This is a genomic window from Bacteroidota bacterium (assembly GCA_017303975.1).
Classification (GTDB): domain Bacteria; phylum Bacteroidota; class Bacteroidia; order JAFLBG01; family JAFLBG01; genus JAFLBG01.
On record JAFLBG010000024.1, the window covers coordinates 1 to 50,970 of the forward strand.

The 50,970-nt window shown below is 35.2% G+C and carries 59 protein-coding genes; 14 read left to right on the forward strand and 45 right to left on the reverse strand.

Annotated features, from left to right (window positions below):
* Positions 1 to 768, reverse strand: a 768-nt coding sequence (locus J0M08_08885; GenBank protein ID MBN8703168.1) for a SprB repeat-containing protein, incomplete at its 3' end; no start/stop codon positions are given.
* 186 nt (positions 769 to 954) lie between these two features.
* On the opposite strand from J0M08_08885, the gene J0M08_08890 reads away from it, so the two are divergent.
* Genes J0M08_08890 through J0M08_08915 form a run of 6 tightly spaced genes read left to right on the forward strand, consistent with a single transcriptional unit; the run spans position 955 to position 9,207 of the window.
* Positions 955 to 3,129: a S8 family peptidase gene (locus tag J0M08_08890; protein MBN8703169.1), complete on the forward strand. Its 2,175-nt coding sequence runs from the start codon at positions 955 to 957 to the stop codon at positions 3,127 to 3,129.
* Positions 3,130 to 3,132: 3 nt separating this feature from the next.
* Positions 3,133 to 4,002, forward strand: a complete 870-nt coding sequence (locus J0M08_08895; protein ID MBN8703170.1) for a UbiA family prenyltransferase — start codon at positions 3,133 to 3,135, stop codon at positions 4,000 to 4,002.
* Positions 4,003 to 4,032: 30 nt separating this feature from the next.
* Positions 4,033 to 5,949 (forward strand): T9SS type A sorting domain-containing protein, encoded by a 1,917-nt coding sequence (locus J0M08_08900; GenBank protein MBN8703171.1) that lies wholly within the window; start codon positions 4,033 to 4,035, stop codon positions 5,947 to 5,949.
* A 60-nt stretch (positions 5,950 to 6,009) separates the two neighbouring features.
* A complete protein-coding gene (prfA, locus tag J0M08_08905) occupies positions 6,010 to 7,080 on the forward strand; it encodes a peptide chain release factor 1 (protein ID MBN8703172.1) in 1,071 nt (356 codons plus the stop codon).
* Positions 7,081 to 7,102: 22 nt separating this feature from the next.
* Positions 7,103 to 7,915 (forward strand): orotidine-5'-phosphate decarboxylase, encoded by an 813-nt coding sequence (pyrF, locus tag J0M08_08910; GenBank protein MBN8703173.1) that lies wholly within the window; start codon positions 7,103 to 7,105, stop codon positions 7,913 to 7,915.
* 11 nt (positions 7,916 to 7,926) lie between these two features.
* A complete protein-coding gene (locus tag J0M08_08915; protein MBN8703174.1) occupies positions 7,927 to 9,207 on the forward strand; it encodes a DUF2851 family protein in 1,281 nt (426 codons plus the stop codon).
* A 95-nt stretch (positions 9,208 to 9,302) separates the two neighbouring features.
* Here J0M08_08915 and J0M08_08920 read toward each other — a convergent pair whose 3' ends face one another.
* The 3 genes from J0M08_08920 to J0M08_08930 all read right to left on the reverse strand — a co-directional run bounded on the left by J0M08_08920 (position 9,303) and on the right by J0M08_08930 (position 15,208).
* Entirely contained in the window at positions 9,303 to 12,941 is a 3,639-nt protein-coding gene (locus J0M08_08920) for a T9SS type A sorting domain-containing protein (protein ID MBN8703175.1), read from the reverse strand.
* Positions 12,942 to 13,029: 88 nt separating this feature from the next.
* Positions 13,030 to 14,412 (reverse strand): PQQ-dependent sugar dehydrogenase, encoded by a 1,383-nt coding sequence (locus tag J0M08_08925; GenBank protein MBN8703176.1) that lies wholly within the window; start codon positions 14,410 to 14,412, stop codon positions 13,030 to 13,032.
* Positions 14,413 to 14,848: 436 nt separating this feature from the next.
* Positions 14,849 to 15,208, reverse strand: a complete 360-nt coding sequence (locus tag J0M08_08930) for a pinensin family lanthipeptide (GenBank protein MBN8703177.1) — start codon at positions 15,206 to 15,208, stop codon at positions 14,849 to 14,851.
* Between the two features lie 153 nt (positions 15,209 to 15,361).
* On the opposite strand from J0M08_08930, the gene J0M08_08935 reads away from it, so the two are divergent.
* From J0M08_08935 to J0M08_08950, 4 genes are all read left to right on the forward strand, one after another.
* Complete coding sequence (locus tag J0M08_08935; GenBank protein MBN8703178.1) at positions 15,362 to 16,831, forward strand: hypothetical protein; 1,470 nt, start codon at positions 15,362 to 15,364, stop codon at positions 16,829 to 16,831.
* 265 nt (positions 16,832 to 17,096) lie between these two features.
* Positions 17,097 to 17,324 carry a PspC domain-containing protein gene (locus J0M08_08940; protein ID MBN8703179.1) on the forward strand — a complete coding sequence of 76 codons (228 nt, stop codon included), beginning with the start codon at positions 17,097 to 17,099 and terminating at the stop codon, positions 17,322 to 17,324.
* 237 nt (positions 17,325 to 17,561) lie between these two features.
* Positions 17,562 to 20,339 carry a T9SS type A sorting domain-containing protein gene (locus tag J0M08_08945; GenBank protein MBN8703180.1) on the forward strand — a complete coding sequence of 926 codons (2,778 nt, stop codon included), beginning with the start codon at positions 17,562 to 17,564 and terminating at the stop codon, positions 20,337 to 20,339.
* A gap of 92 nt (positions 20,340 to 20,431) precedes the next feature.
* Positions 20,432 to 21,352: an SDR family oxidoreductase gene (locus tag J0M08_08950; GenBank protein ID MBN8703181.1), complete on the forward strand. Its 921-nt coding sequence runs from the start codon at positions 20,432 to 20,434 to the stop codon at positions 21,350 to 21,352.
* On the opposite strand, the gene J0M08_08955 is transcribed toward J0M08_08950, so the two are convergent.
* Genes J0M08_08955 through J0M08_08975 form a run of 5 tightly spaced genes read right to left on the reverse strand, consistent with a single transcriptional unit; the run spans position 21,349 to position 26,622 of the window.
* A complete protein-coding gene (locus J0M08_08955; protein ID MBN8703182.1) occupies positions 21,349 to 22,284 on the reverse strand; it encodes a DUF2279 domain-containing protein in 936 nt (311 codons plus the stop codon). The two genes, J0M08_08950 and J0M08_08955, sit on opposite strands and share 4 nt — an antisense overlap.
* A complete protein-coding gene (locus J0M08_08960) occupies positions 22,284 to 22,991 on the reverse strand; it encodes an aquaporin family protein (GenBank protein ID MBN8703183.1) in 708 nt (235 codons plus the stop codon). Before J0M08_08960 ends, J0M08_08955 begins: the two co-directional genes overlap by 1 nt.
* A gap of 17 nt (positions 22,992 to 23,008) precedes the next feature.
* Positions 23,009 to 24,565 (reverse strand): glycerol-3-phosphate dehydrogenase/oxidase, encoded by a 1,557-nt coding sequence (locus J0M08_08965; GenBank protein MBN8703184.1) that lies wholly within the window; start codon positions 24,563 to 24,565, stop codon positions 23,009 to 23,011.
* A gap of 30 nt (positions 24,566 to 24,595) precedes the next feature.
* Complete coding sequence (gene glpK / locus J0M08_08970) at positions 24,596 to 26,092, reverse strand: glycerol kinase GlpK (protein MBN8703185.1); 1,497 nt, start codon at positions 26,090 to 26,092, stop codon at positions 24,596 to 24,598.
* A 14-nt stretch (positions 26,093 to 26,106) separates the two neighbouring features.
* The gene (locus tag J0M08_08975; GenBank protein MBN8703186.1) at positions 26,107 to 26,622 is read right to left on the reverse strand and encodes a hypothetical protein; all 516 of its coding nucleotides are present in this window, start codon (positions 26,620 to 26,622) and stop codon (positions 26,107 to 26,109) included.
* Positions 26,623 to 26,820: 198 nt separating this feature from the next.
* On the opposite strand from J0M08_08975, the gene J0M08_08980 reads away from it, so the two are divergent.
* Both J0M08_08980 and J0M08_08985 read left to right on the forward strand, forming a co-directional pair.
* Positions 26,821 to 27,018 (forward strand): hypothetical protein, encoded by a 198-nt coding sequence (locus tag J0M08_08980; protein ID MBN8703187.1) that lies wholly within the window; start codon positions 26,821 to 26,823, stop codon positions 27,016 to 27,018.
* The gene (locus J0M08_08985; GenBank protein ID MBN8703188.1) at positions 27,015 to 27,281 is read left to right on the forward strand and encodes a type II toxin-antitoxin system RelE/ParE family toxin; all 267 of its coding nucleotides are present in this window, start codon (positions 27,015 to 27,017) and stop codon (positions 27,279 to 27,281) included. Before J0M08_08980 ends, J0M08_08985 begins: the two co-directional genes overlap by 4 nt.
* Before the next feature lie 478 nt (positions 27,282 to 27,759).
* Here J0M08_08985 and J0M08_08990 read toward each other — a convergent pair whose 3' ends face one another.
* Positions 27,760 to 28,275 (reverse strand): hypothetical protein, encoded by a 516-nt coding sequence (locus J0M08_08990; GenBank protein MBN8703189.1) that lies wholly within the window; start codon positions 28,273 to 28,275, stop codon positions 27,760 to 27,762.
* Between the two features lie 307 nt (positions 28,276 to 28,582).
* Between J0M08_08990 and J0M08_08995 the strand changes: the two genes are divergently transcribed.
* Positions 28,583 to 29,821, forward strand: a complete 1,239-nt coding sequence (locus J0M08_08995; protein MBN8703190.1) for an aspartyl protease family protein — start codon at positions 28,583 to 28,585, stop codon at positions 29,819 to 29,821.
* A gap of 4 nt (positions 29,822 to 29,825) precedes the next feature.
* Here the strand turns inward: J0M08_08995 and J0M08_09000 are convergent, their stop codons facing one another.
* Positions 29,826 to 31,244: a phosphoglucomutase/phosphomannomutase family protein gene (locus tag J0M08_09000; protein ID MBN8703191.1), complete on the reverse strand. Its 1,419-nt coding sequence runs from the start codon at positions 31,242 to 31,244 to the stop codon at positions 29,826 to 29,828.
* Between the two features lie 183 nt (positions 31,245 to 31,427).
* On the opposite strand from J0M08_09000, the gene J0M08_09005 reads away from it, so the two are divergent.
* Entirely contained in the window at positions 31,428 to 32,021 is a 594-nt protein-coding gene (locus J0M08_09005; protein MBN8703192.1) for a YceI family protein, read from the forward strand.
* Positions 32,022 to 32,097: 76 nt separating this feature from the next.
* Here the strand turns inward: J0M08_09005 and rplQ are convergent, their stop codons facing one another.
* The 34 genes from rplQ to J0M08_09175 all read right to left on the reverse strand — a co-directional run.
* Positions 32,098 to 32,586, reverse strand: a complete 489-nt coding sequence (gene rplQ / locus J0M08_09010; protein MBN8703193.1) for a 50S ribosomal protein L17 — start codon at positions 32,584 to 32,586, stop codon at positions 32,098 to 32,100.
* A gap of 59 nt (positions 32,587 to 32,645) precedes the next feature.
* Positions 32,646 to 33,638 carry a DNA-directed RNA polymerase subunit alpha gene (locus tag J0M08_09015; GenBank protein ID MBN8703194.1) on the reverse strand — a complete coding sequence of 331 codons (993 nt, stop codon included), beginning with the start codon at positions 33,636 to 33,638 and terminating at the stop codon, positions 32,646 to 32,648.
* A gap of 36 nt (positions 33,639 to 33,674) precedes the next feature.
* Entirely contained in the window at positions 33,675 to 34,280 is a 606-nt protein-coding gene (rpsD, locus tag J0M08_09020; GenBank protein MBN8703195.1) for a 30S ribosomal protein S4, read from the reverse strand.
* A 43-nt stretch (positions 34,281 to 34,323) separates the two neighbouring features.
* Positions 34,324 to 34,737, reverse strand: a complete 414-nt coding sequence (gene rpsK, locus J0M08_09025; GenBank protein MBN8703196.1) for a 30S ribosomal protein S11 — start codon at positions 34,735 to 34,737, stop codon at positions 34,324 to 34,326.
* A gap of 21 nt (positions 34,738 to 34,758) precedes the next feature.
* Entirely contained in the window at positions 34,759 to 35,139 is a 381-nt protein-coding gene (gene rpsM, locus J0M08_09030; protein MBN8703197.1) for a 30S ribosomal protein S13, read from the reverse strand.
* Positions 35,140 to 35,167: 28 nt separating this feature from the next.
* The gene (gene rpmJ, locus J0M08_09035) at positions 35,168 to 35,284 is read right to left on the reverse strand and encodes a 50S ribosomal protein L36 (protein ID MBN8703198.1); all 117 of its coding nucleotides are present in this window, start codon (positions 35,282 to 35,284) and stop codon (positions 35,168 to 35,170) included.
* Between the two features lie 43 nt (positions 35,285 to 35,327).
* Positions 35,328 to 35,546 carry a translation initiation factor IF-1 gene (infA, locus tag J0M08_09040; GenBank protein ID MBN8703199.1) on the reverse strand — a complete coding sequence of 73 codons (219 nt, stop codon included), beginning with the start codon at positions 35,544 to 35,546 and terminating at the stop codon, positions 35,328 to 35,330.
* Positions 35,547 to 35,549: 3 nt separating this feature from the next.
* Positions 35,550 to 36,329, reverse strand: a complete 780-nt coding sequence (gene map, locus J0M08_09045) for a type I methionyl aminopeptidase (protein MBN8703200.1) — start codon at positions 36,327 to 36,329, stop codon at positions 35,550 to 35,552.
* Between the two features lie 14 nt (positions 36,330 to 36,343).
* A complete protein-coding gene (secY, locus tag J0M08_09050; protein MBN8703201.1) occupies positions 36,344 to 37,684 on the reverse strand; it encodes a preprotein translocase subunit SecY in 1,341 nt (446 codons plus the stop codon).
* A gap of 30 nt (positions 37,685 to 37,714) precedes the next feature.
* Positions 37,715 to 38,164, reverse strand: a complete 450-nt coding sequence (rplO, locus tag J0M08_09055) for a 50S ribosomal protein L15 (protein ID MBN8703202.1) — start codon at positions 38,162 to 38,164, stop codon at positions 37,715 to 37,717.
* Between the two features lie 11 nt (positions 38,165 to 38,175).
* Positions 38,176 to 38,352 (reverse strand): 50S ribosomal protein L30, encoded by a 177-nt coding sequence (gene rpmD, locus J0M08_09060; protein ID MBN8703203.1) that lies wholly within the window; start codon positions 38,350 to 38,352, stop codon positions 38,176 to 38,178.
* A 10-nt stretch (positions 38,353 to 38,362) separates the two neighbouring features.
* Positions 38,363 to 38,881: a 30S ribosomal protein S5 gene (rpsE, locus tag J0M08_09065; GenBank protein MBN8703204.1), complete on the reverse strand. Its 519-nt coding sequence runs from the start codon at positions 38,879 to 38,881 to the stop codon at positions 38,363 to 38,365.
* Between the two features lie 12 nt (positions 38,882 to 38,893).
* Positions 38,894 to 39,250 (reverse strand): 50S ribosomal protein L18, encoded by a 357-nt coding sequence (rplR, locus tag J0M08_09070; GenBank protein MBN8703205.1) that lies wholly within the window; start codon positions 39,248 to 39,250, stop codon positions 38,894 to 38,896.
* Positions 39,251 to 39,265: 15 nt separating this feature from the next.
* A complete protein-coding gene (gene rplF, locus J0M08_09075; GenBank protein ID MBN8703206.1) occupies positions 39,266 to 39,820 on the reverse strand; it encodes a 50S ribosomal protein L6 in 555 nt (184 codons plus the stop codon).
* A 20-nt stretch (positions 39,821 to 39,840) separates the two neighbouring features.
* Positions 39,841 to 40,239, reverse strand: a complete 399-nt coding sequence (gene rpsH, locus J0M08_09080; GenBank protein ID MBN8703207.1) for a 30S ribosomal protein S8 — start codon at positions 40,237 to 40,239, stop codon at positions 39,841 to 39,843.
* A gap of 24 nt (positions 40,240 to 40,263) precedes the next feature.
* Positions 40,264 to 40,533, reverse strand: coding sequence for a 30S ribosomal protein S14 (gene rpsN, locus J0M08_09085; protein ID MBN8703208.1), 270 nt, complete (start codon positions 40,531 to 40,533; stop codon positions 40,264 to 40,266).
* 3 nt (positions 40,534 to 40,536) lie between these two features.
* Entirely contained in the window at positions 40,537 to 41,091 is a 555-nt protein-coding gene (rplE, locus tag J0M08_09090; GenBank protein MBN8703209.1) for a 50S ribosomal protein L5, read from the reverse strand.
* Between the two features lie 8 nt (positions 41,092 to 41,099).
* Positions 41,100 to 41,417, reverse strand: a complete 318-nt coding sequence (rplX, locus tag J0M08_09095) for a 50S ribosomal protein L24 (protein ID MBN8703210.1) — start codon at positions 41,415 to 41,417, stop codon at positions 41,100 to 41,102.
* 21 nt (positions 41,418 to 41,438) lie between these two features.
* Positions 41,439 to 41,807, reverse strand: coding sequence for a 50S ribosomal protein L14 (gene rplN, locus J0M08_09100; GenBank protein MBN8703211.1), 369 nt, complete (start codon positions 41,805 to 41,807; stop codon positions 41,439 to 41,441).
* 24 nt (positions 41,808 to 41,831) lie between these two features.
* Positions 41,832 to 42,113, reverse strand: coding sequence for a 30S ribosomal protein S17 (rpsQ, locus tag J0M08_09105; protein MBN8703212.1), 282 nt, complete (start codon positions 42,111 to 42,113; stop codon positions 41,832 to 41,834).
* Positions 42,114 to 42,118: 5 nt separating this feature from the next.
* A complete protein-coding gene (gene rpmC / locus J0M08_09110) occupies positions 42,119 to 42,322 on the reverse strand; it encodes a 50S ribosomal protein L29 (protein MBN8703213.1) in 204 nt (67 codons plus the stop codon).
* 11 nt (positions 42,323 to 42,333) lie between these two features.
* Positions 42,334 to 42,762: a 50S ribosomal protein L16 gene (gene rplP, locus J0M08_09115; GenBank protein ID MBN8703214.1), complete on the reverse strand. Its 429-nt coding sequence runs from the start codon at positions 42,760 to 42,762 to the stop codon at positions 42,334 to 42,336.
* A 36-nt stretch (positions 42,763 to 42,798) separates the two neighbouring features.
* Positions 42,799 to 43,542, reverse strand: a complete 744-nt coding sequence (gene rpsC, locus J0M08_09120) for a 30S ribosomal protein S3 (GenBank protein ID MBN8703215.1) — start codon at positions 43,540 to 43,542, stop codon at positions 42,799 to 42,801.
* A 22-nt stretch (positions 43,543 to 43,564) separates the two neighbouring features.
* A complete protein-coding gene (gene rplV, locus J0M08_09125; GenBank protein MBN8703216.1) occupies positions 43,565 to 44,005 on the reverse strand; it encodes a 50S ribosomal protein L22 in 441 nt (146 codons plus the stop codon).
* Positions 44,006 to 44,012: 7 nt separating this feature from the next.
* On the reverse strand, positions 44,013 to 44,294 hold the full coding sequence (rpsS, locus tag J0M08_09130) for a 30S ribosomal protein S19 (protein ID MBN8703217.1): 282 nt from the start codon (positions 44,292 to 44,294) through the stop codon (positions 44,013 to 44,015).
* A 22-nt stretch (positions 44,295 to 44,316) separates the two neighbouring features.
* Positions 44,317 to 45,141: a 50S ribosomal protein L2 gene (rplB, locus tag J0M08_09135; GenBank protein MBN8703218.1), complete on the reverse strand. Its 825-nt coding sequence runs from the start codon at positions 45,139 to 45,141 to the stop codon at positions 44,317 to 44,319.
* A 5-nt stretch (positions 45,142 to 45,146) separates the two neighbouring features.
* Positions 45,147 to 45,440: a 50S ribosomal protein L23 gene (gene rplW, locus J0M08_09140; protein ID MBN8703219.1), complete on the reverse strand. Its 294-nt coding sequence runs from the start codon at positions 45,438 to 45,440 to the stop codon at positions 45,147 to 45,149.
* A gap of 19 nt (positions 45,441 to 45,459) precedes the next feature.
* Positions 45,460 to 46,089: a 50S ribosomal protein L4 gene (rplD, locus tag J0M08_09145; GenBank protein MBN8703220.1), complete on the reverse strand. Its 630-nt coding sequence runs from the start codon at positions 46,087 to 46,089 to the stop codon at positions 45,460 to 45,462.
* Between the two features lie 13 nt (positions 46,090 to 46,102).
* On the reverse strand, positions 46,103 to 46,717 hold the full coding sequence (gene rplC, locus J0M08_09150) for a 50S ribosomal protein L3 (GenBank protein ID MBN8703221.1): 615 nt from the start codon (positions 46,715 to 46,717) through the stop codon (positions 46,103 to 46,105).
* 59 nt (positions 46,718 to 46,776) lie between these two features.
* Entirely contained in the window at positions 46,777 to 47,082 is a 306-nt protein-coding gene (gene rpsJ / locus J0M08_09155) for a 30S ribosomal protein S10 (protein ID MBN8703222.1), read from the reverse strand.
* A gap of 29 nt (positions 47,083 to 47,111) precedes the next feature.
* A complete protein-coding gene (fusA, locus tag J0M08_09160; GenBank protein ID MBN8703223.1) occupies positions 47,112 to 49,232 on the reverse strand; it encodes an elongation factor G in 2,121 nt (706 codons plus the stop codon).
* 17 nt (positions 49,233 to 49,249) lie between these two features.
* Positions 49,250 to 49,717: a 30S ribosomal protein S7 gene (gene rpsG / locus J0M08_09165; protein ID MBN8703224.1), complete on the reverse strand. Its 468-nt coding sequence runs from the start codon at positions 49,715 to 49,717 to the stop codon at positions 49,250 to 49,252.
* A gap of 27 nt (positions 49,718 to 49,744) precedes the next feature.
* On the reverse strand, positions 49,745 to 50,143 hold the full coding sequence (locus tag J0M08_09170) for a 30S ribosomal protein S12 (protein ID MBN8703225.1): 399 nt from the start codon (positions 50,141 to 50,143) through the stop codon (positions 49,745 to 49,747).
* A gap of 171 nt (positions 50,144 to 50,314) precedes the next feature.
* The coding region (locus tag J0M08_09175) for a class I SAM-dependent methyltransferase (GenBank protein ID MBN8703226.1) at positions 50,315 to 50,970 on the reverse strand (656 nt) is incomplete at its 5' end.

The following is a 50,970-nucleotide window of genomic DNA, read 5'->3' on the forward strand; positions in this document are numbered from 1 at the left end:
AAAAACGGCACCTGTAGAATCCGTTATAGTAACATAGTGAACGCCAGCACACAGACCTCCAATACTATCGGTGGTTTGACCACTCGGACTCCATAAATAAGTAAAAGGAGGAACACCTCCATAAATCTTCACCTTGGCCGTTCCATTGCATTGATTAAAACATGTAACATCTGTAGAAACAACTTCTTTGGTGGAAAGAAAACAACTCAAATTATCTACACCAAAATAAGAATACGGATTATTTGTATTACTGCATGACGATTTAGGGTTTACAACATTTCCATTATGCCCTATTGTTAAATAACACCATGTTTGTGTTGGTGTAAATTGAAATGAATAGGTTTGCCAAGTAGGGTTTCGAACTATGGTATCAAAAAACAATTCTCCTTGATGATTGCAATTATTACCTCCCCACATGGCAAAAACGCCAAAAAGACAGGAATCAGCATTGCCTATGCCTCCTCCATTTACAGGTATATTAACCAAATCAATTTCTAGTTTATACTTTACACCAGCCTGAAAACATCCGGGTACAAGCTGACATGCTTTTTCCTGCCAATTACCAGAACCTGGAGTACCATCTCCTACAAAACCTTGATAGGTATTGCCTGTGGAAGCAGGCACAGTAATACCCCACTGCCCAGGTTGAACATCTGGAGTTGTTCCGTTTGCTATGCTCCAACCTGGAGCAACTTGATGTGCTGCAGATTGACCTTCAAAATCTGGATTAGTTAAACAAATTTTTTGTGCAAATAGTGTATGTGACAAAAAAAATAAGACAAGGAAAATTGTCTTTGTTTTGGGGGATGCTCTCATGCTAATTCAAAAATGGGTTGTCTTAATATACCAACAATACCAACGAAAAGCAATAGTCCACGTACAAAACATCTAAAAATTACACTTGAATTCCTGCATTTTTTTTCATACATTAAACCTATTATCAAAAAAAACAACATGACACGTATTTTCACATTCTTATTAATTATACTCGTTACAAGTATTTCAAACGCCCAAACTCAAAAAATGAATTTTTCGTTGGCGTTGAAGTTAAACTCAACAGCATCTTCTAGCGACTTGCTTTCTGTTTTTGTAAAAGGAAATATTTCAATCATAAAAGAAATTACACAACAACACGGTGGAAATTTTAAATACGCTGCAGGAGATATTGCAGCTATTCAAATTCCAACAAAAGGCATTTATGCATTAACACAAAACTCTGCAGTAGTAAAAATTGAACACAGTAATTTGTTTACAAAACTAGAAGCGCTAAACGATACCATGCGCTTAAGAAATGACATTGAACCAATCCATCAAGGACTAGGCTCATTGCCGCAAGCATACGATGGCAGCGGAATTGTAATTGGCATCATAGATTCCGGAATGGACATCAATCATCCCGATTATAGAGATAGTATTGGCGGTGTAAGCAAAACACGTATAAAATATATTTGGGAACAAGATGTTGCAACAGTAAACCCTCCTGCGCCTTTTACATACGGAACAGAGTGGACTGCCAGCCAAATTGATAGCGGACTTTGCACACATACCGACACTCAATTTTCCGGACACGGAACACATGTATCCGGCATTGCTGTTGGAAATGGAAAGTCGGTTGGCTTTAATCAAGGAGCTGCACCTAAAGCAGATATTATTTTAGTTGCACTAAATTTTAATACATCGTCCGACCAAGATGTGGCAGATGCTACAGCATATATATACAACAAAGCCCAACAGCTAGGTAAACCGTGTGTTATAAATGCAAGTCTTGGCAGTATCATTGGATCGCACGATGGCAAAAACCTTGAGGCACAAGCAATAAAAAATTTAATTGACCAACAAAACGGACGAGTATTTGTTGCAGCAGGCGGTAATTCAGGCGGTTCTCCGCTACATTTGGGTTATACGGTAAATAGCGACACTTCCTTTACTTGGTTTTTAAAGCCATCCAACAGTAGTCAAATTTATATTCAAATGTGGTCCGACTCTACTGATTTCGCAAATGTACATTTTAGCATTGGTGCGGATAGAGTTTCTCCTAATTTTCAATTCAAAGGCAACATTCCATTCAAAAATATTGTTGCATCTCCGTTTCAAACTATCATGTTAGATACTCTTTATAGCAACAGTCAGCGTATTGGAACAGTACTCAGTTATATCGACACGCTTACAGGAGGAGATACCTATGGTGTAGAGTTTTTAATTACCCCGGACTCTACTTCGTTTGCTTGGAGATTAATGACCACTGGAACCGGCAAATTCGACACATGGAGTTACAACATGGTTTCATCCGGACTACCAAACGGAAATGTGTTTCCTCCAATAACCTACTACCAATTACCGGACATTCAACAAACCATCATGACAAGCTTTCAGTGCTTAGACAATGTAATTACGGTGGCTAATCATGTAAACAAAAAATCACATAAAGATATAAACGGAACACAAGCGTTGGATCCAGGCTTAACACCGGGTGCAATTGCTAGCAACTCCAGTGTTGGCCCCACACGTGATGGCAGAATAAAACCAGATATATCTGCAACAGGGGCTTACACTAATTCATGTATGGTATTATCGCTTGCTGCAGGAATTATTAGTGCAGCACCCAGTTATGTATCATGGGGCGGATATCACTTACGCGGTGGCGGAACATCCGCAGCAGCTCCGGTTGTAGCAGGTGCAGCAGCTCTTTATCTACAACGCTTCCCTACAGCCTCAGCAACTGCCGTTAAACAAGCCTTTTTAACTACAGCTAAGCAAGATGCATTTACAGGAAGTAGTTTACCCAATAACACTTGGGGATACGGTAAACTTAGTGCACTTCCTGCTATACAAGCTAATCTGCTAGGATTACCTGAACGAGGATTAAAAAGCACAAACGATTTACTTATTTACCCAAATCCTAGTACCGAAAATGTAACGTTTGAATACGACCTTGACAGAATAAACACTTCATCGAACTACACAATTAAGGTAATTAACCAATTAGGAGAAGTTGTTTTTTCAAAAACAGTTCAACAGTTTTCGGGAAAATATATTTTAGAAAAAGCTAAAATAGGAACTGGTATGTATATTGGCTGCATTGAGAGAGACGGAAAAATTATCTCTACTCAAAAATTTATTCTGGACTAATGTATGGCAGCTATTATTGCCACAACTAAAAACTTTTTATCACTTGTAAAGTTTAGCCATACTATTTTTGCGTTACCCTTTGCAATGATTGGTTTTTTTTCTGCGGTGAAGCTTACAGAAAGCAGCTTTGACATTTTTCTACTTGCAAAGGTTGTATTGTGTATGGTGTTTGCAAGAAGTGCGGCAATGGCTTTCAACAGATACCTCGACAGACAAATTGATGCAAAAAACCCAAGAACAAAAATTAGAGAGATTCCTAGCGGCATCATAACAGAAAAATCTGCATTGGCATTCACAATTAGCAATTGCATATTGTTTGTTGGCACAACTTTTTTTATAAATAATCTTTGCTTTGCTCTATCTCCTGTTGCACTCGCAGTAGTTCTCGGCTATAGTTTTACGAAACGCTTTACATCCTTGTGCCATTTGGTCTTAGGCCTAGGGCTATCGTTAGCCCCAATTGGAGCATACATAGCCGTAAGCGGCAGCTTTGCTCTTTTACCAGTTCTATTATCAATCGTAGTATTGTGCTGGGTAAGCGGATTTGATATTATATACGCATTGCAAGACGAAGACTTCGACAAATCGGAAAATCTATTTTCTATTCCTGTTGTATTTGGCAAAAAAGGGGCATTGGTAATTTCGAGAATTCTTCATACAACTTGTGCTGTAATACTCTTGCTAATTGGTTCTTTATTCCATTTTGAGATGCTGTACTTTGTTGGCACCGTACTTTTTATTGGGTTATTAATTTACCAGCACTCTATCGTAAAGCCCAATGACTTAAGCAAAGTAAACATTGCCTTTTTTACCACCAACGGCATAGCCAGCATATTGTACGCAGTTTTTTACATATCAAATTTATACTTGTAGCTCTACATCTTTTCTCGTAACTTTGCAGCTATGTGTTTTGCCAAAATTAAGTTTTTTAGTGTATTCCTTTTTATAGTAATTGCGTTAAGCAGTTTTGCTCAAAAAACTACATTTGATAAATCGAGCGTTACTGTCGAAGGACCTTTTGTTGTAAATTTTTCTGCAGTTAAAGAAGATTACGCTGTATCCTTGTTAAACACCGAGATGCCATCGCCCAACAGTTACAGAGGCAACTTAATTGAACTAAAGAAAAAATACCACCAAGAATTTTTGGCAAAAAAACAAAGTAACACAAATACGTTTAAAACAAATCACAATGGGCCGCACACCTCTATAGCGCCAGAACCTTTGGTACTAGATACTTTTGAGGCAAACTTGCAAAATTCGGGATATCCATTAGACAACGACATGGCCATTTCAAATGCAGGAATACTTGTATCTGTTATAAACTCTATCATCTACATTTACGACACCAACAATAACGACACACTTCTTTTCTCAAAAACATTGCACGCTTTTTCAAGTGTGTTAGGCATTAATCAATCCAAATACGACCCTAAAGTTATTTATGATCCGGAAGCCGACCGATTTATTATGGTTTACCTAAATGGATACATTGGGGCGCAAAGCAAGATTATACTTGCCTTCTCACAAACCAACGACCCAACAGGTAATTGGAATTTTTATTTTCTTCCCGGAAACCCTTTTAACAATAACCTTTGGAGCGACTACCCAATTGTAGCTATTACGAAACAAGATTTTTTTCTTACCGTAAATTTGATAAAAACAAATGCTCTTAACCCAAATTGGAAAACAGATTTTGTTGAAAGTCTTATATGGCAAGTGCAAAAGCAAGAAGGCTACAATGGCCAACCACTAATTGATTCCGTTTACCACAACATTAAATTTGACAATAGAAATATTCGAAATTTATTTCCTGTAAAAGGTGGAGCAGAACTATTAGGACCAAACTTATATTTATTATCAAATAGAAATTTTGCTCAAGAAAACGACTCGTTATTTTTAGTAGAAATAACCGACCATTTAACAAGTGGTAATGCCTCGGTAAAAATTAAGTTACTTAAATCTCCTACAAAATATTTCTTAGTACCGGATGCACGACAAAAAAATGGGCTATTCCTGCAAACCAATGACTCCAGGGTGTTGGGCGGATTTTTGCACAACGATAAAATTCAGTTCGTACAACATACAAAAGATACAACTACAGGATTTGCTGCTATTTACCACGGTATAGTTACCAACTTACAAAGCGAAAACCCAGTCATCTCTCATGTAAAAATTATTGGAGATAGTGTACTTGACTTCGGGTATCCAAACCTATCTTACTGCGGCTCCTACATCAATTATAGCGGAGCAACCAAACCAGAAAACGAATCTCTCATTACCTTTAGCCACTCTTCCCCAACTGATTTTGCAGGTGTATCAGCTATCTACTACAGTAACGAAAATGGGTACTCTAACGTGATAAAACTAAAAGAAGGAAGCAATGTTATAGATCAAGCTTCCGGTGCATACGAAAGATGGGGCGACTACTCCGGCTCTCAAAAAAAATACAATGAACCAAGTGTGGTATGGATATCTAGTTCATTTGGGAAGTCGAATAAAAAGTATGGAACTTTTGTGGCTAAATTAGGTTCTCCGCAATCAGAGCGGGTTACACCTAAAACCGAAAACACAGTTTTAGTATACCCTAATCCTACAGAAAATCTACTTTCTGTCAATTTCTTTCTTGAAGAACAAACAAACTTAAAATTCAATATATACGATATGCAAGGAAAACTTGTTATCACCCTGCTAGAAGAGTTTTCAAAAAAAGGTCAAAACATTTTTTCATTCTCTACAATCCCATTAAACAGAGGGCTATACAACTTAGTCATCGAATCTGAAACAAAAACTATTCTTAAAGAAAAAATAGTTAAACATTAGCTTTACTTTAGTAAGCTATAATTCATTAATTCTTAATTTCAACCAGTACAATTTTAAAGTATGCTAAATAAATTACAAGCCATAAAACAACGTTGGGAAGATGTAGAAAGACAACTTTCAGACCCACAAACCATGGGTGACATGAAGCTTTTTACAAAATTAAATAAAGAATACAAAGACCTAAAAGTTATAGTTGATGCTTATCACATTTACAAAAGTACTATCGACAATATAGCTTCTGCTAAAGATGTTCTCATGAATGAGAAAGACGAAGAGTTCAAAGCAATGGCACGATTGGAGTTGGAAGAACTTACCGAAAAAAAAACTAAGTTAGACGAAGAGGTTAGAAACCTACTAGTACCAAAAGATCCGGAAGACGATAGAAATGCAGTGGTTGAAATACGTGCAGGAACGGGAGGAGATGAGGCAAGTATTTTTGCCGGAGATTTATTTAGAATGTATGCGCGCTATTGCGAATCGCATGGCTTTAAGGTTGAATTGGTAGATAGCTCCGAAGGTACAGTAGGCGGATTCAAAGAAATTATTTGCAACGTGATTGGCGAAAACGCCTACGGAACATTAAAGTTTGAATCTGGCGTTCATCGTGTACAACGTGTGCCAAATACAGAAACAATGGGACGTGTGCACACATCCGCTGCAAGTGTGGTAGTTATGCCCGAAGCAGACGATGTAGAAGTAAACATCAATCCTGCAGATATTGAAGTACAAACAGCTCGTTCGGGCGGTGCCGGTGGGCAAAATGTAAACAAGGTTGAAACAAAAGTAATGATGACGCACAAGCCATCGGGCATTGTTGTTACATGCCAAATAGAGCGATCTCAGCATGGCAATAGAGAACGTGCATTACAAATGTTAAAAACCAAACTATACGAAATTGAGTATCAAAAAAAGATGGACGATGTAACTAAAAAAAGAAAAACCATGATTTCTACCGGTGACCGTTCTGCAAAAATTCGCACGTATAATTATCCTCAAAGTAGAGTTACCGATCACCGCATTGGCTTGAGCACACACAACCTTCCGGCTTTTATGAATGGAGATATTCAAGAGTTTATAGATGCCCTGCACATGGCAGAAAATGCAGAAAGATTAAAGGATGGAGGTTTGTAATTAATTATTTATTAAGACAGGTATGACAAAGCAAGAATTAAAAAATAGTATCATTCAAAAAAAATCTTGCCTTTGTATAGGCTTAGATACCGATATTACAAAAATTCCCAAACACTTACTTTCTTCATCTGACCCAGTTTTCGAATTCAACAAACAACTAATTGATGCAACAAACGATGTTTGTGTTGCCTATAAACTAAACACCGCATTTTACGAAAGCCTTGGCTCTGTGGGTTGGGAAGCTTTAGAAAAAACAGCACATTACCTAAAAGAATTTAAAAACATATTTACCATTGCCGATGCCAAACGCGGAGACATTGGAAATACATCAACTATGTATGCACAAGCATTCTTCGGGCTTATGAATTTTGATGCGGTAACTGTAGCACCTTACATGGGCTCTGACTCCGTTACACCATTTCTACAATACGAAGGCAAGTGGGTAATTCTACTTGCACTTACATCTAACAAAGGAGCGGATGATTTTCAATTAACTAAAAATGTAAGTAATGCATTCATATATCAACAAGTTTTAGAGGTTTCACAAAAATGGGGAAATGCAGAAAACATGATGTATGTAGTGGGTGCTACCCGTCCGGAGATGCTCGAAGAAATAAGAAAACAAATCCCGAATCATTTTCTTTTAGTGCCCGGAGTGGGTGCTCAAGGTGGAGATATAAAGGAAGTGTTTAAGTACGGAAAAAATGAAGATATCGGATTACTAATCAATTCCTCTCGCGGAATTATTTACGCTAGCAACAAAGAAGATTTTGCAGTAAAAGCTAGAGAAGAAGCCATAAAATTAAATAATGAATTGACCATTCAACTGCGTTAATTTATATACCAATGATTTCAGAAGATCTACTTCATCACATCTGGAAATTCAGACTTTTTGAGCAAAAAAACATTACTACATCAAAAAATATTTCCCTCGAAATTCTAAAAACAGGAGAACACAATAAAAATTCAGGACCGGATTTTTTTAACGCACGCATAAAAATAAATAATACCGAATGGGCTGGCAATGTGGAGATTCACGTCAACTCTTCTGACTGGCTAAAACACAAGCATCAAAATGACAATGCATATAAAAACGTTATCCTGCATGTAGTTTACAACCATGATGCAGAAATTAAACAAAATGGAGAAACGCTTCCAACACTTGAATTAAAGAATATTGTATTCCCTTATATACTTAGCAACTACACAAAACTTGTACAAAGTAAACACACCATCCCTTGCGAAAAACAAGTAAAAGGTGTAGGCGAATTCACTATTTCGTCTTGGCTAGAAAGGCTTGCTATTGAACGTCTTGAAAGAAAAAGTAGCGAAATAACACAATCATTACAATTAACCACCAATAATTGGATCGCTGTATTCTATAAATTTCTTTTTAAAAGTTGGGGATTTAAAACCAATGCAGAGCCCATGTTGCAATTAGCCAATAGCTTCGATTGGACGATTCTAGAAAAAATAAATGGAAATAAACTAGCTGTAGAATCGCTACTATTTGGGCAAGCAGGATTTTTAAACGCAGAATTTAAGGACGATTACCCAAAACAACTGAAAACCGAGTACACGCACTTAAAACACAAATATAGCCTCACTACACTGGATGCTTCTATTTGGAAGTTCTCGAAAATACGCCCTGTAGGGTTTCCAACCATACGAATAGCACAATTAGCAAGCCTGGTATCGGAAAATAAAAATCTACTCTCCTCTTTCCTAGAAATTAGTAATTACAATGGCGCAGAAAAATTATTTCAAATAAGTATAAGTGATTATTGGAAAAATCATTTTCAATTTGATAGTCCATCAGTAAGCAAACAATCTGTAAACATTGGCAAAAAAGCAATAGAATCAATTATCATCAATACCATAACGCCAATTCAGTTTACTTATGGAAAACTAAGAGATTCGGAAAAGCATTGTACTAGTGCATTAATGCTTCTAGAACAAATAGATGCAGAGAGTAATTCTATAATTGAGTATTGGGAAACGATAGGCATAAAAGCAAAAAATGCAATGGAAAGCCAAGCCCTTTTAGAGTTAAAAAACAACTATTGCAACCCTAAAAAATGCTTGCAATGTGCAATAGGTGATTCTTTGCTAAAAACGGACTTATGAAAAACAAGTCTAAAATTTTCACAGAAAGAATCTTAATCTATATAAAGTGAATACTTTCTTTTTCATATATATTGATTTTGTTTGGTAAAAACAAGCTACCGAACTAGCACAACCTTTTGGCTGGTTGATGATTTAGCACTTTGTAGCTTAATTGAATATACACCACAAGGAAGAAATAACTCTCCTATATCCAGTTCATATTTCTCTTGAGTTGAACTCCCAACAAAGTGTTTTTTTCCCATTGCATCCACTATACTTATTTCATAGCCATTAGAAAAATATTCATCATTTACCAGAATCATTATTTGGTCATTAGCAGGGTTAGGAAATATATTAATAGATTCATTTTTAAGCATAACAGCAACCAAATTGGAATAACTGTATTCCCCATCAAAATCAATTTGTTTGAGACGGTAATAAGAAACACCCTGAAATGGAAAGGAATCGACAATAGAATAATTAATTTTTGTATAACTATTTCCCTTTGCGTTAATCCACAGTATAGGTTCAAATTTTTTCGCATCTTGCGATCGCTCCACAACAAAATATTCGTTGTTTACCTCAGATGCCGTTTCCCACCAAACGTTTACGTGTGTATTATTTTCAGGTTCAGCATTAAAAGAAACTAGTTGTATTGGAAGCGGAATACCTGATGCATATTTGCCAACAAAACTATTTGTTGTTGTCGCGCCTGTTAAGCAAGCTGAATGTGCTAATGAGCCTGCTGTAGGGTCAAAATCTACATTTTCGGAATAAAAAGATCCGGTAACGTATAAATCTCCAATAGCATCTACCTCTATATCAACACCGCTTCCCCCTCCTCCAGTAGGTATAAACCCCCATTGATGAAAAAAAGTATTGGTAGGGATTAGGTTTTTTTTGTACACCGCCACAAAAGCCTGCCCTGCGGAAGTGGGTGAAACACTATTGGTATTAGTTGATGGGTCTAAGTCAACAGGGGTGTCATCAATACTACCCACTACATATAAATCGTCATCAAAAATCACTAACCCAACAGCCCTTTCTTGTGAGCCAAACGTACAATCACTAGTGCTAGATAAGGTAAATGCCCATTGAAAAAAAGAGGTGCTACTAGGGTTTAGGCTTATGTCGTACTTTGCAACAAGAATATCAGTAAAGCCACATAGACCCGGAAAAGTATTAACATTGCTAGAGGGATCAATATCTGTGCCTTCTCCTGCCATTCCTGCAATAAATAAATTAGTACCATCTAACACTGCATCATAAACAGAGGTTGGAAAATTAGACATTTGCAAATCGCCTAAACACCACCCCCATTGAAAAAAGGAGGTATTGCTTGGGGTGGTTGTACCATCGTATTTAATCATGGTCATCCCCCTGCCGGTTATCGTATAGGTATTGGCGGATGGATCGATATCAACAATAGAGCTTTCGCTCACCTTATTACTGGTAAGAATAATATCAGTACCACTAATATTAAGAGTTGATATGGACTGGGTATTATCCAAATCGGTATTAAAGCCCCACTTAAAAAAAGAAGTGCTCGAGGGAGCAAAGTTTAAATCGTACTTTGCCATAAATAAATAGAAGGTGCTTGTTGCTGTTATTACGCTATTGGTGTTGGTGGATGGATCTAAATCTAATGATGATGTAGATCTTGTGGCGCCTGTTAAATATAAATCGGTCCCGTTAATTGTTATGTTACCCTGTTCTTCTCTTTCCGGATTACCAATATTAAACGCCCATTTGTAAAAAGAGGTGTTGGTGGGATCTAAGCTACCATCGTATTTAGCTACAAAAATATCGTCATTGCCAGCTCCGGTAATGTTATTGGTATTGCTAGAAGGATCAAAATCTATGGCGCTTGTACCATTTATGGTACCAATAATATAAACTGTGGTTCCGCTAACTTTTATAGTTTTTATATTGTCGGCACCGCTACCCCCTAATGAAAATGCCCAAACGAGGGCGCCAGAGCTGTTATATTTTACTATGTAGGCATCTGAATTGCCATTAGATGATAAATAAGATGTTGAGCCGGAGGGATCAAAATCCACATTACTTCCTGTAAAAGTCCCCGCTGCATATACATTCCCTGAACCATCTACTACAATGGAGCTTCCGGCATCACTACCACCTGTTGCACCTATAGCAAAGGCATTACTGTATGCTCCGGCTGTGCTGTATTTTCCAATAAAGCAGTCGGTTGTTCCTGATGGAGAGCCTAAATTAGCTGTACTTCCGCTAGGGTCCATATCCACTGTAGTACTTAAAATATTACCACCAATGTATACATGCGTAGAAGCCAATGCTGCAGTATATGCAACATCATTAGCTGTACCGCCAATAGGGAATGCCCACTGGTAAAAAGAGGTATTGGAGGAAGCTAAGCTGCCATCGTATTTGGCATAAAAGCCTTCGTTAGAACCAAGCCCTGTTATGTTATTTGTATTGGTAGATGGGTCCATGTCTATAGCGGTAGTACCATTAATGAGCCCAGCTAAATAGATATCGGTTCCGTTTAAAAATAAATCGTATCCGATATCGCCTCCGGTAGAACCTGCTCTAAAAGCCCACTGATAGAAAGAGGTATTGGAGGGAGTTAAACTACCATCGTATTTAGCAACAAAAATATCGGTACTACCCGCACCTGTAATAGAGTTGGTGTTGGTGGATGGATCCATATCTATAGCTGTGGTGCCATTAATGGCACCAGTAAGATAGATGTTGTCTCCGTTGTTGGTTATTTTATAAGCTACATCGGCAGTGGTGCCCCCAACCCTAAAAGCCCAAACAAAAAAAGAAGTGTTAGATGGGGTTAGGCTTGCATCGTATTTGGCCACCACAATATCACTAGCAGCGCCATTTGCACCAAGGGTAAATGTGTTTACAGACGGATCCATGTCGGAAGCAAACGAGGACGAAAGCTGCCCAGCCATATAAATATGATTGGATTGGATGGTTATACTATACACAATATCACTAGTGGTTGATCGTCCATACAAAAAAGCCCATGTATAGAACGAAGTGCTGGATGGGCTGAAATTACCATCGTATTTGGCTATAAAGCCATCGTTGTTGTTACCCGAACCTGTTATATTGTTAGTATTTGTAGAGGGATCCATATCTATCGCTGTTGATCCATAAACGCTTCCACAAAAATAGATGTCGGTTCCGGAAACAAGTACTTGGTAGGCTGCATCGGCTCCTGTGCCTCCTATTGCGAAGGCCCATTGGTAAAAGGAAGTACTAGAAGGCGTAAGGCTAGCGGTGTATTTTGCTACAAAGGCATCAGTAGATCCGGCACCGGTTAAAGTATTTGTATTCGAGGAGGGATCCATGTCTATGGCACTGGTACCATTAATAACACCGGTTAGATACACATAGTCTCCGGCAACCGCTACTCCATAACTTGCATCGGCCGAAGTGCCTCCAATAGAAAAAGCCCAAACAAAGCTTCCTGAGCTGTTGTATTTAGCTAAGAAAACATCGCTATTTACAGATCCCCCTACGGAAGCTAAATTGTACGTACTTCCGCTAGGATCAAAATCTACAGCTAGTCCTTGAAAGGAACCGGTAACATATACGTTGCCCGAACCATCTACTGCCATAGAGCGCACTTCGTCTGCGCCATTGTCTAAACCAATATTATTTACCCAATCGGGTGCAATGCTTGGTTGAGCTGCGGATGGAAGAGAAACAAAGAGTAAACAAACTTGTATTAGTATAGTCGTAAATTTTTTATTTTGCATATACATTTCATATTAATTGTCCAATTTTTTTTTGTTATAAACAATAATAACTAGCAACTTCAAAACCATATACATTGCTAACATTCGCCTAATCTATCTTACAAAACCATTTTATAGCTAATTCGCTGCTTGATCCGTTAATATGTAGGTAGTATAAGCCAGCCGGTAGTTGTTCAATGTTTATTTTATTATTCTCGGGAGAAATTTTGTTGGAACAAAGAACTGTTGCGCCATAGATGTTTTTTATCTCTACTGTTATTTCCCCTTCAGGTAGATTATCAATTGTTATTTCGTTAGATGCAGGATTGGGATATACAAATAAATTCGATTTTTTTGAATTGTAATTTTGAACCGAATTAAAGCTACCTCTCTCAATTTTTCTGATTCGAGCGCCCGCTCTATCATTGCTTATAACATATACACTTCCATCGGGAGCAACAGCTACATCTCGAATTCGTTTCATACCACTGCCAATAAAATAATGATTTTTAAATACTACTGAATCCCCAGCAGAATTTAATCTATAGGCAATTACACCACCAATTGCTCCCCCAAAACTTAGTACAGACTCTAAAATGCAGTTGTTAAACTCTGGGATAGTCGTATCCGAATACCAATCAATTCCAGAGGGAGGGTGCATTCCCGCATCAATGGGAAATTCTATTGACCAAGCGTTGCATGCAGAACCCCAAATAGTGTACCCGTCTGATGCCGGCCATCCATAGTATTTACCGGGGATTAATAAGTTTAACTCGTCTGAGTTAGCGCCAAGCTCTGAAACATAAATACTTCCAGAGGGTAATTGTATTATTCCTTGGGCGTTTCTGTGTCCGATGGTATATAGATAATTATTCATAGTAGGATTATCGGTAGGAATTGTGCCATCGAAATTCATCCGCAATACTTTTCCATTGTAATAATTATTCGAAGTATCCCACGTACATACATAATCATTAGTCGTGATAAGTAATTTTCTATCTAATGTGGTAACTAGTCTGCCACCAGAGTGTTCGCCCTGATGAAAGTATCTGATTAACTCTTGCTCATTAAAAAGAACATCCATTGCAGAATCATACACATACTTGAACACCCTAATTTGAGTTCCTGTTGCGTAGTAATAAGCAGTATCCCATGCAATGAAAACTTCAGGGGTATCCTTAAAGTTTGGGTGAAACGTTAACCCTAAATAATTGCCACTTCCTTTATTAAAAACGGTATCTACCTTTTGAGTAGAAAAATTATAGGCAAGTATATAACTTCTGTTTGTAAACCAAAGCCGGTTATCTCCTCCCCATGCTATATCCCAGGGCACGTCACATTTGCTACTATCTACAATTGTTGTAATGTTTACATATGTACTATCAAGTAGATAATTGTTTATTTGGGCTTTTGTATTAGATAGTAAAACACAAAATATAAAATAGATACAAATTACAAGGGGCTTCAAAATACGATGGCTTTTATTTTTCATTTGGTTTTGAATTAGTTGTTATTAGCGTAAAACTGTAAGATAGCCCTTTTCTATTTTACTTTCATTAGTTAAAACATCATTTACTCCCTCCATATAGTAAGTGACATTGCTATCGAACCTAGCTCCGGGCAAGTTTGCCAGACTTGAAACACTCTTACTTAGCAATGAGGTTTTTCAATGAAAACAGTTTAGATTCAAATTTATTTACCATTTGTGAAATTGGGAACAATATTTTTTTGCCATTTCCATTGCTCCTTTTTGACAAAGCCCAACTACCAAACTGTGAAAAGATCAATGTGGTGGTTAATAGAAAACACTATGTAATATTTGAAAGGCTCGCATAGAATTATAAAAAATAAAATGTTGTACTTTGATGAAAACTTTAGGTAATAAAACAAATAGTGGCTAACAATTCTAATTATATCTCTTGGCAAATTTAGCAGTTTACAGCAGCGCTTATACATAAAATCGCTTGAATAGAACCACATCCATTTAACACTGATTCACAATAAAAATTTCTACTATTACCACATAATAAATCAGATGCTCTTTCTCCAACAGTCCAAGCATCGTTTGCTTCTACCAAATTAGCTACTGCGCATGAGGCTCCTAGTCCAGGTGTCGCTGGTTGTGCAGTTGGCACCGCAGTAAGTGTTCCAACAAGTGCACTTGCATACTGAGCAACCATTGGTTTCGCCTCCCCTCCGTTTATCGTCTCTCTTTCATTTGCTTTTAAACTAGTTACAAAACTTTCCACTTTAATTTCGCCTAGGCTTAGCTTTTTAGTTGTTTTCATGTTTTTTGTTTTTATTGCTAGTGATGATTCAAAATTACTACATCCAATACCTCCCAACCAACTAAAAAAGAACTTAAATGGTTTAAATAATTAAAATTAAAAATATTAAAGGTATATTTAAAAGGTGTTTTATTTAAAAATACATGAACTCATATGAATTCACTATTTCAATTAAAAAACAATAGTAAGCGACTTACAGCCTACCAAGAAAAGAGTCTATTAAGCCAACTAAAGAATTCGCCCAAGCAAAAAGTATTATTTAACCTGCTAAAGGCAGAACAACTGCCCAATACCAATGCAGCAATTAAAAAAATATACGAACAGGAACTGTTAACCACTTCTTTTAAGGTGGCACAAAATAGATTCTATAAACTTAAACAGTTGCTCAACGAGCAACTTGTGTTAATTCAAAAAGCCGACACCACTGAGCAACAGCATGGACTGCTCAACAGGCATGAGTTGCTGTACTATACCTGCCGCAAATTATATACCGAAGGCAACTACCTATTGGCACTTGAGCAACTTACAGCCCTAGAGCAAGAGTTGATTAAGGCCGAAATTTTCGAATTACTTTATTTAACACAAGACTTGCAACACCGATGCTTGCAACATTTGGGAAAATTCGAGGCTTGTAAGGTAAAGGTAAAAGCACAAGAACAATCGTTTGCAAAATACGCTTGCATTTACAATGCTGCTGTGGACGATTCTAAGGCAAAGCTGAATATGCCATATGGCAATACACGCAGATGGGACAATGTGGTAATAAAAAGAAAAAAAGCAGCAGAACAGTTTAAAGAGAGCAAGCGCCTTAAACTAATACATTTATATAGTAAGCTGGAATTATACAATTACAAAAACAGTATACAGCCCGGCTTTATAAATACTTCGTGGAGTATTCATAAAATAGATGCGTTGTTAAATAAGAATAATTTGCTATGCATGAATGATTTTGGCTTAGATTATCTAGCCAATAGAGATCGAGATGTTTTCCTTCAGAAAATTATGAATCACTCTAATTTTCCCAATTTACAAGTGGAATACGATGATGATATGATAAAGCGTTTTGCAGGGCAAGCACTTGAGTTTAATTATTTGCAGTGGCTAATTCGTTTTTTTATGAAAATGGAAGACTGGAAAAATTGTTTTTTTATACTTGAGGAGGCTCGAAACTTTGGCATAAAAAACAATTCACACTCTGCAAAGCTCATTACTCAATTTAGAATAATAGAAGTAAATTTAGAGGCTTTTCCTAGTTATCTTCCTCCTGACAAGGCTCAATTAAAAAAGAGTATAGAGGAAGTAATAGCAAATATAAACTCAAAAACAATTGGTTGGGAGGTGGTTGTAGGTAATAAAGAATATTTATTATTCATGATTGTACTAAATTATTTAATTTGTTCAGAAAAGAAAGAAGCGATAAAACTTATAGCAGGAATTAAAATAAAGAACAAACTATTGGCTTCCATGGAAATAGCAATACATACCTTTCAAAAGCTAATAAAGGGTACACTTACGAAAGCTAAAGCCATTGAACAGTTAGAAAAATTTTCGGAAGCTCTCCCATTAAATCAAAAAAGTAAAAAACTAGACGCCATTATTAGAATTGTAAAGGCACGCTTCTAGGAATTTGCTATATAAGATTCATTTTAGCCAAATGCAGAAGGAACAATATATATAAGTGGTTTAAAGAATACCAGTAGTTATATACTGTTAATTTCTGAGATATGGAAGAGAGGAAACGATAAGCATAAAAGCAAAAAATGCAATGGAAAGCCAAGCCCTTTTAGAGTTGAAAAACAACTATTGCAACCCTAAAAAATGCTTGCAATGTGCAATAGGTGATTCTTTGCTAAAAAATAAGTAAATTTAACCAATGATAACATCTGTAATTACAAGAATACGTAGTTGGTTCGAATCCCAAGCATTTGGAGTTTGCGATTGGTGGGGAAAAAAGCTTGGCATAAAAGCTACCAATATCCGTATGTACTTTGTTTACCTGTCATTTTTCACATTTGGATCGCCTATCATTATTTATTTTATTATGGCTTTCATGCTAGAGCATAAAGATTATTTTAAACCTCAAAAGAGTCGTAAGCCAAGCATTTGGGACTATTAGAACCTTCTGTTTTTCATACTCTAATAAAACTTTTTCTTAACAATTAGAACAATACGCTTCTATAGCACAACTGTGTTTGTTATTGTCAAATAGATATACGTTACATATAAAAAAAGCACCTGAAGAGGCTAGAGCATAATTAAGAAGAGCAAATTTTTCAAACAGTTGATATATCACTCAGTAAAAGCTCTTCAACTATTTTTATATATTTATCCTATTAAATTTTAATTATTAAATATGAAACAACACAACAACTCCAATACAACAGTAAAACTTCTAGCACTAGTAATTCATATTGCATTTTCAACCACAGCTATCGCTTCTAATTATTATTGGGTTGGCGGCACAGGTAATTGGTCGGATTACGCCAACCACTGGGCTACTACCAATGGAGGCAACACCTTTCATACATCAGCACCAACCACAGCCGATGATGTGTATTTTACAGCACAATCGTTTTCAAGCGCAAATAGTGTTGTTACTTTAGATAGTGTAGCATACTGCCACAATCTAACTTTTACAGGCATTACCGACCCACAAAAACTTGCTTCAACAGTTTTTACAAACGGTTTAAATATAGATGGCTCTATGACACTTTACAACAAACTACAATACGACATTCATTTCCCATTCTTTAAGTTTACCTCTAATAGCACAGGAAATACACTGAATACCAATACTGCTACGCTACCCAATAATGTATTCTTTACTGGTACCGGAGAATGGACATTTGCAAGCAATGTTACCGCTACTTTTATTTATTTTAATAGTGGCATATTAAATACAAACGGCTATCAAGCATTTTTCTATTCCTTTCAATCTACCACTAATAACACTAGAACACTTAACTTAGGTAACTCATACATAAACTCATATTATTGGACAGTTGATAACTCAAGCAATAATTTCAATCTAATAAAAGGAAACTCTAATCTTGAGTCTGTCTATTTTAAAGGTGGTGGGCTACTATATGCAAATTTTACTATAGGTAGCATGGGAGTTGCCACTGTTGGAGACAACAATTTTTTTGACACTATATTTGTAGCTAACTACAATCAAGTAAATTTTGAAGCGGGTACAACCCAAAACGCAAACGCTTTAATACAAGCATACACATCTTCATGCATTTTAAAAGTAGCGCTTACTGGAGATAACGGTATAGCAACTATTAATATACCAAGCGGCAACATTAATTTTAGCGATATAATAATTCATAATCTAACTGTAACCGGAAGCGCTACTTTTAATGCTTTCAATAGCTATGGTATTGGCAATACTAACGGTTGGAATATATCAAGCGGTCCTGCAAATAGAAATTTCTATTGGATTGGCGATGATGGTGTTTGGATGGATGGTTCACATTGGTCGCTAACGAGCGGTGGAACAGCCATCAACTGTGTCCCCGGACCTTTTGATAATGTTTATTTTGATCAAAATTCATTTAGTACAGGTGGTCAAAATGTGTTTATTGACATGCCTGCTTATTGCAAAACAATGGATTGGTCCGGAGTACAAAATTCTCCTACTCTAGCTGGTTTCGAATATGATATAAATGTATGTGGGGCATTTATTTTAGATAGCAATATGTCTTCTTCTTTTGTTCCAAACATAAATTTCATTTCTGATAGTGTTGGAAATACCATTGACTTAAATGGTATAGATCATTTGGGTGGTGTAAAGTTTTATGGCAAAGGAAATTGGAATTTGGCAACTAATTTTACCACCGGTGTATATGGATCTCCACTTATACTTCTTCAAGGAACTATTAACACCAATGGACATGACGTCACTGCGTATGAATTTAAAACTTCTGGTGATAGTGCCAAAACTTTAGATATAAGTAATAGTAAAGTTATGATTACCACCTCCTGGTCGGCCGAAAGCGCTTTTAACTTAATTGATAGTAATTCAGTTATTGAATTGACAAATAATGGAAAGTTCATTGGGAAAGGAATGAATTACTATCACGTAAATTTTAAGGGAACTAACGGATACGAAATATTCGATAATAATATATTCGACACGCTTACCCTTACTCCTTCAGGCTCCTATCTATTTGACACAAGCAATACGCAAAAAATAGATGTGCTAAATTTTAGCTCAATGCCGAGTTCGGGTCAAGAGATTACAATAAAATCTAATAGTGTGGGTACTAAATCAAAAATAAATCTAACAGGAGACAAATTCTGCGGAGATTACCTAATTGTTCAAGACATAAACAGCATAGGCAATCATTTTTTCGCAGGACCAAATTCTACCGATAACGGAAATAACTCCAAAGTGTATTTTATAAATTGTACTGCACCCTTAAGTATTAATATTACAGACAGCATGAATGTATTGTGCTTTGGCGATTCTACAGGGTGGGCAAAATTTTCTATTGGAGGGGGATTACTTCCTTATAACTATTCATGGAGCAATGGAGCTGCTTCAGATTCAACAGGAGGATTAAGCGCAGGAACCTATACGGTTTTTGTATGGGATGCCCTAAATGATACAATTAGTAGAGTTATAATTATAACAGAACCTGCCCCAATAGCTTTAAATTTTGCAATTGGCATTGATAGTATTTGTAGCAACCACACATCTATTAATTTAAATGCAACGCCATCCGGTGGCACATTCTCCGGAAATGGTGTTGTTGGCACAACCTTCAACCCGGCCCTACTGTCTAGCGCTGGGCTTACCTATATTACTTATACGTTTGTTGATACCAGTGGATGTAGCCAATCAAAAACAGACAGTATTTTTGTTAATGTTTGTACAGGTATTGATAAAGAAGCTAAACAAATAATAACAGTTAACCCGAATCCGGCAACCAATACGGTATTTTTTAGTAGTAGCTCAATTAATGCAGAACCCATTAGTATTATAAATGCGATGGGAATGGAAGTATATAAGGATATAATTTTAAAATCATATACAGCTGACTTAAGTTATTTACCATCCGGTATTTATACCATTAAAATAGGCTCAAATAATAACTCTAGTTATACCAAACTAGTAAAACAATAAACAGGGTACTACCACTCTATTAAAGTAAAAAATACAAAAATTAGAAATCTCCAAACACCAACTTCTGATAAATCAATAGAGAAAAAAATAAAATGAAAATATTAATAACAGGCAGTAACGGACTTCTTGGTCAAAAATTGGTTTACAATATTTTGAGTAGAAGTAATTATAAATTAATTGCCACCTCAAAAGGAGAAAACAGATTGAAAGAAAAAAATGGATACAAATATGAATCGCTTGATATAACGAGTAAGCAAGAAGTTGAAACGATTTTACAAAAACACCTCCCGGATGTAATTATTAATACAGCTGCGTTAACAAATGTAGATGCCTGCGAAACACAAAAAGAAGAATGTTGGAATTTAAATGTACTTGCTGTGCAATATTTTGTTGATACACTTACCCAATTAAAATCAGAAACATACAACCCTCATTTTATACATCTTTCAACTGATTTTATATTTGATGGAGAAGCCGGCCCTTACAAAGAAGAGGACAAACCTAATCCTTTAAGTTATTACGCAAAATCAAAATACGAAAGCGAAAAAATTGTTCAGCAATCAAGCATTTCATGGGCAATTGCCAGAACCATCATCGTATATGGCATTGTGGACAATATGAGCCGTAGCAATATCGTGTTGTGGGCAAAAGATGCATTAACAAAAAAACAAAACATAAACGTTGTTGACGACCAATTCCGCTCCCCTACGCTATCTGAAGATTTAGCGGAAGGATGCATGTTGATTGCAGAAAAAAAAGCAACTGGTATTTATAATTTATCCGGACCAAATACCACAAGTATTCTTGACCTAGTTTATCAAGTAGCAGACTTCTGGAATTTAGATAAATCATTGGTAACACCAATAAAATCAAACACCTTAAATCAAGCAGCCAAACGTCCCCCTAGAACTGGCTTTATACTTGATAAAGCAAGAAAGGATTTAAACTACAATCCACACTCTTTTTCGGAGGGACTAAAAATTTTAGATGAGCAACTCAAACGAATTAATTAAAATCCAATCCAATCAACTCCAAACTTATTGTTTGAATACATAAGTGCAGGGAATGGCACTTTAACTCTATTTGCAACGTGAATCAACGTACGCAAGAACTTCGACTTACATTTTATTCTTGACAAATCAACATCTAAGCTTACGTAATACTCCGAATATCTTTTAAATACCGGTAGCGCATTTCCTTTGTCATCAAACAATGGGTTAGATGTTCCTCCAATCATACCTGTTCCTCCATAACCAACAGCAATATTCAACCACTTAGGAAATCTACTATCTCTCGTCATAAATGATGCAGGATTCCAACTCAACCAAAAAGTATGAGCATTGTAATCTTTCATCCCTTTTTCCAACAAACTTTTACCAAGCAACTCTGGTCTATACTTTGCCAAACCCGATTCGCGATAAGAATATTTTATAGTAAAGCGTTGCTCTTCCCATAACAACTCTTGTGTAGCCATTAAAGCTGTACCTGTTACATTTGCAATCATATCTCCCGGTGAAAATCCCCAATGTGCAGAATATCCATCTAAAATTTCAATACAACTTATGTAACTCATTCCCATCAACGATCCATACAAGACAGATTTTTTCTTATTCACACCACACCATCTATAAACTTTATAGGACGCATGGGCTATGCTGTAGGTATTAAACACATGGCCAACTTTATCCAACACCAACCACTCATCATTATCATTAAAAAAATGAAACTTGCTTTTTGGATAATCTGCATACCACAGTTGATTCAAACCAATAAAAGATATCGCTTGAACAGAAATTGCAGTAGTAGAAACAGCTACAAATCTTTTTTTGTTGAAGGGATTTTGCTTAACCGTAGTATCCTGCTGAGCGAAAGAAAATAATGGGAATATAAAAAACACAAAAATACTACGAACCAATAAACGATATGATTTTAGTAAATCGGACATTAAAATAAACAATATACAGCTACTCCAATGATTGCTCCAATAATAGGCCCCACAATAGGTATCCAACTATAGCTCCAATCGCTATCTCGCTTATTTTTTATTGGTAATAAAAAATGTGCAATCCTTGGACCTAAATCTCGTGCGGGATTAATAGCGTATCCTGTAGGGCCGCCTAATGATAAACCAATTCCCAACACAAGTAAAGAAACTGGTAACGCATCCAATGTTCCTAAACTAGTTGTTGGATTTGACAATGCCATAGCTCCAAACATCAACACAAACGCTCCTATAATTTCTGTTATTAAATTATGAACGGTGCTCCGTATTGCCGGGGCTGTGCTGAACACAGCAAACTTCAAATCCTTGTCGTCTGTTACATCAAAATGTTGCTTATAAGCAATCCAAACAACAATACTTCCTACAAACGCTCCGCCTACTTGTGCCGCTATATAAGGCAATACAAATGCCACATTAAATTTTCCAAAGGCCGCAAGGGCAATTGTAACCGCAGGATTAAGATGTCCGCCCCCCCACAATTTCGTAGAAGTATAAACACCTACAAATACAGCCATAGCCCAGCCAAATGTAATAACAATCCAGCCACTATTATTCCCTTTGGTTTGAGAGAGAACAACATTCGCAACTACACCATTGCCCAAAATAATCAGAAGCATAGTGCCAATAAATTCGCCTAAATAAGGATTCATTTTTCTTTCTTTAATAATTAATAAGTAGGAAGATAATTATTTGCAATTAATTTAAAATGCGCTAGTTGATTTTTTATCCATATCGAATCCTTTTGCATCTCCACAGCCATCAATTCAGCTACCAAAGGCGCTGCTTCAATTGCAGCCTTGCTGTCTAGCAAAAGTGCTCTGGTTCTTCTCGACAGCGCATCTTCTAATGTCATGCACATTTCATTTTGTACAGCCCAACTAATTTCTGCTTTTATATACGGAAGCGATGGATGAATCAATTGCACAAGCGCTGAATTATTTTTAACCAATTCTTTTATATTCTCTTCGTCCGTTCCGTAATAATAAAGCGGAGCAGAGAAATCGGTATTTTCCTTGTATCCGTGTATATGAATATTTTGTGTTACACACTCCTTCGTGTTTAATCCTAATTTACAAATGGCAATATCCATAACATCTTCCGCCATTTTTCTATAAGTAGTCCACTTTCCTCCGGTAATACTTATTAATTCAGAATCGGAAATTTGAATATGATGATCTCTGGAAATAGCAGATGTAACTTTACTGTTACTCTTTACTAACGGTCGCAAGCCGGCAAATACACTTCTAACATCTGCCATTGTAGGATCCATAGCTAAATAGCGAGCAATATGTGTCAATACAAACTCAATCTCCTCTTGTTGGGCAACAGGTTCTTCACTTACCTTTGAAATCGGAGTGTCTGTAGTTCCTACAATTATTTTATTGTGCCATGGAACTGCAAATAAAACTCTTCCATCATCGGTCTTTGGAATCATAATTGCAGTTTCGGAAGGAAGAAATTTTTTATCAAAAACCAAATGAATGCCTTGACTATGGGTAATTAAAGGCTCCGCAGCAGGATTATCCATTTTAGCAATGGAATCAGAAAAAATACCCGTAGCATTAATTACTACTTTCGATTTAACTTCATATTCGTTCCCATCCAACGAATCCTTTACTTTAACTCCACAAACAACTCCTTTCGATTTCAACAACTCCTCAACACCCATGTAATTCAGCACTACAGCCCCATGTGCAGAAGCCGTCATTGCTAAATGAATTCCTAATCGGGCATCATCAAATTGTCCATCGTGGTACAATACACCTCCGGTCAAACCATTCGAATCAATATTAGGAATATGCTTAATTGTTTCTTCTGTGCTTAAAAATTGTGACGGCCCCAATCCCAAGCTACCAGCCATCCAGTCATACACCTTTAAACCAATACCATAAAAGGGGTTTTCCCACCACTTGTAATTAGGAATAACAAAGGATTGGTTTTTTACAAGATGCGGTGCATTCTTTTTCAAAAGCCCTCTTTCCTTAAGAGCTTCCATTACTAATTTTATATTGCCTTGCTGTAAATAGCGCACCCCACCATGCACCAGCTTTGTACTTCGAGAGGAAGTTCCTTTTACAAAATCACATTTCTCTAGCAGAATTGTTTTACAACCTCTAGATGCAGCATCAATAGCTATTCCCAAACCGGTAGCACCACCACCAATAATACATATATCAAACTCCTTGATTGATGTAAGTTCTTGTATATGCTTATCTCTATTCAATTCACAATTCTTAATTTCTAATTCTCAATTTCAATCGCCATCGGCCCATGCAATAGCCGCATTTACAGCGCGCTTCCAGCCCTTTATCAAATCGCTTCTATCTACACCTTTCATTGTCGATGTAAACTCCTTATCAATTTGCCATTGCTGTTGTATATCCTCCACGCTCTCCCAAAAACCAACTGCAAGTCCTGCTAAGTAAGCAGCTCCAAGCGCTGTAGTTTCGGTAACTTTGGGGCGAACTACTTTTGTGTTCAACAAATCGCTCTGAAATTGCATCAACGAATTATTAATCGTTGCACCACCATCTACTCTCAACTCCGCAATAGTAATACCGGAATCCGCTTCCATAGCTTTGAGCACATCGTAGGTTTGATAGGCAATACTATGCAACGCAGCTTTTGCTATATGTGCATCACTGCTTCCGCGCGTCAATCCAAACAAGCATCCTCGCGCGTGTTGATTCCAATTAGGAGTACCCAATCCGGAAAAAGCAGGCACCATATACACTCCACCTGTATCGCTAACACTGGCAGCTAAAGCTTCTATCTCTGCAGAAGTACGAATTATCTTTAATTGATCTCGCAACCACTGCACTACAGCTCCCGCAATAAACACGCTTCCTTCCAACGCATATTCTGTTTTACCATTTATTTGCCAGGCAATGGTAGTTAGTAAATTATTTTTAGAAGCTATTGCTTTAGTTCCGGTATTCATCAACATAAAACAACCGGTACCATAGGTATTCTTTACCATACCTTGTTTAGTACACAATTGACCAAACAATGCAGCTTGCTGATCTCCGGCAATTCCGGCTATTGGAATATTTATTTCAGATATAGTATTTCCGGTAGTTCCATAAACACAACTAGACGATTTCACTTCCGGCAAAAGAGATTCCGGTATTGTAAATAATTGTAGTAATTCCCTATCCCACTTACACGTATGTATATTCAATAACATAGTACGTGATGCGTTGGAAACATCTGTAACATGCACCTTTCCTCCTGTAAGCTTCCAAACAAGCCAGCTATCTATCGTTCCGAATGCGAGTTCTCCTTTTTCAGCTTTAGCTCTAGCTCCGGACACATTATCTAATATCCATTTTAATTTTGTTGCAGAAAAATATGCATCAATTACCAATCCTGTTTTCTGCGCAATTAAAGCAGAATGTCCTGCAGTCTTTAATTCATCGCAATAACCGGCTGTACGTCTGTCTTGCCAAACAATAGCATGATAAATAGGTTTACCGGTACTACGCTCCCAAACAACCGTTGTTTCTCGTTGATTGGTAATGCCAATAGCTGCAATTTGTTTCATAGTAGTATTTGCAGCTGCAACAGCTTCGACCATGGTGCCCAACTGAGTACTCCATATTTCTTCTGCATCATGTTCTACCCAACCCGGTTGCGGAAATATCTGTTTAAATTCTTTTTGAGCTACGCGAACAATATTTCCTGCTTTATCAAAAATAATACTGCGACTACTGGTAGTGCCCTGATCAAGAGCAAGAATATATTGAGACATGTATAAAAAATATTTTAGTTTACTAGGCTGAATGTTTCTTTTACGGCTGTATAATTTCTAAAATCAACATCCTTCTGCTTAGCCATAGCAGAACCTGCTATGCAAACAATTTTAAATGTAAGAGAAGACACAGTTGGTTGCGACAAATCAGAATTCTGAATAATTATCTGCACATTTCCTGTTGTATAAACAAAACGCTGATTCATACTGGTACTTGCAGTTAATGCAATAGTACGCGCCAACGGAGCCCAAGTACCACTAGTTGTTTTTAAATAAACCAATACTGCACCATTTGCAACAATATCCGCTGTTAAATTAGGAACAGAAATATTGCTGTATTTATAAGACCCCGCAGCATCCCATGTCCAAGTAGTAACTGTATCTGTTTGGCTTTTTACATTTGCATTTCCGTTTGTACCGTTTGTACCATCTGCTCCGGCAGGCCCGGCTTCTTTCTTACAAGAAGCAATCGTTAAGAATAAAGAAGTTGTTAAAATAATTGCTGTAATTGTCTTTAGAATTGTTTTCATTTTTGTAGTTTTTAGATGGTAGATTTAAAAGTAGTACATAAGATACTAAATTTTAGTTTTGGTAGATATTAAAAAAAATAGGATTACAAAGTAAAATTCAAGTATTCTAGTTGCCCTTCTTTAAAGGGTATCCAATAAAGGCTAGACATTTGACCCATTTATTGAAATTGAGTATATTTGTATATTAAATATAATGCTATGGAAACTGTCCTTATCAACGTCCAAAAAAAATCCGACATTTCTTTCCTAATAAATCTTGTGAAAAAACTTGGAATGACAGCTAAGTCGCTTACACATGCAGAGGTGGAAGATTGGAATTTAGCTCAAAAAATTGAAAAAGGGATGAAAACCTCGAATGTAAATCGGAACGAGGTAATGAAGGCTTTGGGAAAATGAAAATTGAATTCAAAAAATCTTTTCTCAAAGATTTAAAAAAGCTCAATAACAAGAATCTAAAAAATGCAATTGCAGAATGTATTATCCAAGCCGAATCTGCTGAAAACATTTCTGAAATAAAAAACTTAAAAAAATTAATAGGATACTCTATCTACTATCGAATAAGAATTGGCGATTATAAAATTGAACTAAAAGTCGAAAACAAAACCATCTATTTTGTTATAATTGAACACAGAAAAGATATTTATACAAATTTCCCCTAGTAACTTTGGAACTGAAATGAATCCAACTTGCTTATTGGCAAGTAACTCTTTAGTTTGAATTTTGATTAGATAGGTTAATTAGAAATTTCACTCTCAATTTTTTTTGCTAATAAATTGATTTTATGCAAATACTTATTAAGTATTTTTTGAAAAATATAAACCAATGGGATCCCTATTATCCACTGAAACATCATTGTACCGATAAGTGAGTTTCCACATTTAAAATCTAAATTAGTATTTGATGGATAAAAAAGCTTATAAATATGGCAACTCCAAAATGAATAAAATAAAATAAAATAACATAAGAATAGAAAAAAATAAGGGAGAAATACTACAAAAAACATATACTACAAAATCCTTATTTCTTAAACGAAATAGTATATTAACTATAAAGACTAATAACAAATAAAAAGCAGTTTCAATTACTCTATCAATATTAATTTCTCCTTAATGAGGATTATGTCCAAAATGGGGCAAGCTAACTAGCCAACAATTCCTTCTTGGTTTTCTCTAATATATCAAGGGCATCTTCTTTTTTGTTCGATTCTGCGTAAGTACGTAATACCGGCTCTGTAACAGATGCACGAATCATCAACCAATCGTTCTCGTTGAAAAAACACTTCCATCCATCAATTGTCTCCACTCGCTTAACAGCATAATTACCAAAGGAAGTATAGGTATTATTCTTACAATTATTAACAATTCTATTTTTCAACGCTTCATCCAAATACAAGTCGTAGCGCTCAAAAGCAAAGGTTCCTGTTATTTGGCAAACCTCTTCAATCAATTGCATTAAGCTCTTTCCGGGTTTTGCCATATATTCCCACACCACTAGCGCAATCCAAATTCCATCACGCTCCGGAATATGACCTTTTATTGCTATTCCACCGGACTCTTCTCCACCTAACAACACATCGTCTTCAATCATAATACCGGCAACATACTTAAAACCGATTTTCACTACTTGATATTCCAAGCCAAAATGCTCACACATTCTTTTCACACGGGGTGTAACAGAGAAAGCGTTTACCACTTTGCCTTTTATGTGTTTTCTTCTAATAAATATTTAATAAGCAATAATATAATGTAGTGAGCCTCGCCAAAATAGACTAATTAAAAGTAGGCTCCCATATTAATTAGCAAATAACTTCTTTAATATTTAAATTGTAATAAAAAAACAGTATACAACTGTATATCAATCAATTATAATATAAATATTATTTTTCATATGTTATAAAACGTATTTGTTTTCTTGGCAAAAATTAAAATAAGAAGTAAATTGAAAGTAAAAAACTAGCAAAATGAAAAATGAAAAAATGTTTAGATATTGTATATTTTTCACTCTCTTATTTTTACTTGGATGCGACACAATAAAAACAGTAAAAATAATTAGAAGAGGGGAAGTTGATCAAAAACAGTTTAAAACACAAATACCATTTGAATTTAAAGATGGATTAATAATAGTAAAAGTTGGTATTAATGGTGTTGAGTATAATTTTATAGTTGATACAGGAGCTCCGAATGTTCTATCAACAGAACTAGCAACTGAACTAAAGTTAAAGAATACCTCAAAACAAAAAGTAGAAGATTCTCATGGTGCTAGCTCTGCTTTGGGCTTTACAACAATTAACAAACTAACAATTGGGGGGATTGATTTTTTAAATACAGGAGCCGCAATTGCAGATTTAAAACAAAACCCAATTTTGGAATGTCATCACATAAAAGGTTTTATTGGAGCTAATTTGATGAGAAAAGCAATTTGGGAATTTGATTTTAAAAATAAAATGATCTCTATTGCTAATAGTATAGATTCTTTTCGCATTCCCTCAAATGCGAATCTCGTTCCTTTTTATACAGATATAACAGGAACACCATTCATTGATATGAGCTACAACGGCCTGATTGATAAAAACGTTACTGTTGATTTTGGCTATAATGGAAATATAGAAACCTCAACAGTTGTATTTAATAAACTTAAACAATCGAAATTAATATCTGATAATACCTGTAGATTTGGGTGTAATAGTTTTGGTTTGAGTGGTAGAGGCAATAATGATACTATTTATGATGCAGTTATTTCAAAAATAAAAATTGGGGATATTACATTAACTGATTATGTTGTTTCTTTTAATCAAGATAAAAGTAAAAGTAATATCAAATTAATCGGCACAGCTTTTTTTAAAAACTATAGAATAATTCTAAACTGGAATAAGAACAAACTAATACTCATTAAGAACAATGACAATACTAGCACAAAGGCAAAGGGCCATGCTATTAGCTGTGGCTTCGCTCCTATTTTTGAAAAGGGGATACTTTTTATAGGAATGATTGATAAAAATTCCGATTCGGAAAAACAAGGATTGAAAATAGGTGACGAAATTTTAGAGGTTAATGGCACCAACTATCGTAACTTTACACAAGAAAAATATTGCGAAATAGTAAATAATAATGGTTTTTTTTCATTCGAAACAGATACTATCATCTTAATTACAATAAAGAGAGATTCTCAAGAATTAAAATTTAAAATAACCCCAAATTAAAACACTAACTCGCCAATAATTGTTTTTTGGTTTTCTCTAAAATATCCAAAGCCTTTTCTTTGGTAAATGATTCTGCATACGTTCGTAAAACAGGCTCGGTACCCGAAGCTCTAATCATAAGCCATTCGTGTTCATTAAAAAAATATTTCCACCCATCAATTGTCTCTACACGTTTAACAGCATAGTCTCCAAACGTTTTATAGGTATTGTTGGTGCAATTACTCACAATTTTATTTTTTAAGGCTTCGTCCAAATGCAAATCATAACGCTCAAAAGCAAACGAATCGGTTATTTTATATACATCTTCAATAAGCTGCTCCAACGTTTTTCCCGATTTAGCCATGTATTCCCATATTACCAAACCAATCCAAATTCCATCACGCTCCGGAATATGACCTTTTATTGCTATTCCACCGGATTCTTCACCACCCAACAACACATCGTCTTCAATCATAATACCGGCAACATATTTAAAGCCAATTTTTACTACTTGGTATTCCAAACCAAAATGCTCGCACATTTTTTTAACACGGGGGGTAACCGAAAAAGCATTAACTACTTTGCCTTTCATATGTTTTGCCTCCACTAAATATTTTATAAGCAATAAAATAATATGGTGCGAATCAACAAAATTTCCTTTGTTGTCATACAAACCAATTCTATCGGCATCTCCATCGGTAGCTAAACCGCAAGCAATATTTCCATTTGATTTTATCAAATTAGAAAACTCTTGCAAATTTTTATGAATAGGCTCCGGTGCTGTATTGTTGAATTGCGGATTGTGTTCACAGTGCAATTTTACTACTTCAGGAAATAAGCGCTTCATTACATTTTGTCCTGCTCCATACATAGCATCGTAAGCAAATTGCAATCCACTCTTCTTTATAGCTTGCAAATCAAAATTCTTCTCTATATGCGCGCAATACATGGTTTCTAAATCAACATATTCTAGCTGTTTTGTCGAAACAGCAGTATCTAATGCAATTCCAGCATAATCAATCTGACATTCGGAAGGCATTATCTCTTCTATTTCTGCAACTTTTTCCGGCACCAATGGTCCACCGTACGAACCTTTCAGCTTAAAACCATTATATTCTGGCGGATTGTGGCTAGCTGTAATTATTATTCCAACAGAAGTTTCTATTTTTACAGCACCTAACGATATCATTGGTGTTGAAACAATTCCTTTTGAAAGGTAAACTTTCACATTGTATGCAACCATTACCTTGGAAACCGTTTCTGCAAAAAGCTCTCCTGCAAATCGGCAATCATGCCCAATCACAACTGATGGATTTTTATAGTTCTTCAACAGCCACTTAGCAGTAGCCTCTGCCACACGTGCTACATTATCAACGGTAAAGTCTTTTCCAATGATGGCTCTCCAACCATCGGTTCCAAATTTTATAGTTACTCTTGAATTCATATTTTATTTAAATAAACACACGCAAATATATAACAATTAAGCACTTACATGAATATTTAAATACAATAAAACCCACCAACTGAAACAAATCAGATAAATATTTAACAAATTTTAATATTTATTTGTTAAAACATATATTGTTTTTACATATATTTGTTCCAACAAATAAAATTTTAAATAACTATGAAAAAAACAATCACAATGGGAGCAATGATTCTTACCACAGCGCTTACAGAAGTAGAAGCGCAAACTACAACATGGGCAATCGATCCATCACACACCAAAGTTGGTTTTAGTGTAACACACATGATGGTTGCCGAAACAGAAGGTAAATTCAAAATGTATGACGGAAAAGTAACTTCATCAAAAGAAGACTTTACAGACGCTCAAATTGAATTTTCTATCGATGTTGCAAGCATCAATACAGACGATGAAAAAAGAGATGGCCATTTAAAATCTCCTGATTTCTTTGATGTAGAGAAATTTCCAAAAATGAAATTTAAAAGCAAATCGTTTAAAAAGGTAGCTGATAAAAAATACAAACTAAGTGGAGAACTTACCATTAAAGACGTAACAAAAGCAGTTGAGTTTGATGTTATATATAATGGCACAGCCCAAAACCCTTGGACCAAAGCTATTGTAGCCGGATTTAAATTAGATGGCACAATAAACCGTGTTGATTATGGCTTAAAATGGAATGCCGCATTAGAAGCAGGAGGGGTAATTGTTGGTGAGAACGTAAAAATTAAATGTGATGTTGAGTTAAATAAAAAATAAACAAATAAACTATAAAACACGAAGGGGTGGTTCTTTAAAAGAACCACCCCTTCGTGTTTTATAATTACGAGAATATTTACTCAGCAGACTCCTTATTACCAGAATCAGCAGCTTCTGCTTTTGTAGTTGTAGTTTTCTTTCTACTTCTTCTAGTTGTAGGTTTAGATTTTTTATCAGCAGTAGAAGATGTTCCTTTTAGTAAATTTTCATTAAAATCTACCAACTCGATTAAACACATTTCTGCATTATCACCAGGCCTTGGTCCTGTCTTAATAATTCTTGTATAACCACCTTTTCTTTCTGCAATTTTTGGAGAAATATCCTTAAATAAAGTAGCCACAGCCTCTTTATTTTGCAAATAACTAAATACTATTCTACGCGAATGAGTAGAATCATCCTTAGATTTAGTAATTAATGGCTCTACATATGTTCTTAACACTTTCGCTTTAGCAATAGTGGTATTAATTCTTTTATGCATGATAAGCGAAGTTGCAAGATTTGCCAACATCAATCTTCTATGCCCATCTTTTCTACCTAAATGATTATTTTTATTTCCGTGTCTCATTACTCTATAATATTAAATCTTTCAAAAATTTCGTATTCAATTGGTTTTATGCCCCAATACTAGTCTTTATCCAACTTGTATTTAGCTACATTCATTCCAAATACCAAGCCTTTATTTTGAACAAGCTCTTCCAATTCAGTAAGTGATTTTTTACCGAAATTTCTAAACTTCAATAAATCATTCTTATTGAATGATACTAAATCACCCAAAGTTTCTACATCAGCAGCCTTTAAACAATTCAATGCTCTAACAGATAAGTCCATATCTACTAGTTTTGTTTTAAGCAACTGACGCATATGCAATGAAGCCTCATCAAACTCTTCTTCCGAAGTTTTAACTTCTGTATCTAGTGTTATACGCTCGTCAGAAAACAACATAAAATGATGAATCAAAATTTTTGCTGCTTCTTTCAACGCATCCTTAGGATGAATAGAACCGTCAGTAACAATATCAACTAACAGTTTTTCATAGTCAGTTTTTTGCTCAACACGGTAATTCTCAATATTAAATTTTACATTTTTTATTGGAGTAAAAATTGAATCGATCGGAATTAAACCATTAGAAGCATTTACCGGTTTGTTCTCCTCTGCAGGAACATACCCTCGCCCTTTTGCAATAGTAAGCTCAATTTTAAGCTTTACATTAGAGTCCATATGACAAATAACTAAATTTGAATTTAGCACTTGAAAGCCAGAAGTAAATTTGCCAATATCTCCTGCAGTAAACATATCTTTACCAGTAATATTTACGATAACTCGTTCTGTTTCAGTCCCTGTAATTTGTCTTTTAAATCTAACTTGTTTTAGATTCAAAATAATTTCGGTAACATCCTCTGTTATACCTTTTACAGTTGAAAATTCATGGTCAACATTTTCTATTTTGATAGCTGTTATTGCATATCCTTCAAGTGAAGAAAGTAAAATTCTTCTCAAGGCGTTACCGATAGTAATACCATACCCGGGCTCTAACGGACGGAACTCAAACTGCCCGTCAGTTTCGCTCGAATTTATCATGATAACCTTATCTGGTTTTTGAAAATCTAAAATCGCCATATGTATTAATTTATATTTGTTGCTAAATTAGTTAAATTACTTAGAATACAACTCCACTATTAATTGTTCCTTAATATTCTCAGGAATTAACGTTCTATCAGGTACAGAAATAAACTTACCTTCCATAGTAGAACTATTAAAATCTAACCAAGGATATTTATTTGCAGATGAACCTGCATTATTACTAATAACCTCTAACGATTTAGATCTTTCTCTTACAGCAACAGTATCTCCAGGTTTTAATATATAAGAAGAAATATTAACAACATTTCCATTTACCATTATATGACTATGTGATACAAGTTGTCTTGCAGCAGATCTTGTAGGAGCAATTCCCATTCTGTAAACAACATTATCTAATCTTGATTCGATAAGTTGCAATAAAACCTCACCTGTAATACCTTTCGCTCTAGATGCTCTCTCGAAAGTTTTAGCAAATTGCCTTTCCAATATACCATAAGTATACTTTACCTTTTGCTTTTCTTGAAGCTGAACAGCATACTCAGATTGTTTTGATCTCTTCTTATTTAAACCGTGCATTCCCGGAGGATAGTTCTTTTTTTCTAAAACCCTATCAGAACCAAAAATTGGTTCTTTAAATCTTCTTGCTATTTTCGATTTTGGGCCAATGTATCTTGCCATTTTATCTTTATTTTATTCTTAGTTTGTACTCTAAATATCAATTTTATACTCTTCTTCTCTTAGGAGCACGGCATCCGTTGTGTGGAATTGGAGTAATGTCCATTATCTCAGAAACCTCAATACCAGCTGCATTTATAGAACGAATTGCAGACTCTCTACCCGCTCCAGGCCCTTTTAAAAACACCTTTACCTTCCTTAAACCTAAATCATATGCTACCTTTCCACATTCTTGAGCAGCCATTTGAGCCGCATAAGGAGTGTTCTTCTTAGAACCCTTAAAGCCCATTTTTCCGGCACTTGACCAAGAGATTACTTGACCAGCATTATTAGTTAAAGAGATAATAATGTTATTAAATGTTGCGTTTATATGTGCTTGACCAATTGCGTCAACTTTTACAACTCTTTTTTTTGCGGCTGCTTTACTTGTTGCGCTCGCTTTGTCTGTTGTTTTTGCCATTCTAAATCTTAGTTATGTATATTATTTCTTAGCTGCTACTTTTTTATTCGCCACAGTTTTTCTTCTTCCTTTTCTGGTGCGTGCATTGTTTTTAGTAGTTTGACCTCTAACAGGTAAACCATTTCTATGTCTCATACCTCTATATGATCCAATATCCACCAAACGTTTAATGTTAAGCTGGGTTTCAGATCTTAATGCACCTTCAACCTTGTGTTTCTCATTAATAATAGTTCTTATTTTTGCCAAATCATCATCATCCCAATCGCTTACTTTTTTATCAAAATCAATCTCAGCTTTTGTAAGAATTTTCTTAGCTGAACTTCTTCCAATACCATAAATGTATGTAAGACCAATTTCTCCTCTTTTATTTTTTGGTAAATCTATACCTGCAATCCTTGCCATTTTATATAATTATTTATGTATTAATAAATTATTTTTGTCTTTGTTTGAATTTAGGATTTTTCTTGTTTATAATATATAAACGTCCTTTTCTTCTAACAATTTTACAATCAACACTTCTTTTTTTAATTGATGTTCTAACTTTCATAATCTGTGTTTTTATGCATGTTTTGACCTCTCAAAACATTATTTTACTTATATCTAAACGATATTCTTCCTTTTGTTAAATCATATGGAGACATCTCAACCTTTACTTTATCTCCTGGTAATATTTTAATATAATGCATCCTCATTTTGCCGGAAATATGAGCTGTTATAATATGCCCATTTTCAAGCTCAACTCGAAACATTGCATTAGACAATGCTTCAATTATTGTCCCATCTTGTTCAATGGATGGTTGTTTTGCCATATATTATTTTACTACTTTAACTATTTCTTCCAAATAAGAAAAACTTGATAATATATCTGCTTTCTTATCTCCAATCGCAATTGTATGTTCAAAATGCGCTGATGGCAATCTATCCAATGTTCTAATCGTCCAACCATCATTCTCTTGAACAACATTCTTTTTCCCCATATTTATCATGGGCTCTATAGCAATTACAATTCCTTCTTTCAATTTCGGGCCACTACCTTTTTTTCCATAGTTAGGAACCTCAGGTGCCTCATGCAAACTTCTTCCAACCCCATGACCAACCAATTCCCTCACTACTGAAAAACCATTCGATTCAGCATGAGTTTGAATAGCTTCGCTAATATCTCCAACTCTATTTCCTGTCACAGCCATCTCTATACCCTTATACAAACATTCGTAAGTTACCGTTAGTAGTTTTTGAACTACTGTATCTATTTGACCAACTCCAAAAGTAAAAGCCGAATCTCCATAAAAGCCATTTTTAAGTACACCACAATCAACAGATACAATATCACCTTCTTTCAGCTCAATTGAATTGGGGATGCCATGTACTACTACAGAGTTTACTGATACACAAAGTGTATGTTTGTAACCGTTATATCCTTTAAAACCAGGCTTGCCGCCATTATCAAGTATAAACGACTCTGCAACCTTATCTAACGCCAAGGTTGTTACTCCTGGCCTTATTAGTTTTCCAACCTCCGCAAGCGTTTGTCCAACAAGTAAAGAACTATTTCTAATTAACTCTATTTCCTCTTTAGTTTTAAGATGAATCATTTTATAAATACATCTTAATAACCAGAAGCCATACTCATAGATGATCTACCTTTTATTCTACCCGATTTCATCAATCCATCGTAATGTCTCATTAATAAATGACTTTCAATTTGCTGCAAAGTATCCAAAACAACACCAACCAATATCAACAAGGAAGTACCACCATAAAATTGGGCAAATTCAGGAGTTACATCAAGAATAACAGCAAATGCAGGCAAAATAGCTACAAAAGCAAGAAAAATAGACCCTGGTAAAGTAATTCTAGACATTACTGTATCAATAAATTCAGCTGTTTTCTTACCAGGCTTAACACCAGGAATAAAACCTCCATTACGTTTCATTTCCTCTGCCATTTGGTTTGGATTTACAGTAATGGCAGTATAAAAATATGTAAAAATTATAATTAAGGACGCAAAAACAAAATTATACCAAAATCCATAATGGTCAGAGAATGTTGCAACAAAGCCTGACATAGAGTCCGCCTCAGCAAACTGAGCCACAGTAATAGGAATAAACATAATTGCTTGTGCAAATATAATTGGCATTACACCAGCAGCATTCACTTTCAATGGAATATATTGTCTAACCCCACCATACTGTTTATTACCCACAATCTTTTTTGCAAATTGCACAGGAACTCTTCTTGTACCTTGAACTAATAGAATTGAGCCGATAATAATGAACAATAATATTACCAATTCTAACAAAAGGATGATAAAACCTCCTCCAGCTCCATGAGAACGAGAATCAAATTCAGATATAAAAGCAAACGGCAATCTAGCCACAATACCAACCATAATTAATAGTGATATACCATTACCTATCCCTTTGTCTGTAATTCTTTCCCCAATCCACATAATGAACATTGTACCCGTAATTAGAATTAGGACTGAAGATATCCACCAAAATGCAGATGGATCGGCTACTACACCCGGTTTATTTAAAATTTGGGTTGGAATGTATCCTATTGCTTGAAATACTGTTACCGCAATAGTAAGAATTCTTGTGTACTGATTAATTTTTCTTCTTCCACTCTCTCCTTCTTTTTGTAGTTTTTGAAAATAAGGAATAGCCATTCCCAACAATTGAACAACAATTGATGCAGAAATATAAGGCATTATCCCCAACGCAAATATAGAAGCTCTTGAAAAAGCTCCGCCTGCAAAAATATTAATTAACGCAATAATCCCCTCTGCTTCTGAGTCATAACTGCCCAAAACATTTGAATTAACACCCGGAATTACAACATACGTTCCAAAACGATATATCAATACTAAACCCAAAGTATAGAGAATACGAAATCTCAAATCCTCTATAGTCCAAATATTTTTAAGTGTATTTATTAAATTTTTCACTATTTAATTTTTGTTTAAAATTTGTTATTATTATTCAATAACAACTACTGAACCACCTTTTGCTTCAATCGCTTTTTTAGCAGTATCAGAAAATGCATGAGCTTTGATATCAACTTTGGACTTAACTTCGCCTCTACCTAAAATTTTAATTAAATCTCTTTTGTTTGCCAACCCTTTTTCAACAAGAACAGCAGGATCCAATACAGCAACATTTGATTTATCAATAATACTTTGAATCATATCTAAGTTGATACCTCTGTATTCAACACGATTAATGTTCTTAAACCCGAATTTAGGAACCCTTCTTTGTAAAGGCATCTGCCCTCCTTCAAAACCTTTCTTTTGGCTATATCCAGATCTAGATTGTGCTCCCTTATGACCTCTAGTAGAGGTTCCACCCTTACCAGAACCTTGCCCACGACCTTTTCTTGTGTTGTTTTTTATCGATCCTTTTGCAGGAGTTAATTTACTTAAATTCATCTTTTATAAAATTATGCTTCTATCTTTACTAAATGTTTTACCTTTTCAACCATTCCTAATATCTGAGGAGTAGCTTCTAATTCAACAGTTTGTTGAACCTTTCTAAAGCCTAATGCTGTCAATGTTCTTTTTTGACGCTCAGGTCTGTCAATTCCACTCTTAATTTGAGTAATTTTAATCTTTGCCATCGTATAGATATTATCCGTTAAATACTTTATCTAAGCTAATTCCCCTTTGTTGAGCCACAGTAGCTGCATCTCTCATTTTGGTAAGTGCATCAATCGTTGCCTTAACAACATTGTGTGGATTTGAAGATCCCTTTGATTTTGCTAACACATCGGTAATACCAACACTTTCTAAAACAGCACGCATAGCACCACCGGCAATTACTCCAGTACCATGAGATGCAGGTTTCAAAAACACCACAGACCCACTAAATTTTCCATGTTGCTCATGTGGTACAGTACCCTTATTTACTGCAACTTTAATCAAATTTTTCTTAGCATCATCAATTCCCTTGCTTATAGCATCGGTAACTTCTTTTGCTTTGCCTAAGCCATAACCAACAACCCCCTTTTCATTTCCAACAACAACAATAGCTGCAAAACTAAATGTACGTCCACCTTTTGTTACTTTGGTAACACGCTGAACTGCAACTAATCTATCTTTTAGTTCTATTTCGCTTGACTTAACTCTTTTTACGTTTACTTTAGACATAATTTCTTTTTATTAAAAATTTAAACCACCTTCTCTAGCTGCATCAGCCAAGGACTTAACTCTTCCGTGGTACAAGTACCCGCCTCTGTCAAAGTTAACAGTTTTTATACCTGCCTTTATAGCTCTTTCTGCGACAGTTTTTCCTACTATTTGGGCTTGCTCTATTTTTGTTACCTTTTTCGAACCTAATTCTTTTTCTGAAGATGAAACATGTAACAAAGTTTTACCTGCCACATCATCAATAAGTTGAGCATATATCTGCTTATTACTTCTAAAGATAGAAAGCCTTGGTCTTTCAGCATTTCCTGAAACAACCTTTCTAATTCTTTTTTTAATTCTTTCTCTTCTTTCTAATTTACTAAGTGCCATTTTTATTACTATTTATTATTTACCTGCAGCTTTTCCTGCTTTTCTTCTTAATTGTTCGTTTGCAAATTTAATACCTTTTCCTTTATAAGGCTCAGGTTTTCTTAAAGATCTTATTTTAGCTGCAACCATTCCTAATAACTCATTGTCAATAGCCTCTAAAATAACCATTGGATTTTTCCCTTTTTCAGCAGTAGTAGTAACCTTTATCTCGTTAGGCAACTCAAAAGCAACGTTGTGTGAATAACCTAATGTTAATTCCAACAACTGACCTTTATTAGCTGCTCTATAACCTACACCTACCAATTCCTGTTGTGTTTTATAACCTTCAGAAACACCTTTCACCATGTTAGCTAAAAGAGATCTATAAAGTCCATGCAAAGCTTTGTGTCTTTTTTGATCTGTAGGTCTAGTTAATATAACTTTTCCTTCTTCAACCTTAACACTTATAGCTGGGTCAAGAGTTCTTTGCAACTCGCCTTTTGCACCCTTTATTGATACCACATTACTTGCAGAAACTTTCACTTCTACTCCTTTAGGTAATGTAATTGGTAATTTTCCGATACGTGACATCTTAATTCTATTCTATTTAATTAGTAAATATAACATAATACTTCTCCACCCACATTTTGTTTTTTAGCTTCCTTATCTGTCATCAAACCTTTTGACGTAGATAATATTGCTACACCTAAACCATTTAATACTTTAGGCATGGAATCTACATTTGAATATTGTCTCAATCCAGGAGAACTAATTCTTTCCAATCCCTTTATTGCAGATTGTTTTGTAACAGGATGATACTTTAATGCAATTTTTATAGACCCTTGTTTATTCTCGGTATCTTCAAATTTATAGTTTAAAATATATCCCTTTTCATGCAATATTTTTGTAATCTCCTTTTTCGTATTTGAAGCAGGAATCTCGACAATGCGGTGATTTGCTTTTATTGCGTTTCTTACTCGTGTTAAGTAATCAGAAATTGTATCTGTCATCTCAGTTGTTTTTAAAAATTATTATTACCAGCTAGCTTTTCTTACTCCCGGGATTTTTCCGTTTAAAGCCATTTCTCTAAATGTGTTTCTTGAAACACCAAACTGCCTAGAATAACCTCTTGGTCGTCCAGTAAGTTTACATCTGTTTCTTAATCTTACAGGAGAAGAATTTCTTGGTAATTTACTAAGTCCGATATAATCACCGGCAGCCTTAAGAGCAGCTCTTTTTTCTGCGTATCTAGCAACCAATTTTTCTCGTTTAGCCTGTCTGGCCTTCATTGACTCTTTTGCCATGCTCTATGATTGTTTTTTTAAATTCTTAAATGGTAAACCAAATTCTGCAAGTAAAGCATGTGCCTCTGCATCGGTATCTGCAGATGTAACAAATGTTATATCCATACCCATAATTTTACTTACTTTATCAATATCTATTTCCGGAAAAATAATTTGTTCTGTAACACCTAAAGTGTAATTACCTCTTCCATCAAAACCTTTATCGTTTATTCCTTTAAAATCTCTAATACGAGGCAATGAGGCAGAAATCAATCTATCTAAAAATTCATACATAGTATCTCCTCTAAGTGTTACCTTAACACCAATTGGCACGCCTTTTCTAAGCTTAAAGTTAGAAATATCTTTTTTAGAATAGGTAGCTATAGCCTTTTGACCAGTAATGCTAGACATTTCCTTTACAGCTGATTCAATTAATTTCTTATCAGCTACTGCATCTCCTATACCTTGATTGATACAAATTTTTTCCAGTTTAGGCACCTGCATAACAGATGAATAATTAAACTGCTTTTTAAGATTAGACACCACTTGTGTCTTATACTTTTCTTTTAGTCTTGGAATGTGTGCCATTATTTAATTACCTCCCCTGATTTTTTTGCATATCTAACTAATTTTTCGCCTTCTAACTTTCGTCCAAGTCTAGTTGGTTTTCCGGTAGATGGGTCGATTAACATTAGGTTTGATATATGTATTGAACCTTCTTTTTTTACGATGCCTCCTTGAGGACTTTTAGCATTAGGTTTTGTGTGTTTAGATATCATGTTTACACCTTCTACTGTTGCTCTTAATTTTTTAGTATCAACAGTAAGAATTTTGCCTTCTTGCCCTTTAGCTTCTCCGGCAATAACCTTTACTAAATCTCCTTTTTTAATATGTAACTTAGCCATTTTTCTCTTCTTTATAATATTTTATAGTACTTCTGGTGCTAATGAAACAATTTTCATAAATTGCTTATCTCTCAATTCTCTAGCAACGGGTCCAAAGATACGAGTTCCTCTTAATTCATCAGTAGCATTTAACAAAACTACTGCATTATCATCAAATCTTATATATGAACCATCAGGTCTTTTTATTTCTTTTTTAGTTCTAACAACAACCGCTTTAGATACAGTTCCCTTTTTTACTCCTCCGGAAGGAAGTGCATGTTTAACTGTAACAACCACTTTATCCCCAATAGAGGCATAACGTCTTCCTGTTCCGCCTAAAACTTTAATTACGAGAACTTCTTTTGCTCCACTATTATCTGCAACACTTAATCTTGACTCTTGCTGTACCATAGTTATTTAGATATTTATATTATATTATTTCGCTCTTTCTAAAATCTCAACTAATCTCCAACGTTTAGTTTTGCTCATAGGTCTTGTTTCCTGAACCTTCACTAAATCTCCAATTTTAGCATCGTTCTTTTCATCATGGGCTACAAATTTAGTAGTTCTATTGATAAATTTACCATACTTAGGATGTTTTACTTTTCTTTCTACAGCAATAACTATTGACTTTGTCATTTTATTACTAGTAACAACACCTATCTTTTCTTTCCTAAGTTTTCTAGTTGATGCTGTTGATGTATCTTTTGTTTCCATCTAAATTATTTCTTTATTTCTTTAAGTTCTCTTTGTCTTAATTCTGTTTTTAATCTAGCTACTAATCTTCTTTGAGCTCTGATTTTAAGCGGATTTTCAATTGGAGAAACTGCATGATTTAATTTCAATTTTTCCAATGTTCCCTTTTCTCCTTTTACTCTTTCAGCTAAATCTGTAGTTGAAAGTTGTTTTATTTCTTCTTGTTTCATAATTCTAATTATTATGCTTTTTCTTCTACGTAATCTCTTCTCACAACAAATTTAGTTGTAATTGGTAGTTTCTGTGCTGCCAAACGCAATGCCTCTTTGGCAACTGCCATTGGAACTCCATCAGCTTCAAAAATAATCCTTCCTGGTTTTACGATTGCAACCCATAATTCTGGATTACCTTTACCTTTACCCATACGAACCTCTGCAGGCTTTTTAGTAACTGGTTTATCAGGGAAAATATTTATCCAAATTTGACCTTCACGTTTCATGAAACGAGTTACAGCAACCCTAGCCGCCTCAATCTGACGAGCAGTAATCCACGCTTCTTCTAATGACTTAATTCCAAATGAGCCAAATGAAAGTTGCGCTCCGCGTTTTGCGTTGCCTTTCATCATGCCTTTGTGCATTTTTCTATGCTTTGTTTTCTTTGGCTGTAACATATTACTTATCTAGTTAAACTTTTTGCTTATTTAATCTTATTGACCTCTTTTTTTATTTCCTCCTTGTGCTCCACCTCTTGGGTTGTTAAATCTTGGGGCTTGCTTTTTTTCTTTATTAGCTGTCGAAGATACAATATTTGGAGACAAATCTCTCTTTCCGTAAACTTCACCTTTACAAATCCAAACTTTCACACCTAATCTACCATAAGTAGTGTGTGCCTCTGCATGAGCATAATCAATGTCAGCACGGAATGTATGTAATGGTGTTCTTCCTTCTTTGTAGCTTTCAGCACGAGCCATCTCAGCACCACCAATACGACCGGAGATTTTTGCTTTTATCCCTTCTGCCCCCATTCTCATTGCGGATGCAATAACCATCTTAATAGCTCTTCTATAAGAAATACGTCCTTCTATTTGTCGAGCAATGCTATCTGCAGCTAATCGAGCATCTAGTTCTGGGCGTTTTATTTCAAAAATATTTATCTGTACTTCTTTCTTTGTAATCTTTTTCAACTCTTCTTTTATCTTATCAACTTCTTGACCACCTTTTCCTATAATAATGCCGGGACGTGCAGTATTAATGGTAACAGTAATAAGTTTCATGGTTCTCTCAATTATAATTCTTGAGATAGCACCTTTTGCAAGACGAGCTTTAAGATAGTTTCTTATTTTCTCATCTTCTACAAGTTTTTCAGCATAATGTTTACCACCGTACCAGTTAGAATCCCAACCTTTGATGATTCCTAGTCTATTACCTATCGGATTTGCTTTTTGTCCCATTCTATTTTTATAATAATTTTAATTATTCTGCTACTGTTTCTTCTGTTTCTGCTACCTCAGCTTGCACAGGATTGTTTTTATAATCGATAAACAACGTTACGTGATTAGATCTCTTTCTTACACGATAAGCTCTCCCTTGAGGAGCTGTTCTCAACCGTTTCAACATAACCGCACTATCAACAAATACTTCTTTTACAATTAAACCAGCCTCATCAGGTCTTTGACCAGTTTTTGCTTCAAAGTTAGCAATTGCAGAAGCTAACAATTTCTCTAATCTATTGGACGACTCTTTCACATTGAATTTTAAAATATTCAATGCAGTATAGACATCTTTTCCTCTGATTAAATCGGCCACCATTCTCATTTTTCTAGGAGATGTAGGACAATTATTGAGTTTGGCAAAATAGGTTGTCTTTTTTGCTTCCTTAATTTTATCTGCTTTTTCTTTTTTTCTAGCTCCCATTTTCTAATTATTTTTTAGCTTCTGTCTTATTATTTCCAGAGTGACCTCTAAAGGTTCTTGTAGGTGCAAACTCTCCAAGTTTATGCCCAACCATATTTTCTGTTACGTATACAGGTATAAATTTGTTACCATTATGAACAGCAAATGTGTGCCCAACAAAATCCGGAGAAATTGTTGATCTTCTTGCCCAAGTTTTTACAACTGTTTTCTTATTTGACTCATTCATTACTAGAACTTTTTTTTCTAGTTTAAAATCAATAAACGGTCCTTTTTTAATGGATCTTCCCATCTTATATCTTAATTAATTTTTGTTATTTCTTTCTTCTTTCAATAATATATTTATTGCTTGGATTCTTTGGCTTTCTGGTTTTGTAACCTTTAGCTGGAACTCCAGTTCTTGATCTTGGATGCCCACCGGAAGCTCTACCTTCACCACCACCCATTGGATGATCTACCGGATTCATTGCAACACCACGAGTTCTTGGCTTAACACCCAACCATCTTTTTCTACCAGCCTTACCGTGACTTTCAAGAATGTGATCTGCATTAGAAGCTGTACCAATAGTAGCCATACAAGTTAATAAAACTCTTCTAGTTTCACCAGAAGGCATTTTTAAAACTGCATACTTATCTTCTCTTGCCAACAATTGTGCATAAGAGCCGGCCGATCTTGCAAAATTTGCACCTTGAGAAGGTCTTAGCTCAATATTATATATTAATGTACCTAGTGGAATATCGCTTAGGAACATAGCATTTCCCACTTCAGGAGTTGCCTTTGGACCAGACATAATTTTTTGTCCAACTTTCAATCCATTTGGAGCAAGAATATATCTTTTCTCTCCATCAGAATAAGTTACCAACGCAATATTTGCTGTTCTATTAGGATCGTACTCAACTGAAGTAACAACAGCTGGAATATTATGCTTATCTCTTTTGAAATCAATTAATCTAAGCTTTTTCTTGTGACCACCACCTATATAGCGCATAGTCATTTTACCACTATTATTACGACCACCTGATCTTTTCTTACCAACTAATAAGCTCTTTTCAGGAACATTGGTGGTAATTTCATCATATGTACTAACTACTTTAAAACGTTGACCAGGAGTAAGAGGTCTTAATTTTTTTAATGCCATTTTACTTATATATTACTGTAAAAATCAATTGTTTCACCTTTCTTTAAAGACACAATAGCCTTTTTGTGCTTATTTACTCGCCCGATTGCTAAACCAGATTTTGTATTACGCGTTTTTACTTTGCCTAGGTAATTCATTGTGCGAATTGCTTCAACCGTTACGCTATACATTTTCTCAATCGCGTTTTTTATTTCAATTTTATTTGCCTTAGCATCTACAACAAATCCAAAGCGATTAAATTTTTCGCTATTAGAAGTCATTTTTTCTGTAATGATAGGCTTTACTATGATTGATTTCATTGCTTACTTATTATTTCTCTTAGTTTGCTAATAATTTTTCTATTTCTTGAACAGAGCTTTCTGCTAAAACTAAGTTACTTGCATTTAGTACATCATATGTATTAATTTCTGATGCCTTTATAACTTTAGCATTAGGAATATTTCGTGCAGACAAATAAACATTTTTGTTATAGTCGCCCACAACAAGAAGCGTTTTCTTTGAACTAAGTTCTAGATTTTTTAGTAGCTCAATATAGTTTTTTGTTTTAGGAGCTTCAAAGTTAAAATCTTCAATAACAGTAATATTATTGTCTTTAGCTTTATAAGTTAAAGCTGATTTCTTTGCTACTTGCTTAAGTTTCTTATTCAGCTTAAAAGAATAATCTCTAGGACGAGGACCGAATACAGTACCACCACCAACAAAAACAGGAGACTTTCTACTGCCGGCACGAGCGCCACCAGTACCTTTTTGTCTTTTTAGCTTTTTGGTTGTACGATTAACTTCAGCTCTCTCTTTTGTTTTATGAGTTCCTTGGCGCTTGTTAGCTAAGATTTGCTTAACATCCAAATAGATTGCATGATCATTAGGTTCTATACCAAAAATATCTTGATTAAGTGTAACTTTCTTAGAAGTTTTTTTGCCACTTATATTTACTACTGCTAATTCCATTGCGATTTGTTAATTATTTTTCAACTGTAACATAAGATCCTTTAGCTCCAGGTATAGACCCTTTAACTACTAAAAGATTTTTCTCTGCTAAAACTTCTACTATTTCAAGGTTTGCTTTTTTAACACGATTTCCACCTGTTCTTCCAGCATGCTTTTTCCCCTTAAATACTCTTGAAGGGTCAGATCCTGCACCATTAGATCCTGGAGCTCTGCTACGATCGTGCTGACCGTGAGTGCTTCCTCCAACACCACTAAATCCGTGTCTTTTTACAACACCTTGAAAACCTTTTCCTTTTGAAGTACCAGTTATATCAACAAAATCACCTTTAGCGAACATTTCGACAGTAATTTGTTCTCCTAGATTTTTTCCCTCAAACCCTTTAAACTCTACTAATTTTCTCTTAGGAGTTGCATTCGATTTTTTGAAGTGTCCTTTCATTGCATTTGATGTATGCTTTTCCTTTTTATCATCAAATGCTAATTGAAGTGCTTCATATCCATCACTCTCTAAGGTTTTTACTTGCGATACAACGCAAGGACCAGCTTCGATTATTGTGCATGGTGTATATTTACCATTGGCACCGAAAACGCTAGTCATTCCAATTTTTTTACCTATTAATCCTGACATTTTATATATATACTATTAGTTTATTCTTTTTTGTTAATCTAAACGGAACGGCTTTAACCTCATACTTTGATTTCAACCTCAACACCGCTAGGCAACTCCAACTTCATCAGCGCATCAACGGTTTTAGATGTTGAGCTATAGATATCAAGCATTCTTTTGTAGGAGCTTAATTGGAACTGCTCACGAGCTTTTTTATTTACGTGAGGTGCGCGTAATACAGTATAAATATTTTTGTGCGTTGGTAGAGGAATTGGTCCGCTTACAATTGCACCAGTCATTTTTACTGTTTTTACGATTTTTTCAGCTGACTTATCAACCAAGTTATGATCGTATGATTTTAGTTTTATTCTAATTTTTTGGCTCATCTATTTATTAAACCTTAACGTTATATTATTTAAACTTTTTCTGTTTTTCCTTTTACTTTTGCAATTACTTCGTCAGCAACGTTTTTAGGAGCATCTGCGTAATGAGAGAATTCCATTGTAGATGTTGCTCTACCAGATGTAATTGTTCTAAGAGTAGTAACATAGCCAAACATTTCGGATAATGGTACTAACGCTTTTACAACCTGAGCTCCTGCTCTAGAATCCATTCCTTGAATTTGCCCTCTACGTTTATTTAAATCGCCAACCACATCACCCATATTTTGTTCAGGAGTGATAACTTCTACCTTCATGATAGGCTCTAACAATACAGGTTTAGATTTAGGTAATGCTTCTCTATAGGCTGTTTTAGCGCATATTTCGAATGATAATGCGTCAGAGTCAACAGCATGGTAAGAACCATCTATTAGAACTACCTTCATTTTATCCATTGGATAACCTGCTAACACACCATTAACCATTGCTGAACGGAATCCTTTTTCTACAGATGGAACAAATTCACGAGGAATATTACCACCTTTTATTTCGTTTATAAATTGTAATCCTAAATTCTTTTTATCAATTACGAAATCGTCATCAGCAGGACCAACTTTGAAAACAATATCTGCAAACTTACCGCGACCACCGGTTTGTTTTTTGTAAACTTCTCTATGATCAACAGTTTGAGAAATAGTTTCTTTATATGCTACTTGAGGCGCACCTTGATTGATTTCCACTTTAAATTCTCTTTTTAAGCGGTCAACTATAATCTCTAAGTGAAGCTCGCCCATACCACTAATGATGGTTTGTCCTGAATCTTCATCTGTTTTAACACGGAAAGTAGGATCTTCTTCTGCTAATTTACCAAGAGCCATACCTAGTTTATCTAAATCTGCTTGCGTTTTAGGCTCAACAGCAAGACCGATAACCGGTTCAGGGAATTGCATTGCTTCTAATACAATTGGATTTTTTTCATCACAAAGTGTATCTCCTGTCTTAATATCCTTGAATCCAACAGCAGCACCAATATCTCCTGCTTCGATAAAATCGACAGGATTTTGTTTATTTGCATGCATTTGGAAAATACGAGAAATACGTTCTTTATTGCCACTTCTTGTGTTTAATACATAAGAACCTGCATCTAAACGACCTGCATAGGCTCTAAAGAAGCATAGGCGACCAACAAATGGATCGGTTGCAATTTTAAATGCAAGAGCTGTAAAAGGCTCTTTAGCATCCGGCTTACGAGTTACCTCTTCGCCTGTATTTGGATTTGTACCAACAATATTATCTTTATCAAGCGGACTAGGTAAAATCTCCATTACATAATCCAACATGGTTTGAACACCTTTATTTTTGAATGCAGAACCGCAAAGCATAGGAACTACTTTACCTGCAATACAAGCTTTACGCAGAGCGGTTAGAATTTCTTGTTCGGAAATAGAGTTAGGATCTTCAAAGAATTTCTCCATTAACTTGTCGTCAAACTCCGCAATTGCTTCCAACAAAAGTCCTCTGTATTCAGCTACCTCAGCTTTCATATCATCAGGAATAGGAACAACAGTAAATGTCATTCCCTGGTCAGCTTCATTCCAAACAATACCTCTGTTATTTACTAAATCTACCACACCTTTAAAATTCTCCTCGGCTCCAATTGGTAATTGCAAAGGAAGAGCATTTCCGCCTAACATTTCACGCACTTGCTTTACAACGTTTAGAAAATCTGCACCAGAGCGATCCATCTTGTTAACAAAACACAAACGCGTAACGTTATAATTGTTAGCTAAACGCCAATTTGTTTCAGATTGAGGTTCAACACCATCAACTGCTGAAAACAAAAAAACTAACCCATCTAGTACACGTAAAGAACGATTTACCTCAACTGTAAAATCAACGTGACCCGGGGTATCAATAATATTTATTTTGTATTTATTATTTCTATAATTCCAGAAACAAGTTGTAGCAGCAGAAGTAATAGTAATACCACGCTCTTGCTCTTGGACCATCCAGTCCATAGTGGCAGCGCCATCATGCACCTCACCAATTTTATGATTTACACCTGTATAGTAAAGAATACGCTCAGTTGTAGTGGTTTTACCAGCATCAATATGGGCAGCAATCCCAATGTTTCTTGTATATTTTAAATCGCTCATAGGTTATTTATAAAATTTTATACTCTAAAGTGAGAATACGCTTTGTTAGCTTCTGCCATTTTATGCACATCTTCTTTCTTTTTGAAAGAAGCACCTTCTTCTTTAGAAGCAGCAATAATTTCAGCAGCTAATTTTTGCCCCATTGATTTTTCGTTTCTTTGACGAGCATAAGAAATCATCCATTTCATGCCCATAGAAACTCTTCTGTCTGGGCGAATTTCTTGAGGTATCTGAAAGTTAGAACCTCCAACACGTCTGCTTTTTACTTCAACAGAAGGCATTACATTTTCTAATGCTTTTCTCCAAACTTGCAAGCCATCTTGCTCGGTTTTCTGAGATACTATATCAATTGCCTCATAAAGTGTTGTTAATGCTGCACTTTTTTTGCCATCGTACATTAAATTATTGGCAAAACGAGTAATCATTGTATCGTTAAACCTTGGATCTGGGCTTAAAATTCTCTTTTTGGCTCTCGACTTTCTCATTTATATTCTGTCTAATCTTATTAATATTTATTTTTTAGCAGGTGCTTTTGCTCCACCTTTACCTTTTTTGGTTCCGTATTTTGAACGTCTTTGATTTCTACCTTCAACTCCGGCAGTATCAAGCGCTCCACGAACAATATGATAACGTACACCAGGCAAGTCTTTTACCCTACCTCCTCTTACCAACACGATAGAGTGCTCTTGCAAGTTGTGACCCTCGCCAGGGATGTAGGCAATAATTTCTTGACTGTTTACCAATCTAACCTTTGCCACTTTTCTCATAGCTGAGTTAGGTTTTTTAGGTGTTGTAGTATACACACGTGTACAAACTCCTCGTTTTTGAGGACAAGAACCCAAAGCAGCTGATTTACTGCGATTTGTAGCTCTAACTCTACTTTTTCTTACTAATTGTTGTATTGTAGGCATTATAAATTTTTATAAAATTCCACTTATTTGGGAGGGCAAAGGTAAAAAATTAAAATCTTATAAACAATACCTATGTTGTAAAATTTTTAAATATTATTTGATTTTAAGTATTTTTCTAGGGTATTGAGAATGGAATATTTGATAATATATTGATAATCAGATATTTAATTTTTATTGTCTAATTATAAAATTTTGCTTTTGAAGTTCATTTTTAAAAAATACAATACCCAAATAAAAGAGGTCTATTGTAACTTTAGTCTTCTGATGCTGTTTTATGTAATTCCAAGCATCTTCCATTTCGGCTGACCAATGAATATCATCGAAAACAAATACCGAATTATTGGTGATAAAAGGCAAACATTGTTCAAAATAGTCGATTGTTGGTTTTTTTTTATGATTTGCATCAAAAAAGACAAAATCTACTTTTTTTAATTTTTCTAATGCCGGGTTAAGTGTTTTCGAAATATCGCCAACAGAAATTTGAATATTTTGGATATTGAGGTTGTTGAAGTTTTTTTGAGCAATATTAGCAATTTCTGGAGCACCTTCGAGCGATATTATTTGAGAATTTGGAGCAGCAGAAGCCAAATAAGCTGTAGAAGTACCTAAACTCGTTCCTAATTCGAGAATTGTGCTGGGATTGAAATAGTTAACTATTCTAAAAAGCAACTGTGATTGTTTTGAAGGCTTTAATGCGCTTTTGGCAATATCCGCTATTCTTCTTCGAGAATTCTTTTTTCCGTTTATTGAACCAGCACCCAAATCTAGAACTTCAATTGAGGCCGTATCTTTTTTTAAATTACGTCTAATGGTTTCAATTTTTTGAT

Coding starts and splice junctions, on each gene's coding strand:
- J0M08_08890 (MBN8703169.1), top strand. CDS start 955: ATGACACGTATTTTCACATTCTTATTAATTATACTCGTTACAAGTATT.
- J0M08_08895 (MBN8703170.1), top strand. CDS start 3,133: ATGGCAGCTATTATTGCCACAACTAAAAACTTTTTATCACTTGTAAAG.
- J0M08_08900 (MBN8703171.1), top strand. CDS start 4,033: ATGTGTTTTGCCAAAATTAAGTTTTTTAGTGTATTCCTTTTTATAGTA.
- prfA (MBN8703172.1), top strand. CDS start 6,010: ATGCTAAATAAATTACAAGCCATAAAACAACGTTGGGAAGATGTAGAA.
- pyrF (MBN8703173.1), top strand. CDS start 7,103: ATGACAAAGCAAGAATTAAAAAATAGTATCATTCAAAAAAAATCTTGC.
- J0M08_08915 (MBN8703174.1), top strand. CDS start 7,927: ATGATTTCAGAAGATCTACTTCATCACATCTGGAAATTCAGACTTTTT.
- J0M08_08920 (MBN8703175.1), bottom strand. CDS start 12,941: ATGCAAAATAAAAAATTTACGACTATACTAATACAAGTTTGTTTACTC.
- J0M08_08925 (MBN8703176.1), bottom strand. CDS start 14,412: ATGAAAAATAAAAGCCATCGTATTTTGAAGCCCCTTGTAATTTGTATC.
- J0M08_08930 (MBN8703177.1), bottom strand. CDS start 15,208: ATGAAAACAACTAAAAAGCTAAGCCTAGGCGAAATTAAAGTGGAAAGT.
- J0M08_08935 (MBN8703178.1), top strand. CDS start 15,362: ATGAATTCACTATTTCAATTAAAAAACAATAGTAAGCGACTTACAGCC.
- J0M08_08945 (MBN8703180.1), top strand. CDS start 17,562: ATGAAACAACACAACAACTCCAATACAACAGTAAAACTTCTAGCACTA.
- J0M08_08950 (MBN8703181.1), top strand. CDS start 20,432: ATGAAAATATTAATAACAGGCAGTAACGGACTTCTTGGTCAAAAATTG.
- J0M08_08955 (MBN8703182.1), bottom strand. CDS start 22,284: ATGTCCGATTTACTAAAATCATATCGTTTATTGGTTCGTAGTATTTTT.
- J0M08_08960 (MBN8703183.1), bottom strand. CDS start 22,991: ATGAATCCTTATTTAGGCGAATTTATTGGCACTATGCTTCTGATTATT.
- glpK (MBN8703185.1), bottom strand. CDS start 26,092: ATGTCTCAATATATTCTTGCTCTTGATCAGGGCACTACCAGTAGTCGC.
- J0M08_08975 (MBN8703186.1), bottom strand. CDS start 26,622: ATGAAAACAATTCTAAAGACAATTACAGCAATTATTTTAACAACTTCT.
- J0M08_08980 (MBN8703187.1), top strand. CDS start 26,821: ATGGAAACTGTCCTTATCAACGTCCAAAAAAAATCCGACATTTCTTTC.
- J0M08_08985 (MBN8703188.1), top strand. CDS start 27,015: ATGAAAATTGAATTCAAAAAATCTTTTCTCAAAGATTTAAAAAAGCTC.
- J0M08_08990 (MBN8703189.1), bottom strand. CDS start 28,275: ATGTGTGAGCATTTTGGCTTGGAATATCAAGTAGTGAAAATCGGTTTT.
- J0M08_08995 (MBN8703190.1), top strand. CDS start 28,583: ATGAAAAATGAAAAAATGTTTAGATATTGTATATTTTTCACTCTCTTA.
- J0M08_09000 (MBN8703191.1), bottom strand. CDS start 31,244: ATGAATTCAAGAGTAACTATAAAATTTGGAACCGATGGTTGGAGAGCC.
- J0M08_09005 (MBN8703192.1), top strand. CDS start 31,428: ATGAAAAAAACAATCACAATGGGAGCAATGATTCTTACCACAGCGCTT.
- rplQ (MBN8703193.1), bottom strand. CDS start 32,586: ATGAGACACGGAAATAAAAATAATCATTTAGGTAGAAAAGATGGGCAT.
- J0M08_09015 (MBN8703194.1), bottom strand. CDS start 33,638: ATGGCGATTTTAGATTTTCAAAAACCAGATAAGGTTATCATGATAAAT.
- rpsD (MBN8703195.1), bottom strand. CDS start 34,280: ATGGCAAGATACATTGGCCCAAAATCGAAAATAGCAAGAAGATTTAAA.
- rpsK (MBN8703196.1), bottom strand. CDS start 34,737: ATGGCAAAAACAACAGACAAAGCGAGCGCAACAAGTAAAGCAGCCGCA.
- rpsM (MBN8703197.1), bottom strand. CDS start 35,139: ATGGCAAGGATTGCAGGTATAGATTTACCAAAAAATAAAAGAGGAGAA.
- rpmJ (MBN8703198.1), bottom strand. CDS start 35,284: ATGAAAGTTAGAACATCAATTAAAAAAAGAAGTGTTGATTGTAAAATT.
- infA (MBN8703199.1), bottom strand. CDS start 35,546: ATGGCAAAACAACCATCCATTGAACAAGATGGGACAATAATTGAAGCA.
- map (MBN8703200.1), bottom strand. CDS start 36,329: ATGATTCATCTTAAAACTAAAGAGGAAATAGAGTTAATTAGAAATAGT.
- rplO (MBN8703202.1), bottom strand. CDS start 38,164: ATGAATTTAAGTAAATTAACTCCTGCAAAAGGATCGATAAAAAACAAC.
- rpmD (MBN8703203.1), bottom strand. CDS start 38,352: ATGGCAAAGATTAAAATTACTCAAATTAAGAGTGGAATTGACAGACCT.
- rpsE (MBN8703204.1), bottom strand. CDS start 38,881: ATGTCTAAAGTAAACGTAAAAAGAGTTAAGTCAAGCGAAATAGAACTA.
- rplR (MBN8703205.1), bottom strand. CDS start 39,250: ATGGCACTTAGTAAATTAGAAAGAAGAGAAAGAATTAAAAAAAGAATT.
- rplF (MBN8703206.1), bottom strand. CDS start 39,820: ATGTCACGTATCGGAAAATTACCAATTACATTACCTAAAGGAGTAGAA.
- rpsH (MBN8703207.1), bottom strand. CDS start 40,239: ATGACAGATACAATTTCTGATTACTTAACACGAGTAAGAAACGCAATA.
- rpsN (MBN8703208.1), bottom strand. CDS start 40,533: ATGGCAAAAGAGTCAATGAAGGCCAGACAGGCTAAACGAGAAAAATTG.
- rplX (MBN8703210.1), bottom strand. CDS start 41,417: ATGGCTAAGTTACATATTAAAAAAGGAGATTTAGTAAAGGTTATTGCC.
- rplN (MBN8703211.1), bottom strand. CDS start 41,807: ATGGTACAGCAAGAGTCAAGATTAAGTGTTGCAGATAATAGTGGAGCA.
- rpsQ (MBN8703212.1), bottom strand. CDS start 42,113: ATGGAAACAAAAGATACATCAACAGCATCAACTAGAAAACTTAGGAAA.
- rpmC (MBN8703213.1), bottom strand. CDS start 42,322: ATGAAACAAGAAGAAATAAAACAACTTTCAACTACAGATTTAGCTGAA.
- rplP (MBN8703214.1), bottom strand. CDS start 42,762: ATGTTACAGCCAAAGAAAACAAAGCATAGAAAAATGCACAAAGGCATG.
- rpsC (MBN8703215.1), bottom strand. CDS start 43,542: ATGGGACAAAAAGCAAATCCGATAGGTAATAGACTAGGAATCATCAAA.
- rplV (MBN8703216.1), bottom strand. CDS start 44,005: ATGGGAGCTAGAAAAAAAGAAAAAGCAGATAAAATTAAGGAAGCAAAA.
- rpsS (MBN8703217.1), bottom strand. CDS start 44,294: ATGGGAAGATCCATTAAAAAAGGACCGTTTATTGATTTTAAACTAGAA.
- rplB (MBN8703218.1), bottom strand. CDS start 45,141: ATGGCATTAAAAAAATTAAGACCTCTTACTCCTGGTCAACGTTTTAAA.
- rplW (MBN8703219.1), bottom strand. CDS start 45,440: ATGAAATCAATCATAGTAAAGCCTATCATTACAGAAAAAATGACTTCT.
- rplD (MBN8703220.1), bottom strand. CDS start 46,089: ATGGAATTAGCAGTAGTAAATATAAGTGGCAAAAAAACTTCTAAGAAA.
- rplC (MBN8703221.1), bottom strand. CDS start 46,717: ATGTCAGGATTAATAGGTAAAAAAATTGGAATGACTAGCGTTTTCGGT.
- rpsJ (MBN8703222.1), bottom strand. CDS start 47,082: ATGAGCCAAAAAATTAGAATAAAACTAAAATCATACGATCATAACTTG.
- fusA (MBN8703223.1), bottom strand. CDS start 49,232: ATGAGCGATTTAAAATATACAAGAAACATTGGGATTGCTGCCCATATT.
- rpsG (MBN8703224.1), bottom strand. CDS start 49,717: ATGAGAAAGTCGAGAGCCAAAAAGAGAATTTTAAGCCCAGATCCAAGG.
- J0M08_09170 (MBN8703225.1), bottom strand. CDS start 50,143: ATGCCTACAATACAACAATTAGTAAGAAAAAGTAGAGTTAGAGCTACA.